The sequence below is a fragment of the Actinomycetota bacterium genome, assembly GCA_013152275.1.
In the GTDB taxonomy this organism is placed as follows: domain Bacteria; phylum Actinomycetota; class Acidimicrobiia; order Spongiisociales; family UBA4744; genus BMS3Bbin01.
In genome coordinates, this window is the sequence record JAADGS010000027.1 from 1 (window position 1) to 55,771 (window position 55,771).

Below are 55,771 nucleotides of genomic sequence, written 5' to 3' on the forward strand. Positions count from 1 at the left end.
CAGGACAGCGACTTCTACTACCTGACCGGTTTCGAGGAACCCGACGCGATTGCCGTGTTCAATCCGTCGCATTCCTCCGAGAGGTATGTGCTGTTCGTTCGACCCCGGGACAAGGAGCAAGAGACATGGGTCGGTCGCAGGGCCGGTGTCGAGGGGGCCGTCGAGCGGTTCGGGGCAGATACTGCCTATCCGTTGACCGAGTTTCAGGAGCGTCTCCGCGGATACCTGATCGGAAGGCCGATGCTGCACTGCAGGGCAGATACCGTGGAGAGACTGCTCGAGCCGTTGAGCGCCGCACGAACGTTCCATCTCAGGGATGGCAGGCCGGTGCCCTTCGAAATCGGCGACTTGGCATCGCTGCTCGCAGAGATGCGGCTCCGAAAGGACCCGACCGAGATCGATCTCCTTCGGAAGGCGGCTGCCGTCACCGGAGCGGGCCATCTCGAAGCGATGAAGTTCACGAAACCGGGAGTCGGCGAAGATCGGGTCCAGGCGGTGATGGAGTACGTGTTCCGGGCAGGGGGCTCTCCTCGCAACGCCTACCCTTCCATCGTCGCCTCCGGTCCCAATGCCTGCATTCTCCACTACACGGAGAACGGCAGGCAGATGCAGGGTGGAGACCTTCTCCTGATCGATGCGGGCGCCGAATACGGGTATCTGGGGGCCGATGTCACACGTACCTTCCCGGTCAACGGGAAGTTCACCGCGCCACAGGCTGCCGTCTACGAAGTCGTGCTCGGCGCGCAGAAAGCAGCGTTCGACGAGGTCATCGTCGGAGCGACGTACGAGCGAATGCATATGGCGGCACGGAAGGTCATCACCGAGGGGCTCTTCGAGATGGGCTTGTTGCCGAAGGGAACCGAACAATCGATCGCCATGCACCACTATCGCGAGTTCTTCATGCACGGGACCGGCCATTGGCTCGGTATGGACGTCCATGATGTTGGCGCGTACAAGGATGCCGCGGGTTCTCGGGTGCTGGAGCCCGGTATGGTCTTCACGGTCGAACCGGGTATCTACGTCGATCCGGAACGAGCGACCGTCAAGTTCGCGCTGCTGGAATACGACCTGGACGATTGGATGGAGCGGCGCTATCGCCTCGGCGCGGAAGCCGCACGCAAGATCGAGACCGAGGAGCGTGACAAAGCGGGGTACGCGGAGCACGCGATTCCCGAGGAGTTTCGTGGGATCGGTGTGAGGATCGAAGACGATCTGCTCGTAACATCGTCCGGATACGAGATTCTCACGGCGGATGTTCCCTCGACGCTCGAGGACGTAGAAGAGGCGTGTGCCCTGCGGTCGACTCTCAGGTAGTGGAGAACATCCGAAGCCGCCCTCAGGGCACCTCGTGTCGGATGTCATGGGCGACGCAGGCCAGATACCGCTTCACATGACGTTCCCGTTGCCGATAGAGATTGAATGAGCGTTGCAACTCTCAAAGGGACGTTCGATAGTTTTCCCTTGCCGGATGTACTCCGTCTCGTTGCCGCGTCCAGGGAAACAGGGTTGCTCGAGGTACATTCGCCGGAGCTTGGCGGCAGGATCTTCGTCGTCGATGGGCAGATTGCCTACGCCACAACCCGGTCCGACGATCAACTCATCGACGATCTAGCGCGGATGGACCACATCAGCGAAGAAGAGCGAGACGCAATCGAACGCCGCGCCGTTCAGCTCGAGGATGTCTTGAGCACCCGTGCCGCCGTGCTCGGTATCTTCTTCGGGTACCAGGTGACCGATGTGCTCGTGCGCCTGCTCGCTGTGACCGAAGGGAGTTTTTCGTTTGACGTCGGAGTCATGACGAAACACCAAACTGCCTACCGGATCGACGTCGAAGCTGCACTGGAGGCCGCAACGGCGCGATCCATCGAGTGGGAGGAGATCCACAAGGTCCTTCCGAGAGTCGACGTCTCCTTTCGTATGGCGCCCGCGATCGACGATGAAGTCACGATCGACCCGAACCGCTGGGCGATTCTTGCTGCTTTGCCCGCGGCGGGTACCCCGCGAGAGCTTGCTCTGGCGCTGAAGATCTTCGAATTCGATGCGGCCAGGAGGTTGGCGGAGCTGGTGACGGCCGGCCTGATCGTTGCCGAGGAGCGGCGATCGGAACCCGCCGCCGTCAGTCATGGTGTTCCCGAGCAACCGCCGGAGCCGGTATCGGAAGAACGGGAGTTGACGTCCGAGGAACGCGAGTTGACGTCCGAGGAACGCGAGTTGACGTCCGAGGAAGCGGCGGAGGTGCTCGGGTCTTTCATCGGCCTCGGCGACAGGTCGGAAGAAGAGCCGGCCGGTCAGGAAGAAGGACCTGAAGAGCGAGCGGCAGGAGCAGGCGCCGAGGAAGAGGAAAGTGACCTCGCCCGGCGGTGGAGACGACTACGCAAGGACCACAGATCCGCAGGGAGCTGAGGGATCTTCGACGTCCGTCCGGCCTCCGGTCCCCCTCGGTATTCAAACGAGTGGGGGACGACGATCCGCCCAAGGTTGGGCGGCCTCGAGTTGTCCCGCGAGCCTCAGTAGTGTCGCCTCATCGCCGTATCTGCCTGCGAACTGGACGCCGATCGGGAGATCCGAGGCGTTCCAATGGAGGGGAATCGACATGGCGGGCTGTCCGGTCAGGTTGAACAGCATCGTGTTGGGAACGGGGTCCATCTGTTCGGCTGCCATCTGGTCCAGGACGAGGTCCAGTATCTTGCGGGCCGGGAAGCGACCGACGGCCTTGATCGCCAACTCGTCACGCCGGGATGGCTGGAGTTCTCCGATCTTCACGGGAGGCCGGCCGAGCGTCGGTGTGAGTAGGACGTCGTAGGTCTCGTGGAAAATGGCGATTCTCCGGGCATCTTCCTGGGTTGCGACCAGGAGAGAAGCGAGTTCATCGCCTCGGGTTTTTCGCCCTATCAGCATCATGAGCCAAGTCACCGGCTCGAAGTAGTCGCGTTTGGGTTCCTTCCCAACGAGATGGGCCGCGTAGTCGATGTCGGCGGCGAGGCCGGTGGCAACGATACGTAGATACGCCTCCACCATCCTCGCCTTGTTGAACGGTGGACATGCCTCTTCAACATGGTGTCCGAGGCTCTCCAGAAGAGCAGCCGCCTTTTCTGCCGCCTCTACGCAGTCGGGATGTGTGGTCGTGCCGAACAGGGACTTCGTGCAGAGGGCTACGCGCAGGTGCCCCGGGTCCGTGTGGGCCTCTTCGAGGAATGGGCGTTCCGGAGCGGGCGCGATCAGAGGTTCGCCGATTGCAGGTTGTGACGAGATGTCGAGCATTGCGGCACTGTCACGAACGCTGCGGCTCAAGACGTGCTCCTGGACGAGACCGAGCCAGTTTCCGTCGAAGTGCGGTCCCAGAGGGTTGCGACCTCTGGACGGTTTCAGCCCGAACAGCCCGCAGGCAGACGACGGGATACGAATCGACCCGCCTCCGTCGCCGCCATGGGCCGCCGGAACGAACCCGGCGGCAACGGCGGCTGCGGAGCCGCCGCTGGAACCTCCGGGAGTGTGATCGAGGTTCCACGGATTGCGTGTCGGGCCTCGAAGGGCGGGTTCTGTGACGGCGAGCAGACCGAATTCGGGCGTGTTGGTCTTGCCAAGAACGAGAAGACCCGCCTTGCGGTAGCGTGACACGAGTACCGAATCCTCGTCGGCGACGAAGAACTGGAGAAGGCGAGACGACGCGGTCGTCGGTTCGCCTTCGTAGAGGGCCGTCAGGTCTTTGAGGAGGAAGGGGACCCCGGCGAAAGGCCCGTCGAGTGACTGCGCGGCCTGGGCGAGGGCTCGGTCGTACATCTTGTGGACGACTGCGTTCAGGCGGGGATTGAGCTGTTCGATGCGAGAGATTGCAGCCTCGACGAGTTCGCTTGGGTGTACATCACCGTTTCTGACGAGATCGGCGAGGCCGATGGCGTCGTACTCGGCGTATTCGGCAAACACTGTCACTGGGACCACCTCCACGAGTCAGCTTACGCGCATCGTCGTCCAGCAAGGCCAGGAGTCCGCCGATGAAGGGTGGTGCGCCGACCGGCCGGCGGGCACGTCGATTGCCCTGCGGTTCGTATCTGCTCGTGGGCATCGAGACTGCAGGTCGAGGCGAGACGGCGGAGGACGGCGTTCCGGATCAGGAGGAACGGTCTTGCACCGGCCGGCGGCCGCGCCGGATGCGAGGTACCGGTCTGGAGCCGAGGGCTCGAATCAGTTCACGAGGCGGATCGTTACCGGATAGCGGTAGTACTCACCGTTGGACGCGCGAACGGCAGCAAGGATCACCAGCACGAGCCAGGCGATCAAGACGATGGGCAGCAGCAGGAGGCCGATACCGACGAGTATCAACAGTGCCGAAACGATGCCATAGATCATGAAGGAGATGTTGAAGTTCAGGGCCTCTTTCCCGTGATAGTCGATGAACGGGTCTTCATCCTTCTTGATGAGCCAGACGACGAGTGGTCCGATGACCGATGGGATGCCGACGAGATTGACCAGTGCGGACAGATGCGCGATGACCGCCCAATTCTTCGCATCCTGTGTGGCCGGTTCGGGGACGAGTGGCTGAGCTTCCACGATGACTCCTCTCCTCTCCTCACGCATAGTCTGCCAGCTCGTATCGAAGTTTGCTCGTGGTCCATGTCGCTTCCTCCACCTGAACGTCGGTGCAGGCAACCCCGAGGGTCGGGAGGAAGCGTGCAAGAGCCGTCCGCTCGACCATGTCCGGCTTCTGGTCCGCTCGGGTGAATCGAGGATTTCGGTCGGACACGTCGTCGAGGTCGCCTCAGGCTTGGGAAGAGCCTTCGGTCGTGCCGGGATGGACACGGAGCTCCCCCTTGCCGGCTGCGCGTAATGTCAGATAGAGAGAGGAGTTCTCCAGCGGTGTCGACGGCAGCGGAAGGGGAATGTCGACAACGACGGCTCCTTCCTCGAGCCGGCGTTCGATATCCCATCGTTCGAGCGCTTTCATGACGACGTCGTTCTGTGGGGAGACCCACGCCCGGAACCGCCGAATACCGTGTTCGAAGGCGGTTTCGGCGGTGAGCCGCAGAAGTATGCCGCCAAGTCCTCGTTGCTGGTACCCGTCGAGGACGACAACGGCGGCCTCGGCTGCGCCGGGCTCGAACTGGGCATACCGAGCGACGCCGATGCCACGGGGCTGCGGAGTCGAGACGTCGAACGCAACCCAGGCGAAGTGCGTGTCGTAGTCGACATTGGTCAGATACGCGAGTTCCCCGCTGCTGAGCTTGTCGACCGACCGGAGGAATCGCAGGTAGCGGGACCGGGGAGAGAGGTCCTCGAGTCCCTCGGCGAGTTTGGGACCGTCGTCGGGGACGATGGGTCGTATACGGACCGGCGTTTGGTCACGAAGGCGGATGTCGACGGTCCGAGCGGTGATGAACGGATCCGATTCTTTCATGTCCGGGCGATCGGCGCGATGTACAAGAGGATCATCAGGAAGTGCGCGACGCTTCCGGAGATGACCAGGAGGTGGAATACCTCGTGGTAGGAGAACACCCGCGGTGAGAGGCGGGGGCGCTTGGTGACCAGCAGAATCATGCCGGTGCTATAGAAGATGCCACCGAGGATCAGGAGTCCGACCGCTCCCATGCCGAGTCGATCCATGAGCCGGGGGAGGGGGATCACGGCGAACCACCCCATCACCATGTAGAGCGTGATCGAGAGCCAGTTCCTGATCTTCGGAAAGAATACTTTCTGGAAGATGCCGGCCGCTGCAATGCCCCAGACGAACGCAAGCGTGACCCATTTGAGGGATCCGGAGAGAACGTTGAAGGCAATCGGGGTATAGGTGCCTGCGACGAGCAGGAAGATCATCGAGTGATCCAGGCGCTGCATACGCTGTTTCCAGCGTCTTCTCCAGGGGATCGAGTGGTACAGGGAACTGGTCGTGTACAACGCGGCTGCGCTGAGTCCGAACGCGATCATGGAAAGCATGCGCGGGGTGTCCCACGCAGTGCGAATGGCAAGCAGGATCAAGGCTGCGACGGACGCTGCGGCCGCAGTACCGTGGAGGAACCCGCGAACCGGGTTGTTCATCCTTCCCAACGTCGTTCGGTCCACGCTCACAGACTACCGGGGTGGTGGGAATGGGGATACAGGTAGCATTGGTTTGTGAAACCCGAACGGCTCCTCCGACCCATCTATCGGTTGTACGAAGACAGTGTGCTTCGTGGTCTTCCTGCAGATCGGCTGCCCCGTCATATCGGAATCATCCTCGACGGGCATCGTCGGTACGCACGAGCCGAAGGGTTGTCCGATTATGCGGCAAGCTATCGGGCCGGAATGCGCAAGTTCGAGGAGTTCATCGGCTGGGCCGAACAGATCGAGATTCCTGCAATCACGGGATGGCTCCTGTCCAAGGAGAACCTCGCGAGACCGGACGAGGAACTGGAACCGTACTTCGACGTCCTGATCGGACTCTTTGAACGTCTGCCGGATCTCGCGGCACGAAACGACCTGAGGGTTCGGTTCATCGGGAGTCTGGGGCTGCTTCCCGACACACTGACCATGGCAGCGAAAAAGGTCGAAGAGGAGGCAGGTGACGGCAGCAGGCGCCTGACGATCGCCATGGGGTACGGTGGCAGACAGGAGATCGTCGACGCGTGCCGTGACCTCGTTTCCGCGCTTGCCGCCGAGGGTGTTCCTGCCGCCGAGATTGCCGACAGGATCGACGCAGAGGGGATTGGAACTCATCTGTACACGGCAGACTTGCCCGATCCCGACCTCGTCATCCGAACCAGCGGCGAGTCGCGCTTGTCCGGTTTCCTCCTGTGGCAGTCGGCATATGCCGAATACGCGTTTGTCGATGTCTACTGGCCCGCGTTTCGGCGCGTCGACTTTCTTCGGGCGTTGCGTGATTTCTCCCGGAGGGACCGCCGGTTCGGCAGGTAGGCCGAGGACCCATCGGTGCGGTGAGTGCCGTGGCTGCGTGTGGGACCCGGCGGGGTTCCTCTCGTCTTCTTCGAAACCCTGGTTTGCCGGGATGTCCGCATCGAGGTGCAGCGCATATCTCGGTCGGGCTGTCTGAGGTCTGGACTCGGAGGTTCTCGAAGAACAGGGGTCTCACGTGTTCCGAGCGGTGATCGAGTTTTTTGCGACAGGGACGCTTTGCCTCAGGGCCAACCTGGCGGCAGGCAAAGGAATGTCGCATAACCGGTGCGACCGCCCTCGGGGAGGGCGGTCGCTATGGTCGGGCTAACTTGGGAGGTTGGCTAACACTCATGGTATCGGCGTCCGGGAGTGGAACTTGAGCGATTTGTTTCGGCATCTGATCGAACATTCTTTGCGGACCGACGGACCGTTTCTTCTTCGGTCGGGCATCGAGAGCGATTGGTATCTCGATGCCCGCCGGACCACCTTCGATGGAGCCGGCGCACGTCTGGTGGCGGAGGCGGTCCTGGACGTTCTGGCGTCCGGCGTCCAGGCGGTCGGGGGGATGACGATGGGGGCGGATCCCATCGCCGTGTCCACGGCGATCGTCGGCACTGAGCGGGGTCTCGACCTGCGGGCATTCTCGATCCGCAAGCAGGGCAAGGATCACGGAGTGCGGGGACGGTTGGTGGGTGCGGTCTCGCCCGGCGACAGCGTCGCCGTCCTGGAGGACACGACCAGTACGGGAGGCGCTCTGGCCGAAGCCGTCGACGTCGCCGTCGGACAGGGACTCGTCGTGATTCAGGCCATAGCGCTCGTCGACAGGAGTGGCACCGTTGCTGCACGGCTGATGGCCGAGCGCGGGGTACCGTATGTGGCACTGGTCCGTCCCGCGGATCTGGGAGTCGTCGAATGAATCGATTGGAAGTCGAGCGGTCCGCGCTGAGGGTGTGGTTGCTGTCGCTCCTCGGGGTCCCGTTTATCCTGCTCGGCCTCGACCTGCTGACCGAACAGCGCTTCATCAACGCGTTCGGCGCGCTCGTCTACGGTGCAGAGCAGATCCCTGCTTTCGAGCCGAGAGACAAGATCTTCGCGATCGTCTCGGTGCTTGCGGGATTGGTGCTGGTGATCTGGGGATTACGAGACCTCGTCCTTCCTCGGAAGTTGGTCGTCGCGGACGGAGCGGGACTCCGGATCGCTCTCGCAGGTCCCCTCCGGCGCGCGGTGTCGATCCCCTGGGACGAGGTCGGCGACATTAGGGCGGAAATGGCCGACGAGGGCGGAGAGATGCTTCCTGTTCTGGTCGTCGAGTTCTCTGATCCGGACCGGCTTCCCACCGACCCGTGGGCGGCGCGTTGGGTGGGCCCGACAACGCTCATGATCGAGAGTGCGGGATGGTCGCTGAGCGCCGAGAGTGTCGCCGCCACGCTGAACAAGATTCGGGAGTCGATTCCCGCCGAATCCGAAGCGATGCCTTGGGAGTAGGGTCGCGCCCATGCTGATCGGAGCCCACGTTCCCAGTGCCGACCCGATCGGGGAGGCAGCGGCACGAAACGCCGATGTGGTGCAGATCTTCCTTTCGAACCCGCAGTCGTGGAAGAAGCCCCTCGAGCGGGATGACGCCGGCGAGCTGGCGGCGTCGGGGCTGCCGATCTACGTGCATGCGCCATACCTGATCAACGTGGTCTCACCGAACAACAAGGTGCGCATTCCGAGTCGCAAGATACTCGTCGACACGGTTGCAGCGGCAGAGACGATTCGTTCGGCGGGAGTGATCGTCCACGGGGGCCATGTGACAGGCGACAGCACATTCGAAGAAGGATTGGAGCGGTGGGGGAAGGCACTCCAGCCGATCGAATCCACGGTCCCGATCCTGATCGAGAATACGGCCGGTGGGGGAAACGCCATGGCGCGCAGAGTCGAGGATATCGCCCGGCTCTGGGAGGTCGTAGGCGCTTTCGGGGCCGGACTCTGCCTCGATACGTGCCATGCGTGGGCCGCCGGTGAGGATCTCGACGGGATCGTCGATCGGGTCATGGGGGCGACAGGACGGATCGATCTCATACATCTGAACGATTCGCGGGATCCCTTCGACAGCCGTCGCGATCGTCACGCAAACCTTGGGGAAGGCGAGATCCCCACCGACCTGCTGGTGCAAGTCGTCCGCGATGCCGGCGCACCGGTGGTGGTGGAGACACCGGGAGGAGCGGAGGCACAGGCAGCCGATATCGCCTGGATTCGGGAACGCCTTCGGAGTTGACGGCGGCCGGCATCGCTCGGCCGATTCGCGGCCTGTTCTCAGTCGTCAGAAGTCGTCGCGCCGCCCTCTGTCGGGAACGCTCGATGACTGATGACTGATGACTGATGACTGATGACTGATGACTGAGTACCCCTACTCGAGGAAGGTCCGCATCTTCTCGCGTTCCGGATCACCCGTCGAGATGAATTCCTCCACGAATCGGCGGGCGTCCTCGTCGTGGTACTGCACCGGGGGGCTCTTCATGAAATAGGCCGACGGGCCGAGCAGCGGTCCACCGATACCCCGATCCTTTGCGAGCTTGACAGTCCGGATCGCGTCGATGACGACCCCTGCCGAGTTGGGTGAGTCCCACACTTCCATCTTGAGTTCGATATTCAGAGGCACATCTCCGAAGGCGCTGCCTTCGAGTCGGATATACGCCCACTTTCGATCGGTCAGCCATGGGACGTAGTCGGAGGGACCGATGTGAACGTTGTGGTCGCCCAATTCGTGGCTGAGCTGTGAGGTGACTGCCTGCGTCTTGGAGATCTTCTTCGATTCGAGTCGTTCCCGTTCCAGCATGTTCATGAAGTCCATGTTGCCGCCGACGTTGAGCTGGGAGGTCCGGTCCAGATTGATGCCGCGGTCCTCGAAGAGGCGCGCCAACTGGCGGTGAACGATGGTGGCGCCGACCTGCGACTTGATGTCGTCACCAACGATCGGGACGCCTGCGTCGTGAAAGCGTCGAGACCATTCTTGATTGGAGGCGATGAAGACGGGGATGCAGTTCACGAACGCCACCCGGGCCTCGAGTGCCGCCTCCGCATATGACCGAGCGGCGTTCTCGGAACCGACGGGCAGGTAGTTGACCAGCACGTCTGCTCCAGAGTCACGCAGCGCCTGGGCGACGTCGACCGGTTCGGCCGGGGACTCATCGATCGTCTTGCGGTAGTAGGTCCCGAGTCCGTCGAGGGTTGGCCCGCGCAGCACCTCGACACCTTTGTGGCCGACGTCCGTGAACCGGTACGTGTTGTTCTGCCCGTTCCACATTGCTTTCGATATGTCGACTCCCACCTTGGTGGCGTCGACGTCGAACGCGGCCACGAACTCGAGGTCACCAACGTGGTAGCCGTGCATCTCGACATGCATCAAGCCTGGCACCGTGTTGCTCGGATCTGCCTCCCGGTAGTACTCAACGCCCTGGATCAGGGAGTTTGCGCAGTTCCCCATTCCGGCGACCGCCACGCGTATCGTGCCCATTGATTGCTTCCCTTCGTTCATTCGTGCGTCCGAGCCTTGGTGGGATTCCGACGGTGCATGACCGCCTGCTCCGTTTCGATGAGCTCGTCGATCCAGGCGATATCCGCTTCGGCTCGATGCGCTCCTCGTTCGATCAAGGAGATCGTGTATCGGTCGATCCGTGCTCGTGTGCGGTTCATCGTCTCGTGCAACGATGCGCGAGCATCGCTGGCCCGATCGGCGAGGATCATGCGTCTCCGTTCGAGGAGTCTGAGCCGGGTCTCGGGGTCGACGTATCGAAAGAAGGCAACTCTGAGATTGAAGCTGCGATCGTCTTCGTTCTCGGTTGTACGTCCCTCGATGAGTTCGCGGAACCGAGCTTCTCCCGCCGCGGTGATCTGATAGACCCTCTTGCGCTCCTGTGAGTCGACCGCCTCGATGAGGCGGTGACGATCGAGGCGCCGGAGCGCCGGATAGAGCGAGCCGAACGACACCGAACGCAACCCGAGGTCCGCGAGACGGCGCCTGAGGTCGTACCCGTGGCGGGGTTCTTCTTTGAGAAAGCCGAGGATTGCGAGGTCGAGCAATGTGATTTCGTTATAGCGATTCGATATAGCTTGCCACCAAGACGGCGTCGTGTCCAGCGGGACGGGCAACCCGGGTGCCGAGGCGCCAGGTTTGACCTTGTTCACGATCCGTCACAGAATCGAACATTGCAGGGAGGTTCCGGATCCCCGACGTGCTACTCACCGCCCATTCGATCGTACGCTGGTTCGTGCTGGCGGGACTCGGCGCGACGGCGCTCGCCGGGGTGACACTGACCCTCCGCAAGGAGGCATGGAGGCTCGGGTATGGCCGAATCGTTTCTGTCACACTCGGACTGATCGATCTTCAGGTGGCTCTGGGCTTGCTCGTGTGGATCACCAAGCAGGACCTCTCGATCTTCAGGGCCTACATCGATCCGATCGGAATGCTGGTGGCGGTCGCCGTGGCGCACACGGCTGCGGCGCGGGCAAAGAGGCAATCGGGCTATGCGGGTGCGGGTACCGTAGTCGCCGGTCTGATGGCGGCTTTTGCGATCGTCGTTCTCACGATTCCTCGTGCAGTGTGGTTTTGATCCGTCGCGTCGGACTCGTTCTCATCGTGTTCTTGATCGCGGGTTGTGCGACCAACCGATACGGCCCCTGGTACACGCCTTCCGGCAACCTCGTGTCGAACAGCATCGTGGTCGAGTTCCAGGGCTTCAAGGATTGCGGAACCGACAAGGTGGTGTTCCTCAGGTTCCTTGGTCGCCAGTACGCCCACGATCCTCAAGGCCAACTCGGCACTTTGACCGCCGCCGACGGTACGGAGCTCACGTACGCCGAACTCGACGGTCCGCCGGCAGGAGCCGAGGCAACCGGTGTCCGGCACAAAGATCAGGAGATCTGGAGGTCGTCGGCGGACATCGAGAACTACTTGTATATCGTCTACGACAACGGGTATACGCAACGCTGGCCGAGGGCTGAGGTCCGATGCGAGCGATGATACGGGGGCCTGCAGGGCAGGCGGTGGCCGGCAAGAGCCCCCGGCTCGTCCCACGGTCTCGCCGTGACACCTGTCGCGACACGAGGTGAGGCTCCATGGCGAACGGTCGCGAACCGGTAACGTGTGACCGGCAAGACGAGGAGGGGATGTGACCTTTGATCTGACCCGCCATGAGACGGTGTTCGTGTTGACGATGGACGCGGGAGACAATCGCTTCAACCGCAGGTCCTTGGAGCGCATCAACGACCTTCTCGATCAGGTCGAGAAGGTGGATGGTCCTGCGGCGCTGGTGACGACCGGAACCGGGAAGTTCTACTCGAACGGCCTCGACCTCGATTGGGTGTTGAGCGGTGAGGCCGACATGTGTTTCGTGGATCTGGCCATGGCGACACAGCAACTCCTGGCGCGTACGCTGATCTTTCCGCGCCCCACCGTGGCTGCGATCAACGGGCACTGCTTCGCGGCCGGTGCCATGTGGTCACTTGCACATGACTTTCGTGTGATGCGTGCCGACAGGGGGTTCTGGTCGATGCCGGAAGTGGACATCAAGATACCGTTCACCGAGGGCATGGCCGCGTTGATTCAGGCACGGCTCTCGCCGCAGCAGGCCCACACGGCGATGACGACGGCGCGCCGCTACGGGGGAACGGAAGCGGCCGAAGCGAGGATCGTCGAACAGGCCGTGTCGGAGGATGACGTGCTTCCGACGGCGATCGAGATGGCCGCAACACTCGCGAAGAAGGACACGGCAACACTGGGAGCGATCAAGCAGATCATGTATGCGCCCGTTGTCGAGGCGCTGACGGGATGAGGGAAGGCGCACGGCGGGGTCTCGACCCCGGGCGCGCGAGTACCGAATCGTCGGAGCCGAGCCGTCGGCGGTCGCCTCGACGTGCGGCCTCGAGTCGTGAGCCATGACTCCTACGTTCCGAGCGAGAACGCCGTGTGCGCGGTCCACGACACGTTGTCGGTGACCATGAGTGTCACGGTCCGGGCAACCGAGTCGAGCGGGAGGTATGGGGACACGTCGGCGACGATTCGCCGTGCGACGGCGTCATTCGAAGTGTGCGCGACGGTCACGTGGGGAATGATACGATCGAACTTGCCCTCGTAGGGCTTGGCGTCGGGCCAGTGTTGCACGAGCATCTCGGTGAGGTCGGCGAACGGCTCGCGGGGTTCCGGGACCAGATACACGACGTCCGGCCACCGACGTACCTCGGTCAGAGCGAATGGGAACGGCCGGATGTTCCGAAACAGGTCACCGAGAGATCTCAGCGTCACCTCGTCGAGACGGTTCGGTGCAAGGAACGGATACAGCACGGTGACATGGGCGGGGACGCCGACCAGCGCAGCCGGATCCAGGAGGGTTCTCCAACGGCCGATCACGGGCTCGGCTTCGGGAACTTCGATCAGCAGCGCCGACTCGGTCAACATCACTCACGCAGCAAGGTCAGCAGCATCACGGTCGGCTCGAGCGCGTAGACCGCATGGGTGAGGCCCGCCGGCAGGTACGTCCAGGAACCCGGCACGGCTTCAACGATGCTCGCCCCGAGGGTCAGGCGCGCCTTGCCGGAGATCACCTGGACGATCGCGGGCATCGAAGCGGTGTGATCGGTGAGTTCCTGATCGGCGTCGAATCCGAATACGACGACCCGGACACGATCGTTCTTGTACACAACCTTGCTGAGCGTCCCCTCATCCGGGATGTCGACGTTCAACGCGGGAAGAAAGGTGTAGTCGTCCATGAGGGAACCGTAGCGTCCAAGGGTTCGATAAGGCGGTAGGCTTGGTGCTCCCACCGGTCCGGGCGACCTGTCGAGGCGGCCGAGTCCAACACGTGGGTACGACATTCCGAACAGGTCCCCCAACCCGTCGTGGTGGGGAGAGAGGAGCCAGTCATGGCAGGCAAGATCACCGTTCCGCACGTTCGGTCGCGCAAGGGCGGTGAGAAACTGGCCGTGGTGACCGCCTACGACACACCGACGGCGCGCATCGCCGACGCAGCGGGTGTCGACATGATTCTCGTGGGTGACTCTCTTGCCAACGTCGTGTTGGGATACGAGGACACGCTGAGAGTCGACATGGACGTGATGGTCCACCACACTGCCGCGGTCGCGAGAGCCGGTACGAACGCGCTCGTGATCGGGGACATGCCGTGGATGAGCTATCACGTGTCGATCGAGGATGCGGTCCGCAACGCAGGCCGCTTCATTCGCGAAGGCGGTGCCGGAGCGGTGAAGCTCGAGGGGGGACGCAAGAGAGTTCCTGTCGTCGAGGCGATCATCGACGCGGAGATCCCGGTAATGGGCCACCTGGGGCTGACTCCGCAGTCGGTGCACGCCATGGGCGGATACAAGGTACAGGGCAAGACGAGTGCTGCAGCCAGGGAACTGCTCGCAGACGCCCTCGCACTGGCCGAAGCGGGAGTGTTCTCGATGGTGCTCGAAGGGATCCCCGACCTGCTTGCCGAGATGGTCACCAAGGAGGTGCCGGTGCCGACGATCGGGATCGGTGCCGGCAACGACACCGATGGACAAGTGCTCGTGTTTCACGATGTGCTCGGACTGAACACCGGACACCTCCCCAAGTTCGTTCGGCAGTACGCGAATCTGTATGGCGTCGCGGTCGATGCGCTGCGGCACTATGTCGCCGACGTACGATCCGGAGGGTTCCCGAGTGACGATGAGAGCTACCACATGGGTGAGCAGGCGGCGGCGGAGCTTCTGGGAAGATGAAGCGGCTGGTCGTGGGGGTCGTGTTGTTGTTGCTGACAGCCGGTTGCGGCGTGGGAGGAGCGACGATCGTGGATCCGATGCCCGTCTCCACGTCCTCCGTTCCCCGAACGGAACCGTGGAACGGCTTCGAGACTCGACAGATCACTCTGAACGGGACGCCTCTCTTTGTCGCCGTGGCCTCGACGCGCGATGAGCGAGCCAAGGGGTTGAGTGGTGTCTCGAATCTGGACGGGATCGATGGCATGTTGTTCTTCTTCGAAGGGTCATCGACGGCGAGATTCTGGATGAAGGACACGCTGATCGATCTCGACATCGCGTTCTTCGACACTCTGGGTCGGCTCATCACGGTCAGAACGATGCCCGTATGCACGGAGGATCCGTGTCCCACGTACGGTTCCACCGGTCCGTACCGATGGGCCTTGGAGGTACCGGCGGGCCATGCTCTGACCGACCTGGCTCCGGGGTCGGTTCTGGTCCCTTGAGAGGGCACCGACATCTCGGATGCAGGGAACGCCACATCGTCGGCCACGATGCCGGACGCCTGCACGATCTGCGCCGCAGGAGCTGTTCCACAGGTGGAGTGCGCATCGCTTTGATACGACGCTGCCACGAAGTCGGGAAAACCTCTTTGCGGTTCGGCTTTCAGGTACCGATCGAGGCGGTTACACTCCAACCGCTTCCCTCGGCGAATCGCCGAACCCTGCTCCGTCGACCGGCGGGGCCTTCCGCGAAAGTGGATGTCCAAAGGAGGTGCAATGCGAAGCTATGAATTGATGACCATTCATCGGCCCGAGTTGGCCGAGAGCGACTACCTGAAGCTCGTCGAGCAGACGGAGGAGTTTCTCCGCAGTCGCGGAGGAACCGTAGGCGAGCGGGATCTCTGGGGAAAACGTCGATTTGCGTACGAGATCAATCACCTGCACGAGGGGTACTACTCGGTGCTTCACTTCGAGGCCGAACCGGATGTTGTGGATGATCTCGACCGGGTGCTGCTCCTCGCAGACCTGGTCGTGCGCCACAAGATCATTCGTCCCGAGAACTGATCGACTGTTTTCTGTCACACCCCCACGACAGGATGGGCGGTGGAGACCGGGCTGCAAAGGAGAGAGAATCATGGCGACGAACACCGTGACGGTGATTGGCAACCTCGTCGAAGATCCGGAATTGCGCTTCACTCCCTCTGGTGTTGCGATGGCGAAGATTCGCGTAGCCGTGAATCGGCGTTGGAGGGACCAGGCCGGAGAGTGGCAAGAGCAGACGAGCTTCTTCGGTGGGACGCTGTGGCGAGAAGCGGCCGAGAATGCCGCCGAATCGTTGCAGAAGGGAGCGAGGGTGATCATCACCGGCAGTCTCGAGCAACGGCAGTGGGAAACCCAGGATGGGGAGAAGCGCTCGGTCGTGGAACTTCGCATCGAGGAAATCGGGCCTTCCCTGCGTTGGGCGACCGCTTCGGTCACAAAGACCGCACGCGACAGTGGCGACTGGGGCTCGTCACGTCCGGCGCCTGCCGCGCCCGTCGCCCGCAAGGACTACGAGCCCGACGAGGCCCCGTTTTAGAGAGGACATATGGCACAGAGAGCCAAACCGAAGCGCCGCAGGCAGTCGCAGAGCAGCCTCCGGCAACGCAAGCCGAAACCCTGCTATTTCTGCAAAGAGAAGATCGACTACATCGACTACAAAGATGTGGCGGTTCTCCGCAACTACATGTCCGACCGCGCCAAGATCAGGGCTCGGCGGGTGACCGGCAACTGCACGCAACACCAGCGCAAAGTGGCACGCGCCATCCGCAACGCCCGTGAGATGGCGCTCCTTCCCTACATCAAGCGATGAAGCTCATACTCACTTCCGAAGTTCCCGATCTGGGGGGAAAGGGTGATGTCGTCGAGGTTTCCGAAGGGTACGGGCGAAACTATCTACTTCCGAAGAACCTTGCGGTGAAAGCGACTCCCGGTGCCCTGAGCAATGCGGAGGCACTGCTCAGATCCCGGAGGGAGACGGAACGGCGCTCATTCGAGGCTGCCGAGGCAGTCGCCAAGGCTCTGGTCGGCACTCGCGTCGTAGTGGCCGCTCGCGCCGGTGACGAGGGCAAGCTGTTCGGATCCGTGTCCACAGCCGACATCGTCGAGGGTGTAAAGAAATTCACAGGGATCGAACTGGACAAGAGCCACGTGTATCTCCCCGAGCCGATCAAGAGCATCGGACTGTACGAAATACGGGTGAAGCTGCATCCGGACGTGGAGTTCCCCCTTTCTCTGGATGTGATCCCCGCGTAGAGGTGACATGACCGATCTGGACCGAATGGCCCCTTCCCCGGCAGGCGGTGTGAGCCGCAGGCTCCGGGTCGCCCCACACAATCGAGAGGCAGAGGAATCCGTTCTGGGAGCGATCATGCTCTCGTCGGAGGCCGCGAACCTCGTAATGGACAAGCTGGACCCCGACGACTTCTACATCCCGGCACACCAGGCCATCTTCGAAGTGATCGTGGACCTCTACAACGCCAACCAGCCGATCGATCCGTTGACGGTTTCGGATGCATTACACCGCAAAGGTGAGTTGGATCGGGTTGGCGGAGCGGGCTATCTGTCAGAGGTGATGGACGCCGTGCCGACGGCATCCAACATCGAGTACTACGCGAGTATCGTCGAAGAGCACGGTCTTCGACGCCGCCTCATCAGCGCAGGAGGCATGCTTGGCGATCTCGCCATCGCCACCGATGTCGCGATCACAGAAGTCCTGGATCGAGCCGAGCAGACCGTGTTCGCGGTGGCCGAGCGCCGAGTCGGAGACGGCCTCATGCCGATGAGCCCGCTGCTCCACAGCACACTCGAGACGATCGAGGAGATGGAGGCTCGGGGAACGGAACTCACGGGTCTGGCCACGGGGTTTCGCGATCTCGACAGGAAGCTTGGAGGGCTCCAGCCGGCGAACCTCGTCATCGTGGCCGCGAGACCGGCGATGGGCAAGTCCGCTTTGGCGGCCAACATCGCGACCAACGTCGCACTCGAAGGGGGCACCGTCGCCTTGTTCTCCCTCGAGATGAGTCGCGAGGAAATCGTGCAGCGGCTGTTGTGCTCGATCGGGCGGGTCGACTCGATGAAACTTCGGACCGGCCAGCTCGGCCCTCAGTTATGGCAGAAGGTCGTCCATGCGGCATCGAAGATGTACCAGGTGCCCGTCTACATCGACGACTCCGGGCAGCTCACCGTCACCGACATCCGTGCGAAGTCCCGCAGACTGAAGCGGGCACACGGTCTCGACCTGGTGATCGTCGACTATCTGCAGCTCATGCAAGGCTCCAACCGCGAGAATCGGCAGCAAGAGATCGCAGAGATCAGCCGTTCGCTCAAGAACCTGGCCCGTGAGTTGGAGGTGCCGGTGATAGCGGTGTCGCAGCTGAACCGGGGCCTGGAATCTCGGGAAGACAAACGTCCCCGCCTCGGGGACCTTCGCGAATCGGGCGCCATCGAGCAGGACTCGGACCTCGTCATGTTCATCTACCGCCATGAGTACTACCACCCGGAGGCACAGGAAACGAAGGGCCTCGCCGAGGTGATCGTCGCCAAACATCGGAGCGGGTCTACGGGCAAGGTGGACATGACCTTCCTTCCCGAGTTCACACTCTTTGCCGACCTCGGCCGCGACGTCGTCTGAGAGGCTTGCATCGCTGGCCGTGCCGGGTGCTTCGTAGTTGGTATCGGGCCTCAGATCGATGCAAGATCGCGGGGTGAGCGTCGCGGCTCCCGGCATCGGCTTCGAACGCCGCGAGAGGCGGTACACCGTCGTTGAGATGCGTGCCGTGTGTTGATCGACGGGCCCCTGGGACATTTGCGGGCGAGGCCTCGGATCGGACCGACGTGATCGCTTGGGACCTTCGGCGGATCCTGTAACCGCGTCGTCGGATAGTGTGGGGGAAACAACGAGATCATGAGGAGGATCCATGGCTATAAGGATCAACCGGGCGGCAGTGCTGGGAGCAGGCGTCATGGGCCAGGGCATCGCAGCCCACCTGGCCAACGTCGGAATACCCTCTTATCTCTTCGATATCGCACCGACCGAGCTGACCGATCAGGAGGTGAAGAAGGGTCTGACACTCGAAGATCGTGAAGTTCGCAACAGGATCTCGGCCGCCGGGTATACATCGATGATCAAGGCCAAACCGGCCTTGCTCTATCACAAGGACTTTGCACGATTCGTCACGCCCTGCAACTACGAAGACGACGCCGACAAGCTGGGGGACGTGGACTGGATCATCGAAGCGGTTGTGGAGCGGCTCGACATCAAGCAGAAGGTCTTTGCGATGGTTGACGAACGACGCAAGCCGGGAAGCATCGTCTGCTCCAATACCTCTGGTCTCTCGGTTGCGGGGATGGTCGAAGGTCGCAGCGACGACTTTCGCAAGCACTTCCTCGTGACCCACTTCTTCAATCCGGTCAGATATATGCGCCTCCTCGAGCTGGTCCCCTGCGAGGACACCGACCCGGAATTGCTGGCCGACATGGCCGCGTTCGGTGCGAACGTTCTCGGCAAGGGCATCGTCTACGGCAAGGACACTCCGAACTTCGTTGGAAACCGGATCGGCACCTTCGGCATGACGTCGGTATTCCACTGGATGAACGAGATGGGTGTTGGCGTTACCGAGGTCGACAAGATCTTTGGACCTGCAACAGGGCGTCCGAAATCAGCCGTGTTCCGAACCCTGGACGTCGTCGGTCTCGACACCATGGCCCATGTTGTGACCACGCTGGCGGAGTCTTCACCCGACGATCCGTGGCGTGAGCGATTCACCGTTCCGGACGCTCTCCGGAAACTGGTCGAAAGGGGCGATCTGGGGGAGAAGACAGGGGCCGGCTTCTACAAGAAGACTCGGGATGCGGAGGGAAAGCGCAAGATCCTCGTGCTGAACCTGGAAACCCTCGAGTATGAAGAACAGCCGAAAGTCCGGTTCGACTCCATTGCTGCAGCCAGGAAGTTCGAGACTGCGGCGGAGAGAATCCGTGAGATGGTCTGGTTCGATGACAAGGCAGGACGGCTCGCCTGGAAGGTCACGGCGGAGATGTGTATCTATTCCGCACAACTCCTGGGAGAGATCACAGACGACATCGTCAATATGGATCGGGCCCTTCGGTGGGGCTTCAACTATGAACTTGGTCCATTCGAAACGTGGGATGCGATCGGTGTCGAACGGTCGGTTCGGCGTATGCGCGAGGAAGGCATGACGGTTCCCGGTGTTGTCGAAACGCTGCTCGCCAAGGGTGATGGAACCTGGTACGTGCGTCGTGACGGCACTCTGTACTTCTGGAATGTGTTCACCGAGGAGTACGTGCCGGTTCCAGGGTTGGAAGACATCATCACGATTGCCGATCTGGAGGTGCTCGACAGCAACGAAGGGGCCACGCTGTTCGACATGGGAGACGGTGTCGGCCTGCTCGAATTCCACACGAAGATGAACTCGATCGACGCGCAGGTCATCGAGATGATGGACAAGGCGTGTGATTGGGTGAACGAAGGCAGGCTCGTCGGCCTCGTGGTCGGCAACGAGGCTGTCAACTTCTCCGTCGGAGCGAACATCGGTCTGGTGGGGATGCTCGCCATGTCGAACATGTGGGACGAACTCGAGGGTGCGGTTGAGGGCATCCAGAATGCCTATATGAAGATGAAGTACTGTGAAGGGCCCGTCGTGGCCGCTCCAAGAGGTCTGGCGCTGGGCGGTGGATGCGAAGCCGTCATGCACAGCGATGTCGTTCGGGCGTTCGCCGAGACGTACATGGGTCTTGTGGAGCTGGGGGTGGGACTCATCCCAGCGGGGGGTGGATGCAAGGAGATGGCGTTTCGGTACTACGGAAGCGTGCCGGTCGGCGTGGACACGAACATGTTCCCGTTCATGGAGAAGATCTTCAAGACGATCGGGATGGCCACCGTGTCCACGAGTGCCGAGGAAGCGCGCGACCTCGGGTACTTGCGTCCGATCGACAAGGTACACCTGAACTCCGATACTCTCCTCGCCGCCGCCAAGAAGGACGTTCTAGCGATGGTGGACACCGGGTACACGCCGCCGGCGCGGCGCACGGTCACCGTCCCCGGGAGGGATGGCGTTGCCGCCATCGAGATCGCGGCACACACGATGCGAGGCGGCGGCTACATCAGCGAGTATGACGAGCATCTGGCCAAGAGGCTTGCGTACGTGATCTGTGGTGGCGATGTCGCCCAGGGAACCGAACGGAGCGAGCAGGACTTCCTCGATCTTGAACGTGAGGTATTCCTGGAGCTGTGTCACGAAGACAAGACACTCGAACGGATTCAGCACATGTTGGCTACCGGAAAACCGCTGCGGAACTAAAGGAGCAAAGATATATGAGTACTGGAGTCGTCGTTACCCATGCCTACCGCACGGCGGTGGGTAAAGCCTACAAGGGCAGCCTTCGGGAGACTCGCCCCGATGAACTGCTCGGACTCCTGATGCAGGGGTTTGTCGAGCGGACTCCCGAGCTGGATCCGGCTGCCATCGATGATGTGATCATCGGCTGCGCGATGCCCGAAGGAGAGCAGGGAATGAACGTCGGGCGCATCGCCACACTTCGCGCCGGTCTGCCGATCGAAGTTCCTGCCATGACGATGAATCGCTTCTGCAGTTCCGGTCTGCAGACGCTGGCGTCCGGCGCTGCGCATATCGTGGCGGGCTATTCGGAGATCGTGCTGACGGGTGGCGTCGAGTCGATGACGATGGTGCCGATGGGAGGGAACAAGCCTGCACCCAATCCGTGGCTTGCCGAGCACATGCCGACCGCCTACGAATCGATGGGGATGACGAGCGAGAACGTCGCCGAGCGGTTCGGGGTCGGCCGTGATGAGCAGGATCGGTTCGCCCTCGAATCTCAGCGGCGTGCCCTTGCCGCGCAGAAGGCAGGCAGATACGCCGAGGAGATTCTCCCTGTGGAAGTTCGTCTCGGTGATCAGACGTTCCTCTTTGACACCGACGATGGGCCCCGCGAGAGCACGCTGGAGGGGTTGGCGAAGCTCCGGCCCGCCTTCAAAGTGAACGGCACGGCGACGGCGGGAAACTCGTCACAGATGTCCGACGGCGCGGCACTCGAGTTGTTGATGACTCGCGAGAAGGCAGAGGAGCTCGGATTCGAGCCTCTCGGCGAACTCGTCACGTTCCAGGTGGCCGCGGTCGATCCGGCGATCATGGGAATCGGTCCGTCCGTGGCCATTCCCAAGGCGCTCGACGCCGCCGGGCTGACATTGGACGAGATCGACCTGATCGAGCTCAACGAGGCCTTCGCCAGCCAGGCCGTGTACTGCATCCGGAAGCTCGGCATCGACCCGGAGAAGGTGAACGTCAACGGCGGCGCGATCGCCCTCGGACATCCGCTCGGTTGTACCGGAGCCAAACTGACCGCAACGTTGTTGCACGAGATGAAGCGACGCGATGCGAAGTACGGCATCGTGAGCATGTGCATTGGCGGGGGCATGGGTGCCGCGGGGATCTTCCGAAGGAGCTGAACCCTCTCTTTCTCGTCGATCCGGCCGTCGTTTCTTGCAGAGTCTTCGAGGTTTGCTCACAGGCCGCTTACATCGCAGCCACATCGTGAGAGCAGACGCAGAACCAAGGAGGTTGCAGATGCGTTTGCGAAAACTCACGATCCTGCTGTTGGCCGTCGCCCTCATCGGTGCCGTGTTGGCAGTACCCGCCCTCGCCGAAGAGACCGGTGGGAATGGCGACGCCCTTGTCTCGGGCCGAGGATGGCTCTGGGCGAAAGGTGTCGGGGAAGTACGGTTCGACATGGGCGGCCGGGTGCAGCTCCTCATCGACGGTGATGTGACGATCAGCGATTTCGCCGGTGACATGAAGGTCAAGATCATCAGCGAGGACACGTTCCGAGAGAATGGGATTGCGGTCGCCGACGAGGAGTATGTCGGCAGCGACCTGACCCTCGAAGACTTCCGCGGCTACGTCGCCGTGGAAGGCACCCACTTCCTGCTGGAGGCTCAGGGGAAGGCCAGGCTTCGAGCCCACGGCGGTGGTGTCGCGTATCTTGCGGGACGAGGCTGGTACAAGACCGACAGCGGACCGATGGTCCGGTGGATCGGCACCGGGACGGAGGTCGAACTGGCCGGATGAGTCGGTGACACGAAGGGCCCGGCCGTCAGGTCGGGCCCTCGGACTGTGTTCCTGCAGCAATGCCGGCGCCGACGACGAGTGCGACGCCGATCCACGACCACGTATTTCCGGGTTCGCGCAGGAACAAGGCAGCCCACACGACCGCCGAGGCGGGCTCCAGGTACGAGAGGATCGCGATGCTCATGACGGGCAGGGTCGCTATGAGCGACCAGTAGATCATCAACCCGACGCCGGTGAGTACGACTCCAAGGAGGACGATCTTCCACCAGTACACCGGAATCTCGGGAATCGACATGGCAGCCCAGGGTGTCATGACGAGAGCCGCGACACTCATCTGCAGGCCCGCCAGCTTGAGTCCCCCCACCTGTTGAGCGGCCGGCTTTCCGATGAGGACCATGGCGGCGAAGGTGGCCGCGGCAATGAGACCGGTGATCACGCCCTCTGCGGTGACGCCGGCACCCGGACGTGCCACCAGGATCACACCGACCAGGGCGGCCGCGAGAGCGATGATGGATCTGCGCTTGAGTGGTTCACCGAGAACTGCACGAGCCAGGGTCCCCATCGCGACAGGTCCGAGGTAGACCAACACCAGGGCCACCGCCACCGTCGTCGTCTTGATCGACCAGAAGAACGCGGCCCAGTGGATGGCCAGAAGGATCCCGATCGTGACGATCCGGCCGAGCGGGTCGGTACGTCGAAGGTGGAGCTCACCTCGGATTCCGAGGACGATGAGTACCGTGATTGCACCGAGCCAGAGCCGCAAGGCCGCGAGCTGTTCTGCGGGCAGGGAGACGGTCCGGACGATCAGGGGAATCGTGCCCCACGCCGCCGCCACGACCGCCATGGTGGCGGACGCAACGACACGAGGGCGGGCCATCAGGAGGAGGTCAGCAGAACGTGTCTGGTGGGAGACTTGGTTGACGTCGGATGTGTTCGTTCTCGGGCGAGAACGCAAACTCCCAATACGCCGCCTGGGCTCTGGTAGCAGGCCGGTCGGTATCGCGGGCCATGAAGAGCGTCGTTGTGAGGTCCATGTCTTCGATCTGGATGGGAACGACCGTCCCGGCCTTCGTGGCCTCGCAGGCAACGGACATCGAGACGAACGCAACTCCGATCTTTTCCTGTACCGCCCCGCAGATGGCTTCCGAGTTCCCGAGCACCATCACCTTCTCGAGATCGTCGATGGTCATATCGTGCCAGGAGAGCCCTTCGATCACCGCTCCGCGGGTTCCCGACTGGGACTCTCGAAGGATGAACTGACCTGCGAGTAGCTCCTTGGGTTTGAGAGGACGTTCGAGTGTCGCCCAGGGATGATCCGGCGGGACGATCAACACGATCCGATCGGTCAGGAACGGCCGGTATTCGATGCCTTTGTACGGTTCTCGGAGGCTCGTCAGTGCGAGCTGAACGTCACCTTCGCGCAGTTTCTCCAGTGCCATGTGGCGGCCGGTCACGTCACAGATGAGGCCCACTCTCGGGAAGCGCTTGTGAAAGCCGGCCATGAGTTTCGGAATGACGTACTTTCCGGCAGCCGTGCTGCACCCGAGCTTGAGCACTCCGACGATTTCTCCCTGCAACGAGGCCATCGCCTCCTCCAGGTGGATGGTGCGGTCGATGACGTCGCGGGCCATCGGGATGAGTACCCGGCCCGGGTCCGTCAGGGTGACCTGTCTGCCTGTGCGGGTGAACAGGGGGACTTTGAGTTTCTCTTCCAAAGACCGGATCTGCATCGAGATTGCAGGCTGTGAGATGCTGAGCCTTCTGGCAGCCTCGGAGAAGTTTTCGGTCTCGGCCGCGGCGAGGAAGATCTGGAGTTCTCTCGGGTTGAGCATAACCAAACTCTATCAGAAGCGAAGGGGAGAGCGCCACTTGACTTCTTGCCAACGGGCTGTGGTTGATAAGGCGTTGTATGTGGTGCCGGCTTTGCTCGATAAGTGGTTCGTGATAAACTGTGGGTGTTCGTTCGGGAATCTCGAGCGGACCGTACAGTGAACGTGGCACCCTCGGCTACCTCCCTCCCGGCTGGGGGTGCTTCGCGTTGCCCTCAAGATCCAGACCGGATCGACCGATACCTGGTGGTGAGAGTGTCCTCGATGCGCCAACAGCAAACGGAGTACCCCCTTCCTCCAACTCACCGAGGACAACGGAGGCCCCCCGAGTTCGGGGGGCCTCCGCATGCCGAGTACTCTGGCCCTCTCGTGGGGTATCTTCTGTTGACCAATGATGATGGCGCCGACTCGCCGGCCTTGCTGCCGTTTGCTCATGCGCTGCAAGAGATCGCAGAGGTCAAGGTGGTCGTTCCCGATCGCGAGCGCAGCTGGATCGGCAAGGCGATCACCAGGTTCGGGGAAATCCGGGTGCAGCGAACGGTTCTCGAAGGTGTCGAAGTGGTGGTGGCAGACGGGTTTCCTGCCGACTGCACCCAGCTTGGTGTGCATTCGTTGTTCGGGGCCCGGCCGGACATGGTCGTATCCGGTATCAACATCGGCTTGAACGACAGCCTGGCGTTCTTCCTGTCCAGCGGCACGGCCGGCGCGGCGGCCGAAGGATGGATTGCCGGTATCCCGGCATTCGCCTTCTCCACCGGGGTGACGAGTGACCATCGGTCATGGGCAAAACGCGTATGGGCGGGTGAGGACGCCGAGTTGTGGCCTCGCGCCGCCCAGATCAGTGTCGGCGTCGTAGGCGATGCCATGCGTAACGGCTACCCGAAAGGCGTCGATCTGCTCAATGTGAACTTCGGGATCGACGCGACCGTGCACTCATCCCGATTGATCACGGATCTTGCCAAACTCGGTTATGACAGCATCTTCCGAGAACGAGAACCGGGCGTGTTCGTTCACGACTTCTCCACCGGCCTCCGGTTGCGTGGCGACCTTTCGGGTACCGATGTGGAAGCGGTGGCGCGAGGCTTCGTGTCGATCACTCCGGTCCGCCTGGCGCACGCAGCCGAGATCAGCGATGAGGATCGACGTGTGTTGGAGCGGCACGACGGCTGAGCCCTACGCGAAGTCCTGGTGGATTCTGCTTGGTGTCGGTCCCCGCTGTCCCTGATACTTGCTGCCCGCCGTGCCGTAGGGGTGGTCGGCGGGTGTCGTCAACTCGTAGAAGGAGATCTGTCCGATCCTCATACCCGGGTAGATGGCGATCGGCAGCTTCGCAACGTTGGAGAGTTCGAGCGTGAGATAGCCGTCGAATCCGGGATCCACGAACCCGGCGGTCGAATGGATCAGCAGACCGAGCCGTCCGAGACTCGACTTGCCCTCGAGCCGTGCGACGACATCGTCGGCGAGACGAACTCGCTCCAGAGTGGAGCCGAGGACGAACTCGCCCGGGTGCAACATGAAGGGATCGTCGGCGCCGGTCTCCACGAGAGCGGTCAGATCCTCCTGGGCCAGTTTTGGGTCGATGTGGGAGTATCGGTGGTTCTCGAAGACCCGGAAGAACCGGTCGACCCTCAGGTCTACGCTGGAAGGCTGCACGAACGACTCGTCGAAGGGGTCGATGACGATGCGCCCCGAGTCCACGGCCTCTTTGATGGTCCTGTCTGAGAAGATCACGGCTGCCTCCTGGGGGGATGGTAGATGAGAGACGTCCCCGGGGCACCAGGACCGACGACAACGGTGCGCCATGTCCTGCGAACCCAGGGCTCAGGGGGGTCGCCACGACGCCTACGAACCCAGGGCTCAGGGGGGTCGCCACGACGCCTACGAGCCCAGGGCTCAGGGGGGTCCACGGCGCCCCTCTGTTCATACGACCGCCGAGCCACCGGTTTTCCTACCCCGGCGGGAAGAGCACGTGGACTCCGGTATCCACGGTCCACTGATCGCCGGTTTGCGTGTCGACGATGAACCGTCGACCCAGATCTTCGCTTTCGACGTAGGGAGCGTAGAGAGGCGGAACGGCGAGAGTGGCGGCCGCGTAGCGTCCATCGAATACGAGAGATGTCGTGAATGCCTGAGAGGCGATGATCGCGTCGGCGAGCACGGACCATCGATCGATTTCGGTTCCGTCGAGAGTAGACGTCAACACGATGGTCTGGGGGTTGTGCAGCGAGACGTCTGCGGTGTAGACGAACGTGGAGCCATCAGGCGAGAGAACTGCGCATCCGGATGCCTTCGGCGGCTCCAGGTGTGCCGACTGGACGAGGTCGCCGAGACCGTAGAGGTCATAGGACGTCGAGTCGCCGACCACCGAGGTGACGAGGAGCTGGTTGCCACCAACCGTGGCACAAACGATCGAAGATTCGCTTCCGTCGAGATCCACCAGGGTCCGCACCTCGCTGCTTGCAAGGTCGTAGGCGGCGAGTCGCCGTCCGTCGGTCACCAGGGCGGTGGGGGCATCGTCGATCATGGCGACACCCGCAAGGCGCCACGGATCTGCGGCAATGACTTTCTGGACCTCGACGGTGCCCGATTCGTAGGTGGCGAGACGAACACCACCGAAACCGGTGAAGAGAACCCGTCCGGCAACCGTCTGCACATCGGGAGCGTGTGAGGCGCTCGGCCATCCATACCATGTGGAGTCCGGGCCGCCGAACTGCAGGGCTCTGGACCGGACGAGCACGAAGTGAGTCGGGAGTCCATTCGGGAAGAGCCGGTCTTGTATGGATACGAGAGTGCGTCCGGGCCTACCTTCGGGTGGCAGTTCTCCAGCTGTCAAGCTGCCTTTGAACAGCACGACCGGGATCTCGGTGTCGACGGGTCCTTCGGTCGAGTCGAACCGGATGCCAAAGGTGCGGCTTTGGGGATCGAGGGTTTCGCCATCAAGGATTTCGTACGAAGCGCCGCACAGAGCGGTCTCACAGAACGGTTCCAGGAGTTCATTCCACGGTGTGGTCCAGAGATCCGGGAATCGGGCCTCGATGGCGGGGGTGGTTCCTCGGTTCACGAGGAGACTTCCTGCCACATCCCACGCGCCGTCGGCAAGGGCTGCAAGGAGATCGTCGATGATCCGTCGGGCGTCGATCTCTGCGACCATCGACTCGGGCTCGACCCTGACGCCGACGATCAAGACCTGCCGGCTGTCTCCCGGGCCTCGAACCGTCTGGATGTCGTAGATCTCCCGCATCCGTCGATGGATTCTGTCTTCGATCTGGTAATCGATGAGCAGCGAACGGAGCGGCCCGAGATTGGTCTCACCTGCAGGGATGATGTTCGGGGTCTCGGGGAGTTGGAGCTGTGCAATATCGGAGCATGCGTAGAGGCAGAGCGGAAACGTCGAGTCTGCAAAGGCCTTCGCTGCCGTATCGGTGAGGCAACCTTCCGCGCCGACACCGTTGAGGCGATCGGTGTTGAACCGTGCGATCAGTTCGTCTGCGACCCGGACATCGGGGATCCGTTCACCGGTGAGCAGCGGGGTACCGCAGAGTCCGGGCCCGGTGCGCAGCGTTGTGCTTGTCGTCGTAATCGACGAAACCGTCGTGGTCGTGGGTATCCACACGGGGCGGGGTGGTGAACAGGCGGCTGCAAGCAGCAGGAGGGCGAGAAGGGCTCGTTGCATGAGACGAACGGCAGGGTAGTAGGGGGAGGGGTCGGCTCGGTGCTTCCGGAACGAAGGAAGGTGTGTTCCTCGAGTCCCGACAGAGGCGTTCCGCCTGCGGACAACACTCCTGGCATGGAGGGGTTCGGGCCCCGGCGGGCCGAGTGTCGGCGGGTCGTCGCCCGGAAGCATGCCGGAAGTCTCAGTTTCTGGCGGTGACCTGCACGGTGGCGAAGCCGGTGATCCACGTGTCCTCGATGTGGTTCTCGATCCGGTGGACGCCGGGGGATACATCAGGAACGAGGGTTTCCGAGGAGTCGGGCAACCGAATACCGATCGCGGGAAGGGCCGTGGTTTGGCCCGGCATCACCGGAACGGTACCTGGCGATAACCCGGGCTTGTCGCGCGTGAGGAGGAAGAGCGGCTTCCGGTCCGCCCCGTTTCGGCGCCGGAATCCTGCACCGATCCCGACCATTTCTCCGGCGAGATCACCGTCGGGATCCATGGAGAGTCTTGCTCTTGTTCCTGCCACGAGCGGATTCGGTTCGAGACTCGTCTCGATCGTGGAGGTCGCGTCGCATTCGCATGCGGGAGGTGTGACACAGGCGGCGGTGGCCACATCAGCCGAACACGAGGCCGCGAGCAGTGTGAGGACGGGTGCGACTCCGGCCTGATACACGAAGCCGGGTCACGCCAGGTCGTCGCCGTGTCGAGGGTTTCCCATGCCGGTCCGCCGGCGCGGGTGGAGAGCGGGTGAGGGGAATCGAACCCCCGTTGCAAGCTTGGGAAGCTCGTGTTCTACCACTGAACTACACCCGCGAAGGTCGCAAGCTTACCCGATGAGACTGGCCACGGCCCAGACGGTGATGACCGCTCCGGCGACGAGCAGAAACCAGGCTCGGCCTACGTGCAGGCTCCCCTCTTGGCCGACCGGACCTTCGCCCCTGCTGCCTTTCACGAGGGCAAACGCATTTCCCAAGACCATTGCCAGCCCGATTGCGAGCACCAGCAGCGCAATCGTCTCATCGAGGCTGAATAGTCCTGACATGATGGACGTTACGTTAGGAGCCTGACGGCGACGAGACGAAGTCGGCGGGGTTCTACGCACTCCATCCGGCACCCGTACAATGCGGCCCATGCCGAGCAAAGGTTCCCGATCTGCGGTCATCGCCGCGCTGGTGGGCAACAGCAGCATCGCCGCTGCAAAGTTCGTTGCCGCACTCCTTACCGGGAGTGCGGGCATGCTCGCAGAGGCGTTTCATTCGGTTGCGGACACCGGAAACCAGTTGTTGCTGCTGCGGGGTCTGGCAGTGTCGCATCGTGGCCGATCCGTGGAACATCCGTTCGGGCGCGGCAAGGAGGTGTACTTCTGGAGTTTCATGGTGGCGGTCATGCTGTTCGTCGGCGGCGGCGTTCTGGCGGTTCAGCGCGGCATCCAGGCGCTGCAACATCCGCACGAGGTGACCGATTTCACGGTGAACTTCATCGTGCTCGGTGTTGCCGCCATAATCGAATCGCTGTCGTTTCGTGTGGCGCTGAGACACTTCAACAACGAACGGGGAAGCCGTGGCGTATGGCGTTCGTTGCGTGGGACCAAGGACACTGCGGTATTGGTTGTCTTGCTGGAGGACAGTGCTGCCATCGTCGGGCTTCTGGTCGCCGCGGTCGGTCTGGCACTCACGCAGATCACGGGCTCGACGATATGGGATGGACTTGCATCGATCGTCATCGGTATTCTCCTTGGCCTCGTGGCCGTGCTGCTCGCTTCAGAGACAAAGGAGTTGCTGGTCGGCGAGGCGGCGGACCGTTCGGATCGTTCCGCCGTCAGGGGGGCGGTGCTGTCGGTCGATGAGGTCGAGGGCATCGGCAGGCTGCTCACGATGCATATGGGGCCGGAAGAGGTGCTGGTGAACATCGAGGTCGACCTTCGCGACGATCTCACCGGAGAGCAGGTGGAGGCTGCAACGAGACGGATCGAAACGGCCATCCGGGGCGTCCTTCCCGAAGCAGGTGACATCTTCGTGGAGTCGATCCATGTCTGAAGCCTCGGCTCCGGGATCATCGGGGAATCTGGGCCCCGGATTCGACACCCTCGCACTGGCCGTGGAGCTTCGCTGCCGAGTCGATGCGGTTCCGGCCGATGCGTGGAAGATCAGTCATGTCGGTGTACATCGACCGGAGCATGGCGATGCCGTTCTTGCAGCGGCGCGTCTCGCCGTCGGGGATCGATCGCCGCTCCTGCTGACGGTCCGCAACGAGATTCCGATCGGTCGGGGATTGGGTTCCTCCGCGGCCGTGGCAGCAGCAGGCGCCGCGGCAGCGTGGCGCGCGGTCGGGCACACACCGGCGCTGTCGGAGCTATTCGGCATCGCGACGGAGATCGACGGTCACCCCGACAATGCGGCGGCCTCGGTCTACGGAGGTCTCGTCTCGGTGACGACAGAGGGAAACGTTCTTCGGCTCGCTCTGCATGAGAGCATCGAGTTGGTGATCGGAGTTCCCCGGGAGACGTTGGCGACGAAGGAGGCAAGGAAGGTGTTGCCGGACACGATCGATCGCAATGTGGGGGTGCGGAGCCTGCAGAGGATCGTTGCGTTGGTCGAGGGCCTGCGGACGGGTGATGCCGCGACACTGTCCGCCGCCGCAGGCGACGAGCTTCACGAATCGCCGCGTGCGCGTCTGAACCCCCGGGCGGAGCGACTGATCGATGCGGCACGACGCGCCGGAGCACTCCATGCGTGCTGGAGTGGTGCCGGTCCTTCCGTGCTCGCGCTCACGGCTGCCGGCAGCCGCACGGCGGTGGTCGATGCGATGCGTGTCGAGCTCGGAATCGACGGCGTCGTGCTGACACCGGAGGTGGCGTTTGACGGGGTGAAGGAGATGGGCTGACAGGCTCCGGCTTGCGCTCGGACGTCGGAGCGTGCATGCTATTGGTCTCAACGCTCAGAGGTTCACATGGGTTCGCTGATCAAGAAGCGGCGCAAGAAGATGTCGAAACACAAGTACCGCAAGCGCCGCAAGGCCAATCGGCACAAGAAGAAGTAGCGACGCGGCGGCGTTCACGCCGCCGGTTCGTCCCGCGAGGTCCGGCAAGGCCGGACCTCATCGCGTAGTCGCTCTCAGACGTGTCGTCGCGTGCGACGCTTCGCTCCCATGCCCCGGATGTCGCCGGTCCTGTTGGGTGATCAGACCGAGAATCCTTGGCGGACTCCAGCGATGATTGCCCCACCCATCACGATGATCGCTATGACGGCCAGGATCAGCCCGACGAGGGTGATGATTCCGTAGAGGGTGAAGAGAGTCTTGAGCTTTGTCTGTGATACGAGGAAGCGGTCGACGTTCCCCGTCGAGTGTGCATCTTCTGCGGCGCCGGCGGACTGCCAAAGAAGGACGCCAATCCATATGGGAAGCCACGCCACGATGATGCCCACGATGGTGAGGGCGTAGAGCGCTCCGCCGCCGATCGACAGCACGGCGAGGAGTTTCATCCAGCCTTTTGCCTCGAAGAGCGGTCTGGCCGCATCCTGAACACGTAGTGTCGACGGGGGTGGCGCTGCCGGCGGTTGGGCCGGTGGTCCGAATCCTTCCGGGTAGGTCATGAGTTCTCCCTCTCGTTCTCCGTCACCGTAGCGGATAGATCCCCTCTCGTCTCTGCCGGCCACGGATAGTGCTGCCGGCAGAGACGAGAACATTCAGGGCCGGAACCGGCGAAGCCTCAGTGAGTTGGTCACCACCGAGACACTCGATGAGGCCATCGCCGCTGCAGCGAGAACCGGGCTGATGATGCCGGCCGCCGCCAGGGGAATCATGGCAGTGTTGTAGATGAACGCCCAGAAGAGGTTCTGCTTGATCGTGCGGAACGTTGTCCGAGCCAGGCTCATCGCGGTGCCGGCGAGTGCGGGGTCGCCGGACATCAAGATTACGTCACCGGCCTCGATAGCTATGTCGGTCCCTGTTCCGATGGCCATTCCCAGATCTGCCTGGGTGAGTGCCGGGGCATCGTTGATGCCGTCACCGATGAACGCGACCGTCATGCCTTGGGATTGGTAATGCTCGACGCGGGCGGCCTTGTCGCCGGGCATGACCTCGGCTACGACGTCGTCGATGCCGAGCGAACGGCCGATCGCATCGGCGGTCGTCCGGTTGTCGCCGGTGATCATTGCCACGCGGGTGCCCATCTGCTTGAGGTTCCGGATCGTGTCTCTTGCGGTCGGCCTGACGGTGTCGGCGACTGCGATCGCTCCACGGGTCAGACCGTCCCAGGCCACGAAGAAGACGGTTCTTGCATCCTTCTCGAGGTCGGCGGCCTTCGTGAGTAGAGACGTATCGATGTCGAGACCGAGGTCTGCGAACAGGGCTCGTCTGCCCACGACGACATCGTGGCCGTCAACGGTCCCCTGGACCCCCCGGCCGGGGTGATTCACAAACTGCGCCGGTCGTTCCAGCGTCACCTCGCGTTCTTCGGCACCAAGCGCGACCGCTCGGGCGATGGGATGCTCGGACGCGGCCTCGATGGAACCGGCGAGCCGCAGGAACGTGTTCTCATCCTCGGTGGTGATGACGTCTGTCAACTCCATGAGCCCGTGCGTGAGGGTTCCGGTCTTGTCGAACATCACCAGGTCTACGTTCTTGGATCGCTCGAAGACCTCCGCTCCCTTGAAGACCACGCCGAGCTCGGCGCCCTTTCCGGAGCCCACCATGATGGCGGTGGGGGTGGCGAGGCCCAGTGCGCACGGGCAGGCGACGACGAGAACGGCGACACCGGTGATCACCGCTTTCGAGATGCCGCCGCCGGCGATGATCCACCCGACGGCGGTGAGCAGGGCGATACCCATGACGATGGGAACGAACAAGCCGGCGATCTTGTCTGCGAGCTTCTGGACGGGGGCCTTGGACGCTTGGGCGTCCTCCACGAGCGCCACGATCTGCGACAGGGCCGTATCGGCACCAACGCGAGTTGCCCGCACGATCAGGTTTCCCTGCTGGTTGATCGTTGCACCGAACACGTTCGCTCCGGGAGCCTTGTCCACGGGAACCGATTCGCCGGTGAGCATGCTCTCATCGATGGAAGACCGGCCATCGGTGATCACACCGTCGGTCGGAATCTTCTCCCCAGGCTTGACGATCATCAGGTCTCCGGCGGTGATGTCTTCGATCGGAATCAGTGTCTCTGTGCCGTTTCGCACGACCCTGGCCTGTTTCGCTCCGAGTTCCAGCAGTTTGCCGATGGCAGAGGAAGCGCGTCCCTTGGATCGAGCCTCGAAGAAACGACCGAGCAGAATCAGGGAGATGATGATGCCGGCGGTGTCGAAGAAGAGCGGTTGACCGGCGAAGAATGCCCAGACCGAGTATCCCCATGCAGCGAGCGTCCCAACCGAGACGAGCGTGTCCATGTTCGCGTCGAAACCGCGCAGCCGCTTGGCTGCGACACGGTGGAACTGCCAGCCGAAGACGAACTCCACGATCGTGGCGAGTCCCCACTGCAGGAGGCCGTTCGTTCTCGACTGCGGGACGAGCCATGCGAGGAGGATGAGAGGAATCGTGAAGAGCACCGCCCCGATGAAGTTGCGCCGCTGGTAGCGTTCCTCGTCGCTGTAGCGCTCCACGATGTCCACGCGTTCCATGTCGGGGGTCTTCTCCGAGATCTCATATCCGATCTTCTCGACTGCCCGGATGAGCCCGGAAACGTCGACGTCGGGCGTAGTGGTGACCCTTGCTTCTTGACCTGCGTAGTTCACGACTGCCGTCGCGACACCTTCTTGTCTGGACAAGATGCGTTCGATACGGAGGGCGCACGAAGCACAGGTCATACCCTCGACATCGAAAGTGATCTGATCTGGAGGGAAGGTTCGAGTATCGGTGTCAGTGGCCATCGACGCTGTAGCCCTGATCCTCGATGGCCCCCACGATGGTGCCGAGAGTCAGCGTTGCATCGTCCCATGTGATATCGACGGTGCGCGGTTCGATGTGCACTTCTACCTTTTCGACGCCTGGGAGCCCGCCGATGGCGCCTTCGATCGACGTTTTGCAGTGGCCGCAGGAGATGTCGGGAACGTTCAAGGTCATGGTGGTCATTGGATCTCCTGGTCGAGTTGGGGTGCCGGTCCGGTGACCGCTTCGGTGTATTTCATCGTCTCCATCAGCTCGTCGACGATTTCGTCGGCACGGTTCTCCCGTACGGCATCCGCGAAACAGGTCTCGAGATGATTCTGGAGCACGATCCTGTTCACTCGTTCGAGCGATGCCTGGAGTGCTGAAACCTGTTTCATCACGTCTGGGCAGTATCGATCTCCTTCGACCATCGCGATGACTCCATCGAGGTGCCCTCTGATCGTCTTGAGCCGGTTGAGCGCTTTGTGCTTGTGATCCGCCTTCATGGCACAACACCCTACCAGGGCCCACCCGGGGTGGGGTGGGGACAATCTGGCAAGGGTGAGGCCCCGGAGGAGGGGACGTCCGGGGCCTCGGATCGGCGCCTGCGTGGAGGGGGTGGCGCCGCGATGGGAGGGGATTCAGGTGCTTTCGGGGACGACACGTCCTCGGACTCTCGGGAACCTGACGGGGGCGTGGGCAAAGCAGTACTCGCGCCGGTTGTACATGGAGAGGCGAGTGTGGCAGCCCTTGTGGGCGCATACCCGATTCTCTCCGTACTTGCGGGAAGGACGGATTCCGCCCTTCAGTCTTGCGCCTTTCAATGTATCTGTCATGCCGGCCTCCATCCTCGAACTTCTGTCAACGTTCGTGATCCGGGTTTTGTTCCCGGTACATTACCCGGATCCCCGAGGGTTTCACCTATTAAGACGTTGGCAATGGTGGTTTTGTTCCCTGATCTTTCGCGTTCTCGAGAATCATGCCTCGACCTCTGTTAATCAGTGTGCCCTATGAAGATGAACACGGCGTGAAGGCTTCCTAAGCATTTGGTGAGAACGCTCAGAGTGATGTGTGGGTGCCGGGTTTCGGTCATCGTCGGCTGATGCTGCGCCGTCTTGTCGGGAACGTTCCGACGACCGACGACCGACGACCGACGAGGCACTACCGTCTTGTTCATGGATACCGATCTGCGCAATAAGGGAGTTCTCGTCACTGGTGGTGCGGGAGGAATCGGACAGGCCGTGGTCCGGGCATTCGCCTCCGAGGGAGCGAAGGTGGCGATCCATTATCTGACTTCGGAAGCTCCGGCACTGGCGCTTGCCGCAGAGGTGGGCGGAGTTGCGCTCGGAGCAGATCTGCGGCTCGAGGAGGAAGCGGACGAACTCGTGCCGCGTGCTGCGCAGGCATTGGGCCGTGTCGATGTCTGTGTTGCCAATGCCGGTGTGTGGCCATCCGAGGATCTCCGCCTCTGGGATCTGCCGTTGGCCAGATGGGAAGAGACCATGAGCGCAAACCTCACGGCAACCTTCCTCACGTTGCGGGCGTTCCTCCGTCACGCCGAGAAGACGCACACGGGGAGCATCGTGATGGTCGGCTCGACGGCCGGCATATTCGGAGAGGCCGGCCACGTGGACTATGCGGCTGCAAAGGGCGCCATCATGACGGGGCTTCTGCTCAGCGCCAAGAATGAGGCGGCTCGGATCGGTGTCAGGGTGAACGCCGTCGCTCCCGGATGGACGGTCACGCCGATGACCACGGAAGCTCGAAAGGACCCGGCGCTCGAACGGCGGGTGACGTCGACGATGGCACTCAAGAAACTCGGGACGCCGGAGGATGTCGCTGCACAGATCGTCATCCTCGCCTCCGATAAGGTTTCCGGCCATGTCACCGGTCAGGTCGTCATGGTTGCGGGAGGCATGGAAGGCAGGCTTCTTCGGGACTGAATGACGTCGTCAGACCTTACGTCCTTCTACCCAGGTGGAGAGCACCCTTGCCTGGCGAAGTTCTGTGGGCGAGGCTGTCACGGGGTCACGATCGACGATGATGAAATCCGCCGGACTGCCCGGGGAGAGGGGCTCCGGTTCACCGAGAAGGCGGGCCGCGTCGTCGGTGAAGAGAGCGAGCGCCTGGTTGGCGGTGAGCGACTCTTCCGGCCAGAAACCGGCCCGATCTCGAGCTGCCGCCATACCGGCGAAGGGGCTCGGTGATTCCACTGGCGCGTCCGAACCACCTGCCAGATGGATTCCATCCCGTGCCATCGTCGCAAATCGGTACGTGCACGCCGCCCGGCGTGTGCCGAGGCGTTGTTCCAGCCAGGGTCCATCGGATGGTACGAACGCCGGCTGGATACACGCGCCAACGCCGGTTTCTGCCATGCGCCGCAGGTCGTTCCCTTGCAACATCGAAGCATGCTCCATGCGAAGTCGAGATGGATCGGCACCTTGGTCGATGAGCGATTCGAACACGTCGAGGACGTGGGATGTGGCACGATCGCCGATCGCGTGGATGGCAACGGATCCGTCGAGAGCAAGCGCTGCGTGAGCTCGCTCCAGTGTCTCGGAACGGTTCAGCATGAGGAGAGTGCCGGAGTCTTTCGGCCGGTCTGCATACGGGGCCTGTAGCGCCGCCGTGTGCCCTCCGAGGCTTCCGTCTGCAAACTCTTTGGCGCCTCCGAAACGCAGGCGGGATGAGGTCCTGTCGATCTGACGTGCTGCCGTCTCGAGATCCTTCGATGTGGGGGCAATCACAAAGGCGCAAACACGCAGGGGGAGGTCTGAAGCGATGTCGGCGAGTATCTCGAGTTCGTTTCCCGACGTCCAGACGCCGCCGGAGACGTCGACGATCCCGCCGAGCGATGTGAGCCCGAGACGAGCAAGATGGCGCATCGTTTCGAGAAGGGCACTCGTGTCGACGGGAGGCATCTTCAGAACCGACGCCACGAGCCCGATCGCCGCCTCCCGCAAGACCCCGTTTGGATTCCCGTCTGTGTCACGATCGAAAGAGCCTCCGACAGGATTTGAGGCGTCCGGTCCTATCCCTGCCGCCTCGAGCGCTGCGGTATTCACCACCGCGATGTGGCCGCAGACTCGAGCGAGAAACACCGGACGCTCTGCGATCACGGTGTCCAGGTCGTGCCTGGTCGGTAGGCGCCGATCGGAGAAGCGTTCCTCGTCGAGGCGGTTTCCGATCAGTGCCCAACCGCCGTCAAGGTGGGCGTCGGCGTCTGCGAGTACCGACAACAACGTCGAGATATCCGGGACTCCGTCGAGGAGGAGGCCTCCTTTGGCGGATGCGTAGCCGACAGGATGGATGTGGGCGTCATGGAGGCCTGGGAGGAGCGCTCCGCCGGAGAAGTGCTCCTCCGGGATGTCTCTCGATCGCAATCGGTCGGCTTGGCCGAGTTCGACGACCTTTCCTTCGTGGACGAGAACGGCATCCCCGGAGACCCCGCGCGCCGTTCGAACCAGATCGGCCACGAAGAGACGCATCAGTGTGGGAATTCCCACACGAGTTCGCTCATCGGCTTCCTGCCGGCATATGCGCGCCGAGATCGTGAGACTCGTTCACGCTCCGCGTCTTCGTAGCCGAAGGCGATCGCGTACCGGCAGACATGGCCGTCGGGTAGGTGGAGGGTACGGCGGCTGCATTCGCCGTCGTGCAGCGTTACCGGGCACGACGCAATTCCCAGGGCTGCGGCGGCCAGCATCATGTTCTGTGCCACCCGCCCGATATCGAACTCGTAGCCGTCCGGGAGTCGAATCAGCGCTATGCCAAAGGTTGCGTTGCGGAGGGGTGTCGTGTAGTTGCCGCACGCCGAGATCGCCTCGCGCGCGGCTTCATCCCGCAGTGGGACGAACGCCCAGCGCTGTGTGTTCTTGGCGCTGCCCGTCCAGCGACCCGCCTCGAGGATGCGATCTATGTCCTGATCGGGGATGGGGTCTGTGGTGAATTGTCGGACGGCTCTGAGTCCCGTGATCAGTGCATATGGGTTCGTGAGATGAGCCATGTGCGCAAACTCCTCATTGCTGGCTTACGAAACGGAATCTACCCTCGGTCCGGAGAGCGACGCGTCGATGAGCGTGCGCCATTCGGCATGCATGGCTGCATTGGATGCGATGAAGTGGGCGTCCAACGGGGTGGAGGGGTCCCCGGTTCTGTTCGTCACGACGCCACCCGCCTCTCGCACGAGGAGAAGTCCTGCGGCGACATCCCACGGGGCGAGGTCCAGTTCCCAGAACGCGTCGTATCGACCTGCAGCGAGCCATGTGAGGTCCAGTGATGCGGTCCCCATGCGCCGAAGCCCTTGGATACGGGCCAGCACGGCGCCGAGTGTTCGTGCATATTCGTCTGCGCGTTCACGACGATCGTATGGAAAACCCGTTGCGACGATGGCTTTGTCGAGTGTCTTCGTGGGCGACACCGTGAGACGCCGATCGTTCAGCCACGCTCCGCCTCCCGCCATGGCGTGGAATACCTCTTGCCGAAACACGTCGAGAACGACACCGACCAGGGGCCGCCCACCTTCATAGAGAGCGACGGAGACGGCGACATGCGGCACGCCGTGCACGAAGTTTACGGTGCCGTCGAGCGGATCGACGATCCACATCCGCTCGGTATTCTCGAGGTCGCCACCTTCTTCCTCGCCGAGGAACGCGTCGCCGGGCCGTTCCCGGGACACGAGCGTCCGAATACGTTCCTCGGATTCTCGATCTGCGGCCGTGACCGGATTGACCTTGCCTTTGTAGTCGACCGACGTCAGGTGTCCGAAGAGACGTCGGATCGCCGACGCCCCTTCGCTCGCCGCCGCTCGCGCAAGTTGGAGATCGTTCATGGTCGTGGACTCTAGGAGCCCGTCGGCCGATGCATGGCATGGGTTTCGAAGACCCTGGGTCACCAGGCACGTGTCGTCGTTTCGTCAGAGGAGCGACGTCCGCTCCGGGGTCTTGCGGCGACGCAGGTCACGGTACCCGATACGAAGTACCGGGTACCGTGGGCGAAGCGGGCCTGTGTGTCGCCTCCTGCAGCCGATCCAGGGGTCGTGACCCCTGCCGGGGGCAGGTCGGCCCTGTGGATCGTTACCGGCTCTCGTACGCGAAGAGCCCTGCCTCGATCGTGTCGATTGCTTGATCCAGCTCCTCGATCGTGGTGATGAGCGGGGGGATGAATCTGATCACGTTTCCATCGGGGCCGCACGAGATGATGATCAGTTCATGCTCCAACCCGAACCGTGCGAGGAACTGCATCGCTTCCGCGTCGGGCTCTCTGGTGTCACGATCCTTGACCAACTCGACACCGATCATCAAACCGAGTCCGCGCACATCACCGATCGTGGGATGTTCTATCTGCGCCTTACGGAAACGTTCGAATGCGTGAGCAGAGAGATCTCGAGCATGCGGGAGGAGACCCTCCATGACCTCGAGGCCGGCCACCGATGCGGCACATGCCACCGGATTCCCACCGAAGGTCGTACCGTGAGCGCCGACGGGCCATGCGTTCATGACTTCCCGAGAAGCTCCGTACGCCGAGAGCGGCATTCCGTTTGCGATGCCCTTGCCGAGCACGATGATGTCGGGATCGATCCCGAAATGCTCAGAGGCGAACCAGTTCGCCGTGCGGCCGAAACCTGTCTGGACTTCGTCGAACACCAGCATGATGCCGTGCTCGTCTGCCATCTCTCGGAGTGCTCGGAGGAAGGGCTCGGGAGCGGGGTAGTAGCCACCTTCTCCTTGCACGGGCTCGACGAGGAACGCGGCGATGGTCTTCGGGAGGACCTCGTGCTTGAACATTCTCTGCAGTTCGTCCAAGGAGAGTTTCGTCGCCTCCTCCTCGGTCATTCCCCAGCGATAAGGGTGTGGAAACGGGGCGACCCACACCGAACCGAGGATCGGGTGATAGCCGTCCCGATACTTCGCGTTCGAGGTCGTATAGGAGACCGATCCCATCGTTCGACCGTGGAACGCGCCCCGAAACACGACTACACCCTGACGTTTCGTCGTGTACTTGGCGAGTTTGACCGCGGCTTCGACGGCTTCGGCGCCTGAGTTCGCGAAACCGAACATCTCGATGCCATCGGGGGTGATCTCACGAAGTCGTTCCGCTGCGCGGACGATGGAGTCATATCGAAAAACGCAGCCGGCGTGGGTCAGCTTGTCAAGTTGCTCTTTGGCGGCTGCCACGATGACCGGATGGCTATGCCCGAGATTGGCGACGGCGGTTCCGCACGCGAAGTCGGCATAGCGGTTGCCGTCGGTGTCGTATACCCAGAGGCCCTCGGCGTGGTCTGCGTGGATGTCGGTGTCAAAGGCGAGGACGGGGGCGACGGAAGAGGCGAAACGGTCGAGAAAGTCGTTCATTGAGGTTCCTTTCAGCAGTGGCAGCGGATCTGGAGAGGATCGCTACAAAGGAACGGCAAACAGCGCGGCCCTTGCGAGACGCGGAGTGTACGCACGCAGATCCACGGTTGCCATGGGCTCATTGTGCCACAGGACGCAAACGACCGCAGGGCTATTACGTGTTGGTCGGGTAGGGGGCCGACGTCATGGTGACGGTATCCAGGCGACCTGATCCGGGGCGGCGATGTCGATGACTACCCGTCCGCGTCCTCGGGTCGAGATCGCTTCGAGCCGTCCGGCGATGTTCGCGAGCAACCACGATCCGTCAGGGGAGAAGCCAAGGACCGTCCCGTCGAATGCATCCGTGACGCAGGCGACGATTCCAGAACACGTGGACAGTCCCATTCCCGGATCGGCCATGATGAGCGTGAGTGCGCCGTCGGGAGAGTGCATCTCGACGGCGAAGGTTTGAGCGTCGTCGGCCGGGACGATACGACCCGAGGTTATCTGTAGGTCTTGCGGGTTGGTGTAGATCAACGAGAAGGGAGTTGCGTTGGACATCGGAGCATTGGGAAGCACGATGTCGCGCAGGAGTTCGGAGTCGCCGGGGATCCAGAGCACGGCAGGCACTCCGATCTGTTGCTGAACGAGGACCAGCAGGTCCGAACGGACTCCGACCGCGGCGAGCAATCCACGGACACCCGGGAGATCCGAAGCGTGGATGAGGACCTCGGGGTCTTCACCCTCTGGAGGCACCGTGAGGATCGACGAGGAGGTTTGCGAAACGGCGAATGGCACCGTGCCGACGACACCGAGTGAGGATCCCGAGAGCACCGTTGTGAGTCCTGCGGGACCGGCGCGAAGGATCTCTCGGTTATCGGTCTCGAGGAGAACGCCGAGATCAGCATTATTGACGATCGCGGTGACGGTTGCGGCGCCTGCAGGCAGGGAGCCGAGCGTTCGCTCCGTCGTGCCCGTTGTGTCGAGGAGCAGGACGTCGACGGTGTCGAGCCCGAACGCTGCCGTACGCAACAACGGCGTCGCGGGATCGACGGAGAACGCGGCCTGAATGGATGTGGTGGTCCCTGTGTCCGCCGGGTCGATGAGGTGCAGGCCATCCGGGTCGCGGCGGAACAACACCGAGTCTCGCAGTTCGAAGAGTGGCCCGGTATCGACGAGCGGCGTCGAGGTCGGGACCAGCGCAGGATCGTAGACTCGTAGGCGATCGCCGGGCTCGGCGGCCGTGTCACTGATGAGCGTTTCTGTGAATCGGGGTCCGACGGGGTGCGCATAGGTTCCGGTTTCGTCGGCCCAGTAGAGGGCGGTTCCGTCACCGGACCATGTGAACGGGGAGTTCGCGGGTGCGAGCAGGTGGGGGATGGGCTCCATGAGGTTGAGCAGCCAGATGCCGGAGCCTTCGCCGGTGATCGTTGCGTCGACGGCGAGATACTTCGCGTCGGGGCTAAGTACCCCAATACGGATGTCCGAGATGGCAGTCCGAGGAAGGATGTGGAAACCTCCGTTTATCCTGAGGCCCTCCTCATCTTCGCCTACCGCAGCAAGTCGGCTCACCGCGATCAGGCGACCGGCCGTTGGGCCTTGGAGGAGTGGTCCTTCCACCGACCAGACGTAGTAGGACTGCTCGGACAGACCGAGACCCAAAGCCATCGAATCGGCCGACCAGTGCAGGGATGCTGCGCGCGGTGGACTGGGGTAGGAAACCCGGTCGAGCTCGAGCGAAGCTCCGGTCTCGAGATCCCAAACCGTGGGGTGACCGTCGAGGTCGACCGTCGCGAGCAGCCTTCCGTTGGGGGAGAGTGCCGCGTCGAGGAGATCGGCAGGAACGGGGATCGGCAAGGGCGTGTGGCCTCCATCGGGGGTGACTCGCACATAGGCTTCGTCGGTGACGGTCAGCAGCGACCCGTCCGGCAATACGTCGAAGGCCGGTTCCAGGAAGGGGAACGTTCCTGTGAGAGTCTCCGGCGGCGTATCGGGCTTCAGTAAACCCAACCAGGTTCCGGCGGCGGGCTCGTACGCGGGTCGGTCGGCGCCGGGCCTGGGGATCGTGGTTGTCGTTGTCGTGATGACCGGTGGGGCGGTCGGTGCCGTCACGCGTTGGAAGCCGGATGGAATGGTGAGGATGGACAGGACTACTCCCAGTCCCACCACGGTGGCGGCGACCACCCAAGGCTTGATCGAGGGCCGCTGTTCCGTGGACTCCGGAAGAGGCGCCATGGAGGGTGGCATGTCCGATGGTGTATCGAACGTCTCGAGTGAGGAATCATCGGTTCCCTGCGGTTCCTCGGCGGGCGTCCAGGCGGGCCGTCCGCACCTCGGGCAGTCGTTGCCATCAACAGGCGCATCACAGTAGAAGCAGTACCCCATCGGGCACAGAGTACGGTGCACGTGGAGCAAGTGCAGGGGTGGGTCGGCTGCTGCGGGTGGTTCCCCGGGGGAGGGGGTGTTGGCGCCTCACGGCACGATGGGTGTGATTCCGGCGCATGCGAGGACGCATTCCGGGCGCGAAGACGAGGCACTAGGGCTTGCGCTCGAAATGGATATGGCGTGCATCGACGGGTCGGTGGTGGGGATCGTCGTGGAGGACATGGCCCTCATCGGTGGTCGACATGGGATGTCCATAGGCGATACTCAGAGATTCTGCCGTCAGTACCTCATCAGGTGTGCCGGAGGCCACGACGCGACCTGCGAGCAGGATCACGTGGTCCGCCATGTCTGCCTCATCGAGAGAATGAGTCGTGCCGATCACGGTGTTGCCGGCCGCCCTTTCGGCTTCGATGGCCTCCAGGATGTACTCGCGCGAAACGAGGTCGAGGCCGGTAATGGGTTCGTCGAGCAGGAGCAGCGAAGCCTCCTGGGCAAGTCCCTGGGCGACAAAGACCCGCTGACGCTGGCCGCCGGAGAGTTCAGACAGGTGCCGATCCGCCAGATCGCGGATACCGAGACGTTCCATGGCGCGTTGACAGGCCAAACGATCTCGTGGCTGGAAGCGGTGGAAGAACCCGAGTTGTGCATACCTGCCCATCCCCACGGCTTCGTGAACGGTGATTGGGGTGAGCTCGTTCAGTTTTGTCGACTGGAGCACGTAGGCGATGCCGGCCGGCCCGAGCGACGGCATGATCAACGAACCGGAGGTCGGTTCGATGAGGCCGGCGATAGCGCCGAGAAGGGTTGACTTGCCCGCACCGTTGGGTCCGATGATGGCGGTAACCGAGCCCGCAGGTATCTCGAAGCTCGACGAAACCAGCGCCGTCCGGTCCCCGTAGGAGAGTTCGAGGTTCTCCGCGCGAATCAGTGTTTTGCCTGGCATGCCTTACAGATCCCTTCCAGTTCGAGGCGGTGACCTGTGATGTGGTAGTTCCCGGCATCTGCCAACGAACGGATGAGACGCGAAATGGCACGTTCGAGTTCGGATGGGATGGCGACATCATCGGTGAGGCCACACTCGATGCACACGAAGTGGTGGTGATGCTCACCGGTGACCGCTTCGGCGATCTCGTAGCGGGCGACGCCCTCCGCGTCTCGATACTTGGTGACGAGTTCCGCCGTTTCCAGCGAGAGAAGCGTTCGGTAGAGCGACGATACGGGAACTGCCCGTCCCATTGCAGTGTCCAGCTCCGCGGCGGTGCGGGGCCCTGGTGTCTCCGTGAGCGCCTCGAGAACGAGTCGCCTTGCCTTGGTCAGCCGGACGTTCCGGGCGACGAGTTGTCGCTTCGCCCGTTCGAGAAGGTCTGCTTGCGTCATCACGCCAAGATGATACCATTCCCTCATGAAAATGAGAACCGTTACCATAATGATGGTGGCACTTTCCCTCTTCGGAAGTGCCTGCAGCAGTTCGCCGGTGGATGATCGACCGATCGTGGTGGCCACGACCACAATCCTCGGTGATATCGTCCGCGAGATCGCGGGCGACGAGTTGAATGTACAGGTCCTCATGCCGGTCGGAGTGGACCCTCACGAGTTCAGCGCGTCGGCCAAGCAGGTCGCGCAGATGGAGTCCGCGGTCCTCGTGGTGGCCAATGGCCTCGGCCTCGAGGAGGGTCTCACATCGGTCCTCGACGCCGTGATGGCCGACGGAGTGCCGGTGCTGAAGGTGGGGGATGTGGTGACGCCGCGGTATTTCGAGAACGGACGACCCGATCCCCACATCTGGTTCGATCCGGAGCGGATGGCCGTTGTCGCCCGCAAGATCGCCGATCGCCTCGCGCAGGTTGACGATGGTTTGTCACCTGCCGACTGGTCGAGTCGTGGAGGCGCCTACGCGGCTCGGATTCTGGACACCGAAGCGGAAATGGAGCGACGCTTTGGGCAGATCAGCCCCGAGCGCCGCAAGCTGGTGACTTCGCACATGGCGTTCGGCTACCTCGCCGATCGTTTCGGTTTCGAGGTTGTTGGCGTTGTCATCCCGGGCGGTGGCACACTTGGCGAAACGAGCGCATCCGCGCTCGGATCTCTTGCAGAGACCATCGTTGCCGAGGACGTGCCCGCGATTTTCGTCGAGACCACGGTGTCTCCTCGGCTCTCTGAAACGCTGGCTGCGGAGACAGGTCGCGACGTGAAGATCGTTACCCTCTATACGGGCTCGCTTGGTGCCCCTGGATCGGGAGCGGATACGTACCTGGGGCTTCTGCTCACCGATACGGAGCGAATCGTCGACGCCTTGAAGGAGGGCTAGTGGCAACGTCGAGGGATGGAGAGGATCCCAGGACGAGTTGTGCGAGGGGCCACTGAGCGTGGACTGGCTCATCGATCCGTTCCGTCTGGAGTTCATGCAGCGGGCGTTGCTGGCAGGATTCCTCGTGGCGGCAGTGACGTCGGTTGTCGGTACCTGGGTCGTCCTGCGGGGCCTTGCCTTCATGGGCGACGCACTTGCCCACGGAGTGTTGCCCGGGATCGCTCTCGCGGTGTTGATCGGATTCAGTCAGCTGCTTGGCGCAATCGTATCTGCGCTCGTGATGGTGTGGGGTATCGGTGTGATCCATCGCAGGGCGAGACTTTCGGAGGACACGGGGATCGGTCTGCTGTTCGTGGGGATGTTGGCCCTTGGCGTGGTGATCATCTCCCGCACATCCTCCTACGCGGGAAGTTTGACAGGGATCCTCTTCGGTGATGCGCTGGGCGTGACGAGGGGCGACCTCTGGGTTCTGGGCGCCGGGTTGGTCGTGACGGTGATCATCGCTCTGGCCTTCTACCGACCGTTTCTCGCCCTGTCGTTCAACGAAGACAAGGCCGCCGTGCTTGGAATGCGGCCCCGTCTCGCTCACGCCGTCATGCTCGCGCTCGTGACCCTGGCTGTCGTCATCGCATTCAGAACGGTGGGAACCCTGCTGGTCTTCGGCCTCTTGATCGCTCCACCGGCAACTGCGGCGCTGATCACGCGGCGCGTGCCGACGATGATGGTGATGGCCGTCGGGCTAGGCCTGCTCTCGGTGGCGGGCGGGCTCCTCACGAGCTTCTACGCGAACACGGCCGCCGGGGCGACGATGGCGGGACTCTCTGTGGCGTTGTTCTTCCTCGTGCTCATGTCGAGAGATCTCGTGACGCGCCATCACGCGTAATCGAGATGTTCCGGCAGGCATCTACCATGAATGTTCATGGCCAGGCATCGAGTATCGACGAAACGCCCTGAAGTCGTGCGGGCTCTGCTGGCGGCTGCAATCGTGTTCGGCGTCGTCCTGTTCGCCTTTGTCACAGTATCGGGTGTCCGCGCCTTTCAGGCCTATCGGAGCGTTGAGCGCGAGCCGTTTGCCGAAGCGACCAAGGTGCGGCAAGGAATCGCAGGCATGACGGACGAGCAGCGATCCGAGATTCGGCAGGAGGCCTCGGTCGCTCAGAAGACCGCTCAGAAGACCGGTCAGGAGGCCAGTCGCGCCATTCCGCTCCTCGATCGGGATCTGCTCGCGATCGTGGCGGCACAGCGGAACGGCCGTCAACCCTATTTCGTTCCCTTCACCGTCCCGGAGGCTACGAGCCCCGCGCTTCCGGACGGCATGTTCGCGTCGTACCTGTTGGTGGGTCAGGAGGGGCCTCGCGCCGACTCGATGATCTTCATCCTCCTTCCTTCCGACGGGTCTGCTCCGATCATGACGTCCCTTCCTCGGGACCTCTACGTGAAGAATCCCTGTACGGATGAGTACGCCCGACTCAACACGGGTCTCGGCGGGTGCAAAGGTTTTGCGGGTGGCGCCGAGTTGCTGTCATTGATGGTGCAGGACTACACGGGCATCGAAGTGGACCATTTCGCCCGGATCGACTTCGGCGGGTTCGCCGCCGTCATCGATGCGCTGGGAGGGGTGGACGTGTGTCTCGACAATCCCGTTCGAGACTGGAGGTCGAAGCTCGACCTTCCGGCAGGATGCTCACATATCGGTGGCGATCAGGCGCTTGCGTGGGTGCGAACGCGACATACCGAGGAGTATGTCGATGGCGCGTGGCGGCCCGTGCGGGGCGCAAGTGATTTCACCCGCGAGCGGCATCAGCAGGAGATGCTGTTCAAGGTCGCCGACCGGCTCGCCTCGTTCGGCTCGCTGTCGGCGTTCTCCAATGTGGCGGACCAGGTGGCGGGAATGATCCATCTCGATTCGCGATTCGCATTCGGCGATGCGGTGAGTCTCGCTTGGAGCTTCCGTGGGATCAGTTCGTCACAGGTCAAGCGTGTCCGCGTGTCGGTGAAGGATTACGTCACCGATCGGGGTGCGTGGGTGCTGCTTCCGACGGCGACGTTCAACGAGGCCTTGGCGAAGGTCTATCCGCCGGCAAAGCGCTGATCGAGCACGAAACCGCTCGGCCATTGGTTCTCGGTCATCGGTGATCAGTTTTCAGTCATCAGTGGTCGACGCGGTGGCCTTCTTGTTGGGAACGCTTCGACGGCCGACGACTGACGACTGACGACTGACGACTGACGGAGGCGGTCTCGCCTACACGATCTCCACGGTTGTTTCCACCGGCACGTTTCCGCGAATGGCGTGAGATACCGAGCACATCTCCTCGTGGCTCTTGTGCACCGCATCGGTGGCCTCCTGTTCGGTTATGCCGTGGCCACCGACTCGGTAGTGCATGCGGAAACGCTGGAACTTCCACGGAGGATCCGGTTGCTTCGTGTAGCGAACGGTGATTGTGAACTCGTCGACCCGATCGGTGCCGAGCAGGTTCAAGACGTCGATGCCCGAACAACCGGCCAGGGCCATCGGCAGGAGGTCGGAGGGGCGAACGCCCAACGTCGCCTCTCCATCGATGTCGACGGGCATGTCATCCCGGTCGACGGCATCGAAGCGATGGTCGCCCCCCCACGTGAGAGATACGGAAGCCACTTCAGTTCCTTTCGTAACTGTTTCGAATGATGGCAGATGTCGATGGACACCCGGTTGGAGGTAGTGCATGACTGGTAGAACGTGGGACACGAGGGCGGCCGCCCGTTGTCCTCGATCCCGGACAGGACTAAGTTGGACGTTGCTTGACATGTTCCGTCGAGCGACATCTAATGGAGGAGAGAGCATGAGACGCCGATTCTGGGTCGTTGCGTTGTTTGCCGTGTTGGCCATGGTGGCTGCTGCTTGCGGTGGCGGCGCGACGACAACGACGACGGCTGCCCCGGCAACGACGGCTGCCACGACGACAACCGCCCCGACGACAACGACGACGGCTGCCACGACGACGACCGAGGCACCTCCGAGCCCCAAGACGATCATCATCGGCACGACCGACACGATTGCCGAGTTCGACTCGGCAGATGCGTACTCGGTGCGTGACTGGGAGATCATTCGTAATACCGGTGTGGGTCTGTTGACCTTTGCCCCCGGTACGACGGATCTGGTGCCCGGCATCGCCAAGAGCTACGACGTCAGTGATGACGGAAAGACCTATACGTTCCATCTTCGTGACGATGTGAAGTTCGGCGATGGTTTGGCCCTGACGGCGCCGATGTATGTTGACCACATCCACCGGATGCTGACCCTCGACGGGTCGGGCGGTGTCGGCGGCGCGCTCGGTACGCCGTACATCGATACGGTGAGTGCACCGGATGATTTGACCGTGGTCTTCCAGCTGAAGGACGCGTTCGGCTACTTCCCGCAGATCGTTGCGGGTGCGCCGTACATCCCGATGGATCCGAACCAGTTCCCCCAGGACGCTCTCGTCGAGTTCCCGGACCCGCCGTTCTATGGCGTAGGTCCGTGGACGGTCACCGACTACACGATCGGTGAGCAGATGGTCCTCGAGCCCAATGAGTTCTACTTCGGCGACAAGCCGAAGGTGGACCGGATCATCATCAAGGACTACTCGGATGCCCAGACCATGGCGCTGGCGCTGCAGAACCACGAGATCGACATCGCGTGGCGCACGATTGCGCAGCCCGACCTTCTCGAGCAGCTCAAGGGCGTGGACGGCCTGACGGTCGCCACCGTGCCTGGTGGTTCCATCCGCTATCTGATCATCAACCACGCTCTGTCGCCGACCGACGACTCCAACGTGCGCAAGGCGCTGGCATACGCGCTCGACCGTGACGACATCGTCGACCGGGTATCCGGTGGGACGTGGGAGCCGCTGTACTCGATGGACCCGCCAGGGTTCCTCGGTGCAACGGAGGCGTTCGACACGATGTACGGGTCGCCGAATCTCGACAAGGCGAAGGAAGCGTTGAAGGCCGCCGGCTACAGCGAATCGAACAAGCTGGAGCTGCAGTTGAGCTTCCCGCCACAGCACTACGGTGGCACGGTGAGCGACACGATGCAGGTTCTGAAGGAGCAGTTCGAAGCGACCGGCATGATCAACGTCACGTTGAACTCGCAGGAGTGGAGCACGTATATCGGTGCCGTGATCGGCGGAGCCGACTACACCGTCTCGCTGCTCGGTTGGTTCTTCGACTATCCGGATCCGAGCAACTACCTGGAGCCGTTCGTACTCAATGGTGGACTTGGCACGATGGTGACCGATCCCGATACGGGTGAGGCATTGAGTGATGAGGCCGCGAACCTCGTCGACCTGCTGAAGCAGGCTGCGACGAGCACGGATCAGGCGAAGCGCGCCGACCTCTACGGGCAGGCACAGGATGTGTATGCAGACCTGGTCGTGACGATCCCGATGTGGTTCGAGGCGGAGCACGTGATCTATTGGGACAACATCTCTGGCTCGGCGACCGACGCGAACCCGCAGTCGCTGAACATCGGACCTTCGTTCGATCTGAACTACGCGCTGCTGGATATCACCGGCTAGTCGCTTTCAAGCTGAGGAAGGGGCGGGCCTTCGGGCCCGCCCCTTCTCTTGTCGTTGTGGGACCTGCACAGGCGGCCAATCCGAGGATCGGAAGGGCGCCAGAGGGCGACCGTGGCGCGACGGGGGTAAACGCGGAGTAATCTGACGCTCCTTGTGCATCCACTAGCGATTCTCTTTCTCATGATCGGCATCCCTGCCGGGATCGCTCTTCTGTATGTTTTCGTGCGCGGGAGCGCAGGGCTGCGGCGCTATGTGATCACTCGTGTGCTGCTGACGATCCCGATGATCTTCATCCTCGCATCGCTCGTGTTCCTCGTCCTGCGGGCGATTCCGGGTGATCCGGTGACGTCCAGCCTTGGGCCGAAAGGCAGCCCCGAACTCAAGCAACGGCTGAGGACGGAACTCGGCCTGGAAGATCCGATGATCGTGCAGTACGGAAGGTTCCTGGGAGAGGTCGTCACCTTGGACTTCGGACGGTCACTCGTCGGGGGACGGCGGCGCATCGTGGACGAGATGGGTGAGCGGTTTCCCGCGACGTTGGAGCTGATCGTCCCTGCCGCGTTGATGGCGCTGCTCCTGGGTATCGTTCCGGGGACCTTCGCGGCGTCGCGTCGAAGACGGACAGCCGACTACTCACTGCGCCTGTACAGCGTCATCGTGTATTCCATGCCGATCTTCTGGCTGGGTCTGCTGCTTCAGTTGCTGTTCGCCGTCCATCTGGGCTGGGTTCCGGTCGCAGGGCGCATTGACGCCGTTGTGGGGACGACTGTCCATCGAACTACCAATATTCTCCTGATCGACACCCTGTTGACGGGGAATTGGCCTGCTTTCTGGAGTGTCGTGCATCACCTCATCCTTCCGGTGATCACGCTCGGATTGATCCTGTCGGGAGTCTTTCTCCGACTCACCCGCATCAACGTCATCGAGACGTTGCAGCAGGACTACATCACCGCAGCCCGCGCTCGAGGTGTCAAAGAATGGGTCGTCGTCTATCGACACGCGTTGAAGAACGCGATGATCCCGGTGATCACGCTGATCGGACTGCAGGTGGCCATCCTGCTGGCAGGTGCGGTGCTGACCGAGACGGTGTTCTCATGGCCGGGAATGGGGCGGTATCTCGTGGAAAGGATCTCGGTTCGTGACTACACCGCCGTCCAGAGTGTGATCACGATGTTCGCGATCTTTGTGGCGCTCATCAGCCTTGCCGTGGACATCGTCTACTCGCTGCTCGACCCGAGGGTGCGGTACTGATGGCGAATCCGCAGACCCGCGAAGAGGTACCCCAGTGGGAGCAGGACCTTGCCAAGGTCGGCTGGGTCCGCAGGGCAATCCAGGCACGCCGTTGGTACAAGGCCGACTGGTGGTTCGTCACGATCAGCATGGTCCTCGTGTTGTTCTTCCTCATGTTGGCGATCGCCCCGGGAGCGTTCGCCGCCCATGATCCTCGGGAGCAGGTCGGACCCCGACTCCTCGCACCCGGTGAGGCACCCGACGTCGAGGCGCTTGTCGTGCCCGTGGATTCGGGCATCGCCACACTCAGTGACCTCGCAGGTGTCGGCAGAGTCTCCGTTGGAGTCGTCAAGGGCACGCCTTCGAGCCAGACGGTTCGTGATGAGGCAGCCCGCATCACCGACGAGATGAAGGCGAAGGGAAGCGACGATACGATCCGGCTGAGGGTGAAGCGCTATGAGACCGTGGAAGAGACGCTCGCGGCATTGGCCGCCGGTGACATCGGCTTCGCCGTGCTTTCCTCGAAAGCCGCATCGGCGATCATCGATCAGTATCCCGGACTGGTCGTGGACGGACCGGTGGCCGGAGAAGGAATCTCGACGAGTGGCAGTTTCCCGCTCGGAACGAACCAGCTCGGTCAGGACGTTCTCAGCCGGCTGATCTGGGGGACGCGAGTTGCCTTTCTCATCGGATTCGCGGCGGCACTCATGTCGCTGATCATCGGGCTCCCACTCGGGTTGATTGCCGGGTTCGCGGGCGGATGGCTGGATCGCACGATGAGTGTGATCATGGACAGCCTCTACGCGTTCCCGGGGCTGATCCTCGCCATCGCGATCACGGCGGTACTCGGTCCTTCGATCATCAACGTGATCGTTGCCATCGGCGTCGTGTATGTTCCGACCTACTACCGGATCGTGCGCGGGCAGACGCTGTCGGTGAAAGAAGAGATGTATGTGGAGGCAGCTCGCAGCATCGGCGCCACGCGCGGCTCGATCTTGCGCAGCTATGTCTTCCCGAACGTCATTCCATCGGTGGCCATCATCTTCTCGGTCAACGTCGCCGATGCCATCCTCACCGGTGCAGGCCTGAGCTTCCTTGGTCTCGGCCTTCCACCGGACACGCCGGACTGGGGCATCGATCTGGCTCGCGGTCAGGAGAACATCCAGAACGCGTGGTGGATGATCACCTTCCCCGGTCTCGCCGTGATGTCCGTCGTGCTCGCCTTCACCATGATGGGTGAGGGCCTCATGGAGATCTTCAACCCGAAACTGAGGGATCGATGATGGGAGACATCCTCTACTCGATACGCGACCTCACCGTGGAGTACGCGACCCGCTCCGGTTATGTGCACGCTGTCGACCAGGTCTCGTTCGACATCCGCAGAACCGAGATCCTGGGTCTCGTCGGCGAGTCCGGTTGCGGCAAGTCCACGTTGGGCAAGGCGCTCATGCGAATGATCCGACCTCCGGGTCGGATCGACGGCGGGGAGCTGTGGTTCGACGGCGTCGACCTCATGACGCTGTCGGAAAGGCAGATGCAGTCTGTCCGCGGTGCCGATATCGGCATGGTGTTCCAGGATCCCATGACGTCGCTGAACCCGGTCCAGAGGGTGATCGAGCATCTCACCGAGACCATCCGAACCCATGAGCGGGGTGTCTCGGAGCTTGCGGCGAGAGCGAGATCCGAGGAACTGGTCGAGAAGCTCGGGATCAGGCGGGAGCGTCTTACCGACTACCCCCACCAGCTCTCCGGAGGAATGCGGCAGCGGGTCATGATCTCACTGGCGCTTGCCCTGCGAGCAAAACTGGTGATCGCCGACGAGCCGACGACCTCTCTCGACGTCATCGTCGAGGCGAAATTCCTGGATCTGCTTCGGGAGCTTCGTGAGGAGTTCGACCTGACGATCCTGCTGATCACGCACAACATCGGCGTCGTCGCCGAAGTCGCCGACCGTGTCGCCGTCATGTATGCGGGCCGGATGGCGGAGATCGGTGACGTGTATGGAGTGTTCGAGAAACCGAAGCATCCGTACACCGATGGTCTGCTCCAGTCGGTGCCGAACATCAATCTGGCCGAACACGACCTCTACAAGATGGAGGGTTCCCCACCGAACCTGCTCCATCCTCCGTCCGGATGCCCGTTCCATCCTCGCTGTCCGAAGGCGATGGATATCTGCGCAGTCGAGGTGCCGGTGTTCCACGAAGTGGTTCCGGGACAGGCAACCGCATGCTGGCTCTATGAAGACGCCACCGAGGGGGCTGCGCGTGGCTGAGAATCTCGTCGAGGTTGTCGACCTCAAGAAGTGGTTCCCCGTCGCGCAGGGGTTTGTGGCGGGGCTGACCGGTGCTCCCCGTCGGTATGTGCGAGCCGTCGATGGGGTCACGTTCGAAATCCGCAAGGGAGAGGTATTCGGCCTCGCCGGCGAATCCGGCTCGGGAAAGTCCACCGTCGGCAGATTGGTGCTTCGGCTGCTCGAGCCGACCGACGGGAAGGTCGTGTTCGATGGCGTCGAGTTGGGTTCACTGTCTCGTGAAGAAATGCGGAAGCTTCGGCACCGCATGCAGGTCGTCTTCCAGGATCCGCTGGCGTCACTGAACCCCCGGATGACGATCGGCGAGGCCATCGAACATCCTGCAAAGATCCATATGCCCCATCTGAGTGCGGAGGAGCGCCACGCGCTCGTCCTTCGGATGCTCGACCAGGTGGGGATGGTGCCTCCGGAGTTCTTCCACTCGAAGTATCCGCATCAGATCAGCGGTGGGCAACGGCAGCGGATCGTGTTCGCGAGGGGAATGATCACCGCACCCGATCTCATCGTGGCCGATGAGCCGATCGCCATGGCGGACGTGAGCGTGCGAGCGCTGCTGCTCGATCTGATGATGGAGCTCAAGGATGAGTTCGACCTCACGTATCTGTTCATCAGTCACGACCTCGCCACCGCGAAGTATGTGTGCAACCGGATTGCCATCATGTATCTCGGCAAGATCGTCGAGATCGGTCCGCTCGAAGAGGTCTACACGAACGCGCAGCATCCCTACACGCGGGCACTGCTCGACGCGGTTCCCGTTCCAGACCCGAAGCACCGGCGCACCGAGCCGCTGCCGGCCGGCGAGATTCCCAACCCGATCGATCCGCCTCCCGGCTGCAATTTCCATCCGCGGTGCAAGATCGCGCAAGCCGGGATCTGTGACGAGATCGACCCGGTCCTCTTGCCGGTCGGCGATGATCCCGAGCATCTCGCCGCCTGCCATCTTCGTACCGGCGAGTATCGGGACCTCGACCCGACGAAGTAGTTCCCGTTCTCGTCAATGCCGGCGTCGGTATGCGACGCTTGTATTGACAGGAATCAGGTCCCGGTTTTCTTGTCAATGCCGGCGTCGGTATGCGACGCTTGTATTGACGAGAAAGGGTGGATGTGCGGATAGGGATCGACCTGGGTGGAACCAAGATCGAGGGGATCGCTCTCGACGACAGAGACCACGAGCTGGTTCGGCGGAGGATCGCGACCCCTGCCGGCGACTATGAGGCGATCGTTCGAGCCGTCGCAGAGCTGGCCCGATCGCTCGAAGAGGCGACCGGATCTCAGGGAACGGTGGGGATCGGGCACCCGGGCGCGATCTCACCTGCCACAGGTCTGGTCAAGAACGCCAACTCCGTCGTGCTCAACGGGCGTCCGCTCGATGAAGACCTCTCGGCAGCTCTCGGTCGGCCGGTCCGTCTCGCCAACGACGCCGACTGCTTCGCGCTGTCCGAGGCGATCGACGGGGCGGCGGTTGGAGCAGACGTCGTGTTTGCAGTGATCCTGGGCACGGGGGTCGGTGGGGGCATTGTGGTACATGGCGCACTGCTGTCCGGTCCGAACGGTATCGCCGGCGAGTGGGGGCACAACCCGTTGCCGTGGCCACGGGCGGATGAACTGCCCGGTCCCGCCTGCTATTGCGGGCTGCACGGCTGTGTGGAGACGTACCTCTCAGGGCCGGCGATGGAGCGCGATTACTCCGAAGGGCGGGAGCTGTCGAGTCGGGAAATCGTTCGGCGGGCCGAGGCCGGAGGCGACAGGGCGATCGCGGTGATGGATCGGTATGTCGACAGGCTCGCGAGGTCGCTCGCCGTTGTGATCAACATCGTCGATCCGAACGTCGTCGTCTTGGGTGGTGGCATGTCCAACATCGATGTTCTCTATGAACGGATTCCACAGATGTGGGACAGGTACGTGTTCAGCGACCGGGTCGATACCCGGTTGGTGAAGGCGCTCCACGGTGACTCGAGCGGAGTGCGTGGTGCTGCACGGCTCTGGCCCGGGTAGTCGGGTCACGGCTGTAGCCTCCTCCGAGCGATGAGGATCGGTACGACACGTTTCCAGAAGACAGCATTTGCATTTGGCGGCCTCGCGGCCCTCGGCGCGCTTCTGCTCGTCACGGGCGGGTTGTCGGGAGCCCATCTGGAGAATCGTGACACGTTCTGCGCGTCTTGCCATTCGCAACCGGAGAGTGTCTACGTCACTCGCAGCCTCGCGGCGAACCCGATCGATCTGGCGAGCTTCCACACCACGAAGCAGGTGCGCTGCATCGACTGTCACTCCGGGCCTGGCGTGATGGGGAGGGCCTCCGCCCTCGCGCTGGGGGTTCGGGACGCAACGCGCTACTTCACGGGTCGTTTCACCCAGCCGGCACCACTGACCAGGGCGATCGCCGACGCGCAGTGCACGAAGTGTCACGGCGATGTGGCGAACGGGCAGGACTTCCAGAACCACTTCCACGTGTTCCTCGCCCAGTGGCAGGCACGGAGCCCGAACGCGGCCTCCTGTGTCCGCTGCCACGAGAGTCACATCACCGATGGAGAGGCGCGTATCGGATTCCTCAACGAGGCGCGCACCACCCAGGTCTGTCAGGCTTGTCACTCG

Annotated in this window: 62 protein-coding genes and 1 tRNA gene (2 of these 63 running past the window's edge); 34 read left to right on the forward strand and 29 right to left on the reverse strand. The window is 62.5% G+C overall.

Annotation, left to right across the window (positions count from 1 at the left end; all coding sequences use genetic code 11):
- The coding region (locus tag GXP34_03770) for an aminopeptidase P family protein (GenBank protein NOY55084.1) at positions 1-1,314 on the forward strand (1,314 nt) is incomplete at its 5' end.
- A gap of 105 nt (positions 1,315-1,419) precedes the next feature.
- Positions 1,420-2,403: a DUF4388 domain-containing protein gene (locus tag GXP34_03775; GenBank protein NOY55085.1), complete on the forward strand. Its 984-nt coding sequence runs from the start codon at positions 1,420-1,422 to the stop codon at positions 2,401-2,403.
- A gap of 42 nt (positions 2,404-2,445) precedes the next feature.
- Here the strand turns inward: GXP34_03775 and GXP34_03780 are convergent, their stop codons facing one another.
- The 4 genes from GXP34_03780 to GXP34_03795 all read right to left on the reverse strand — a co-directional run bounded on the left by GXP34_03780 (position 2,446) and on the right by GXP34_03795 (position 6,054).
- Positions 2,446-3,930 (reverse strand): amidase, encoded by a 1,485-nt coding sequence (locus tag GXP34_03780; GenBank protein NOY55086.1) that lies wholly within the window; start codon positions 3,928-3,930, stop codon positions 2,446-2,448.
- A gap of 252 nt (positions 3,931-4,182) precedes the next feature.
- Positions 4,183-4,575 carry a DUF4870 domain-containing protein gene (locus tag GXP34_03785; GenBank protein ID NOY55087.1) on the reverse strand — a complete coding sequence of 131 codons (393 nt, stop codon included), beginning with the start codon at positions 4,573-4,575 and terminating at the stop codon, positions 4,183-4,185.
- Between the two features lie 181 nt (positions 4,576-4,756).
- Entirely contained in the window at positions 4,757-5,392 is a 636-nt protein-coding gene (locus GXP34_03790) for a GNAT family N-acetyltransferase (protein NOY55088.1), read from the reverse strand.
- On the reverse strand, positions 5,389-6,054 hold the full coding sequence (locus GXP34_03795) for a hemolysin III family protein (protein NOY55089.1): 666 nt from the start codon (positions 6,052-6,054) through the stop codon (positions 5,389-5,391). Before GXP34_03795 ends, GXP34_03790 begins: the two co-directional genes overlap by 4 nt.
- Positions 6,055-6,105: 51 nt before the next feature.
- On the opposite strand from GXP34_03795, the gene uppS reads away from it, so the two are divergent.
- From uppS to GXP34_03815, 4 genes are all read left to right on the forward strand, one after another.
- The gene (gene uppS, locus GXP34_03800; protein ID NOY55090.1) at positions 6,106-6,885 is read left to right on the forward strand and encodes a di-trans,poly-cis-decaprenylcistransferase; all 780 of its coding nucleotides are present in this window, start codon (positions 6,106-6,108) and stop codon (positions 6,883-6,885) included.
- Positions 6,886-7,240: 355 nt separating this feature from the next.
- Entirely contained in the window at positions 7,241-7,780 is a 540-nt protein-coding gene (locus tag GXP34_03805; GenBank protein ID NOY55091.1) for an orotate phosphoribosyltransferase, read from the forward strand.
- Entirely contained in the window at positions 7,777-8,349 is a 573-nt protein-coding gene (locus tag GXP34_03810; GenBank protein NOY55092.1) for a hypothetical protein, read from the forward strand. The genes GXP34_03805 and GXP34_03810 overlap by 4 nt, the downstream gene beginning before the upstream one ends.
- Positions 8,350-8,359: 10 nt before the next feature.
- Complete coding sequence (locus GXP34_03815) at positions 8,360-9,124, forward strand: deoxyribonuclease IV (protein ID NOY55093.1); 765 nt, start codon at positions 8,360-8,362, stop codon at positions 9,122-9,124.
- A 132-nt stretch (positions 9,125-9,256) separates the two neighbouring features.
- Here the strand turns inward: GXP34_03815 and GXP34_03820 are convergent, their stop codons facing one another.
- Together GXP34_03820 and GXP34_03825 are read right to left on the reverse strand one after the other, a co-directional pair.
- Positions 9,257-10,363: an inositol-3-phosphate synthase gene (locus GXP34_03820; protein ID NOY55094.1), complete on the reverse strand. Its 1,107-nt coding sequence runs from the start codon at positions 10,361-10,363 to the stop codon at positions 9,257-9,259.
- A gap of 17 nt (positions 10,364-10,380) precedes the next feature.
- Positions 10,381-10,929 carry a helix-turn-helix transcriptional regulator gene (locus GXP34_03825; protein ID NOY55095.1) on the reverse strand — a complete coding sequence of 183 codons (549 nt, stop codon included), beginning with the start codon at positions 10,927-10,929 and terminating at the stop codon, positions 10,381-10,383.
- A 152-nt stretch (positions 10,930-11,081) separates the two neighbouring features.
- On the opposite strand from GXP34_03825, the gene GXP34_03830 reads away from it, so the two are divergent.
- The 3 genes from GXP34_03830 (at position 11,082) to GXP34_03840 (ending at position 12,680) form a co-directional block, all read left to right on the forward strand.
- Positions 11,082-11,459: a hypothetical protein gene (locus tag GXP34_03830; GenBank protein ID NOY55096.1), complete on the forward strand. Its 378-nt coding sequence runs from the start codon at positions 11,082-11,084 to the stop codon at positions 11,457-11,459.
- Positions 11,456-11,869, forward strand: coding sequence for a hypothetical protein (locus tag GXP34_03835; GenBank protein NOY55097.1), 414 nt, complete (start codon positions 11,456-11,458; stop codon positions 11,867-11,869). The genes GXP34_03830 and GXP34_03835 overlap by 4 nt, the downstream gene beginning before the upstream one ends.
- A gap of 193 nt (positions 11,870-12,062) precedes the next feature.
- Positions 12,063-12,680 (forward strand): enoyl-CoA hydratase/isomerase family protein, encoded by a 618-nt coding sequence (locus GXP34_03840; GenBank protein NOY55098.1) that lies wholly within the window; start codon positions 12,063-12,065, stop codon positions 12,678-12,680.
- Between the two features lie 110 nt (positions 12,681-12,790).
- On the opposite strand, the gene GXP34_03845 is transcribed toward GXP34_03840, so the two are convergent.
- Together GXP34_03845 and GXP34_03850 are read right to left on the reverse strand one after the other, a co-directional pair.
- Positions 12,791-13,306 carry a 2'-5' RNA ligase family protein gene (locus GXP34_03845; GenBank protein NOY55099.1) on the reverse strand — a complete coding sequence of 172 codons (516 nt, stop codon included), beginning with the start codon at positions 13,304-13,306 and terminating at the stop codon, positions 12,791-12,793.
- Positions 13,303-13,614 (reverse strand): cupin, encoded by a 312-nt coding sequence (locus GXP34_03850; GenBank protein ID NOY55100.1) that lies wholly within the window; start codon positions 13,612-13,614, stop codon positions 13,303-13,305. Before GXP34_03850 ends, GXP34_03845 begins: the two co-directional genes overlap by 4 nt.
- Positions 13,615-13,767: 153 nt before the next feature.
- Here GXP34_03850 and panB point away from each other — a divergent pair, with 153 nt between their 5' ends.
- The 10 genes from panB (at position 13,768) to GXP34_03900 (ending at position 22,726) form a co-directional block, all read left to right on the forward strand.
- Entirely contained in the window at positions 13,768-14,604 is an 837-nt protein-coding gene (gene panB / locus GXP34_03855; GenBank protein ID NOY55101.1) for a 3-methyl-2-oxobutanoate hydroxymethyltransferase, read from the forward strand.
- On the forward strand, positions 14,601-15,086 hold the full coding sequence (locus tag GXP34_03860; protein NOY55102.1) for a DUF192 domain-containing protein: 486 nt from the start codon (positions 14,601-14,603) through the stop codon (positions 15,084-15,086). The genes panB and GXP34_03860 overlap by 4 nt, the downstream gene beginning before the upstream one ends.
- A gap of 273 nt (positions 15,087-15,359) precedes the next feature.
- Positions 15,360-15,647, forward strand: a complete 288-nt coding sequence (rpsF, locus tag GXP34_03865; protein ID NOY55103.1) for a 30S ribosomal protein S6 — start codon at positions 15,360-15,362, stop codon at positions 15,645-15,647.
- A 70-nt stretch (positions 15,648-15,717) separates the two neighbouring features.
- A complete protein-coding gene (ssb, locus tag GXP34_03870; GenBank protein NOY55104.1) occupies positions 15,718-16,161 on the forward strand; it encodes a single-stranded DNA-binding protein in 444 nt (147 codons plus the stop codon).
- Positions 16,162-16,170: 9 nt separating this feature from the next.
- Complete coding sequence (rpsR, locus tag GXP34_03875; protein ID NOY55105.1) at positions 16,171-16,434, forward strand: 30S ribosomal protein S18; 264 nt, start codon at positions 16,171-16,173, stop codon at positions 16,432-16,434.
- Positions 16,431-16,877, forward strand: coding sequence for a 50S ribosomal protein L9 (rplI, locus tag GXP34_03880; GenBank protein ID NOY55106.1), 447 nt, complete (start codon positions 16,431-16,433; stop codon positions 16,875-16,877). The genes rpsR and rplI overlap by 4 nt, the downstream gene beginning before the upstream one ends.
- A 25-nt stretch (positions 16,878-16,902) precedes the next feature.
- Positions 16,903-18,255, forward strand: coding sequence for a replicative DNA helicase (dnaB, locus tag GXP34_03885; GenBank protein NOY55107.1), 1,353 nt, complete (start codon positions 16,903-16,905; stop codon positions 18,253-18,255).
- A 286-nt stretch (positions 18,256-18,541) separates the two neighbouring features.
- Positions 18,542-20,941 carry a 3-hydroxyacyl-CoA dehydrogenase/enoyl-CoA hydratase family protein gene (locus tag GXP34_03890; GenBank protein NOY55108.1) on the forward strand — a complete coding sequence of 800 codons (2,400 nt, stop codon included), beginning with the start codon at positions 18,542-18,544 and terminating at the stop codon, positions 20,939-20,941.
- 14 nt (positions 20,942-20,955) lie between these two features.
- Complete coding sequence (locus GXP34_03895) at positions 20,956-22,107, forward strand: thiolase family protein (protein NOY55109.1); 1,152 nt, start codon at positions 20,956-20,958, stop codon at positions 22,105-22,107.
- A 118-nt stretch (positions 22,108-22,225) separates the two neighbouring features.
- Positions 22,226-22,726 carry a hypothetical protein gene (locus GXP34_03900; GenBank protein ID NOY55110.1) on the forward strand — a complete coding sequence of 167 codons (501 nt, stop codon included), beginning with the start codon at positions 22,226-22,228 and terminating at the stop codon, positions 22,724-22,726.
- A gap of 25 nt (positions 22,727-22,751) precedes the next feature.
- Here GXP34_03900 and GXP34_03905 read toward each other — a convergent pair whose 3' ends face one another.
- Together GXP34_03905 and GXP34_03910 are read right to left on the reverse strand one after the other, a co-directional pair.
- Positions 22,752-23,603, reverse strand: a complete 852-nt coding sequence (locus tag GXP34_03905; protein NOY55111.1) for an EamA family transporter — start codon at positions 23,601-23,603, stop codon at positions 22,752-22,754.
- Positions 23,604-23,613: 10 nt separating this feature from the next.
- A complete protein-coding gene (locus GXP34_03910; GenBank protein NOY55112.1) occupies positions 23,614-24,558 on the reverse strand; it encodes a LysR family transcriptional regulator in 945 nt (314 codons plus the stop codon).
- Positions 24,559-24,924: 366 nt separating this feature from the next.
- Between GXP34_03910 and surE the strand changes: the two genes are divergently transcribed.
- On the forward strand, positions 24,925-25,725 hold the full coding sequence (gene surE, locus GXP34_03915; protein NOY55113.1) for a 5'/3'-nucleotidase SurE: 801 nt from the start codon (positions 24,925-24,927) through the stop codon (positions 25,723-25,725).
- Positions 25,726-25,728: 3 nt separating this feature from the next.
- Here the strand turns inward: surE and GXP34_03920 are convergent, their stop codons facing one another.
- The 5 genes from GXP34_03920 to GXP34_03940 form a co-directional block, all read right to left on the reverse strand.
- Positions 25,729-26,286, reverse strand: coding sequence for a dCTP deaminase (locus GXP34_03920; protein ID NOY55114.1), 558 nt, complete (start codon positions 26,284-26,286; stop codon positions 25,729-25,731).
- 217 nt (positions 26,287-26,503) lie between these two features.
- Positions 26,504-28,228 (reverse strand): hypothetical protein, encoded by a 1,725-nt coding sequence (locus GXP34_03925; GenBank protein ID NOY55115.1) that lies wholly within the window; start codon positions 28,226-28,228, stop codon positions 26,504-26,506.
- Positions 28,229-28,409: 181 nt separating this feature from the next.
- Positions 28,410-28,574 carry a hypothetical protein gene (locus GXP34_03930; GenBank protein ID NOY55116.1) on the reverse strand — a complete coding sequence of 55 codons (165 nt, stop codon included), beginning with the start codon at positions 28,572-28,574 and terminating at the stop codon, positions 28,410-28,412.
- Between the two features lie 381 nt (positions 28,575-28,955).
- Positions 28,956-29,026: transfer RNA gene (locus tag GXP34_03935), tRNA-Gly, on the reverse strand.
- A 13-nt stretch (positions 29,027-29,039) separates the two neighbouring features.
- Positions 29,040-29,255 carry a hypothetical protein gene (locus GXP34_03940; GenBank protein NOY55117.1) on the reverse strand — a complete coding sequence of 72 codons (216 nt, stop codon included), beginning with the start codon at positions 29,253-29,255 and terminating at the stop codon, positions 29,040-29,042.
- Between the two features lie 88 nt (positions 29,256-29,343).
- Here GXP34_03940 and GXP34_03945 point away from each other — a divergent pair, with 88 nt between their 5' ends.
- From GXP34_03945 to GXP34_03955, 3 genes are all read left to right on the forward strand, one after another.
- Positions 29,344-30,249 (forward strand): cation diffusion facilitator family transporter, encoded by a 906-nt coding sequence (locus GXP34_03945; GenBank protein NOY55118.1) that lies wholly within the window; start codon positions 29,344-29,346, stop codon positions 30,247-30,249.
- Positions 30,242-31,096, forward strand: coding sequence for a homoserine kinase (locus GXP34_03950; GenBank protein NOY55119.1), 855 nt, complete (start codon positions 30,242-30,244; stop codon positions 31,094-31,096). The genes GXP34_03945 and GXP34_03950 overlap by 8 nt, the downstream gene beginning before the upstream one ends.
- A 66-nt stretch (positions 31,097-31,162) precedes the next feature.
- Complete coding sequence (locus GXP34_03955) at positions 31,163-31,252, forward strand: AURKAIP1/COX24 domain-containing protein (GenBank protein ID NOY55120.1); 90 nt, start codon at positions 31,163-31,165, stop codon at positions 31,250-31,252.
- A gap of 140 nt (positions 31,253-31,392) precedes the next feature.
- On the opposite strand, the gene GXP34_03960 is transcribed toward GXP34_03955, so the two are convergent.
- The 5 genes from GXP34_03960 to GXP34_03980 all read right to left on the reverse strand — a co-directional run bounded on the left by GXP34_03960 (position 31,393) and on the right by GXP34_03980 (position 34,914).
- Positions 31,393-31,806, reverse strand: coding sequence for a DUF5362 domain-containing protein (locus GXP34_03960; protein NOY55121.1), 414 nt, complete (start codon positions 31,804-31,806; stop codon positions 31,393-31,395).
- 93 nt (positions 31,807-31,899) lie between these two features.
- Complete coding sequence (locus GXP34_03965; protein NOY55122.1) at positions 31,900-34,080, reverse strand: copper-translocating P-type ATPase; 2,181 nt, start codon at positions 34,078-34,080, stop codon at positions 31,900-31,902.
- Positions 34,070-34,282 carry a heavy-metal-associated domain-containing protein gene (locus tag GXP34_03970; protein ID NOY55123.1) on the reverse strand — a complete coding sequence of 71 codons (213 nt, stop codon included), beginning with the start codon at positions 34,280-34,282 and terminating at the stop codon, positions 34,070-34,072. Before GXP34_03970 ends, GXP34_03965 begins: the two co-directional genes overlap by 11 nt.
- Positions 34,279-34,584, reverse strand: coding sequence for a metal-sensitive transcriptional regulator (locus GXP34_03975; GenBank protein NOY55124.1), 306 nt, complete (start codon positions 34,582-34,584; stop codon positions 34,279-34,281). Before GXP34_03975 ends, GXP34_03970 begins: the two co-directional genes overlap by 4 nt.
- Before the next feature lie 135 nt (positions 34,585-34,719).
- On the reverse strand, positions 34,720-34,914 hold the full coding sequence (locus GXP34_03980; GenBank protein NOY55125.1) for a hypothetical protein: 195 nt from the start codon (positions 34,912-34,914) through the stop codon (positions 34,720-34,722).
- Positions 34,915-35,253: 339 nt separating this feature from the next.
- On the opposite strand from GXP34_03980, the gene GXP34_03985 reads away from it, so the two are divergent.
- Positions 35,254-36,021, forward strand: coding sequence for an SDR family oxidoreductase (locus GXP34_03985; GenBank protein ID NOY55126.1), 768 nt, complete (start codon positions 35,254-35,256; stop codon positions 36,019-36,021).
- Between the two features lie 9 nt (positions 36,022-36,030).
- On the opposite strand, the gene GXP34_03990 is transcribed toward GXP34_03985, so the two are convergent.
- From GXP34_03990 to GXP34_04020, 7 genes are all read right to left on the reverse strand, one after another.
- Positions 36,031-37,584: an amidohydrolase gene (locus GXP34_03990; GenBank protein ID NOY55127.1), complete on the reverse strand. Its 1,554-nt coding sequence runs from the start codon at positions 37,582-37,584 to the stop codon at positions 36,031-36,033.
- On the reverse strand, positions 37,566-38,084 hold the full coding sequence (locus tag GXP34_03995) for a nitroreductase (GenBank protein NOY55128.1): 519 nt from the start codon (positions 38,082-38,084) through the stop codon (positions 37,566-37,568). The genes GXP34_03990 and GXP34_03995 overlap by 19 nt, the downstream gene beginning before the upstream one ends.
- A gap of 24 nt (positions 38,085-38,108) precedes the next feature.
- The gene (locus tag GXP34_04000; protein NOY55129.1) at positions 38,109-38,909 is read right to left on the reverse strand and encodes an inositol monophosphatase; all 801 of its coding nucleotides are present in this window, start codon (positions 38,907-38,909) and stop codon (positions 38,109-38,111) included.
- A 244-nt stretch (positions 38,910-39,153) separates the two neighbouring features.
- On the reverse strand, positions 39,154-40,431 hold the full coding sequence (locus tag GXP34_04005; protein NOY55130.1) for an aminotransferase class III-fold pyridoxal phosphate-dependent enzyme: 1,278 nt from the start codon (positions 40,429-40,431) through the stop codon (positions 39,154-39,156).
- Between the two features lie 183 nt (positions 40,432-40,614).
- The gene (locus GXP34_04010) at positions 40,615-42,657 is read right to left on the reverse strand and encodes a WD40 repeat domain-containing protein (GenBank protein ID NOY55131.1); all 2,043 of its coding nucleotides are present in this window, start codon (positions 42,655-42,657) and stop codon (positions 40,615-40,617) included.
- Between the two features lie 289 nt (positions 42,658-42,946).
- Positions 42,947-43,738, reverse strand: a complete 792-nt coding sequence (locus GXP34_04015) for a metal ABC transporter ATP-binding protein (protein ID NOY55132.1) — start codon at positions 43,736-43,738, stop codon at positions 42,947-42,949.
- Entirely contained in the window at positions 43,720-44,175 is a 456-nt protein-coding gene (locus GXP34_04020) for a transcriptional repressor (GenBank protein ID NOY55133.1), read from the reverse strand. Before GXP34_04020 ends, GXP34_04015 begins: the two co-directional genes overlap by 19 nt.
- 22 nt (positions 44,176-44,197) lie before the next feature.
- Here GXP34_04020 and GXP34_04025 point away from each other — a divergent pair, with 22 nt between their 5' ends.
- From GXP34_04025 to GXP34_04035, 3 genes are read left to right on the forward strand one after another with little or no spacing between them, the layout of a single operon-like run.
- Positions 44,198-45,103 (forward strand): zinc ABC transporter substrate-binding protein, encoded by a 906-nt coding sequence (locus GXP34_04025; protein NOY55134.1) that lies wholly within the window; start codon positions 44,198-44,200, stop codon positions 45,101-45,103.
- Between the two features lie 58 nt (positions 45,104-45,161).
- A complete protein-coding gene (locus GXP34_04030) occupies positions 45,162-45,986 on the forward strand; it encodes a metal ABC transporter permease (protein ID NOY55135.1) in 825 nt (274 codons plus the stop codon).
- A gap of 36 nt (positions 45,987-46,022) precedes the next feature.
- Positions 46,023-47,195, forward strand: coding sequence for a hypothetical protein (locus tag GXP34_04035; GenBank protein ID NOY55136.1), 1,173 nt, complete (start codon positions 46,023-46,025; stop codon positions 47,193-47,195).
- Positions 47,196-47,345: 150 nt separating this feature from the next.
- On the opposite strand, the gene GXP34_04040 is transcribed toward GXP34_04035, so the two are convergent.
- Complete coding sequence (locus tag GXP34_04040) at positions 47,346-47,738, reverse strand: OsmC family protein (protein NOY55137.1); 393 nt, start codon at positions 47,736-47,738, stop codon at positions 47,346-47,348.
- A gap of 184 nt (positions 47,739-47,922) precedes the next feature.
- Between GXP34_04040 and GXP34_04045 the strand changes: the two genes are divergently transcribed.
- From GXP34_04045 to GXP34_04075, 7 genes are all read left to right on the forward strand, one after another.
- Positions 47,923-49,638 (forward strand): peptide ABC transporter substrate-binding protein, encoded by a 1,716-nt coding sequence (locus GXP34_04045; GenBank protein NOY55138.1) that lies wholly within the window; start codon positions 47,923-47,925, stop codon positions 49,636-49,638.
- 180 nt (positions 49,639-49,818) lie between these two features.
- On the forward strand, positions 49,819-50,889 hold the full coding sequence (locus GXP34_04050; GenBank protein ID NOY55139.1) for an ABC transporter permease: 1,071 nt from the start codon (positions 49,819-49,821) through the stop codon (positions 50,887-50,889).
- On the forward strand, positions 50,889-52,151 hold the full coding sequence (locus GXP34_04055) for an ABC transporter permease (GenBank protein ID NOY55140.1): 1,263 nt from the start codon (positions 50,889-50,891) through the stop codon (positions 52,149-52,151). Before GXP34_04050 ends, GXP34_04055 begins: the two co-directional genes overlap by 1 nt.
- Positions 52,152-52,159: 8 nt before the next feature.
- Positions 52,160-53,140 (forward strand): ABC transporter ATP-binding protein, encoded by a 981-nt coding sequence (locus GXP34_04060; GenBank protein ID NOY55141.1) that lies wholly within the window; start codon positions 52,160-52,162, stop codon positions 53,138-53,140.
- Entirely contained in the window at positions 53,106-54,161 is a 1,056-nt protein-coding gene (locus tag GXP34_04065; protein ID NOY55142.1) for an ABC transporter ATP-binding protein, read from the forward strand. The genes GXP34_04060 and GXP34_04065 overlap by 35 nt, the downstream gene beginning before the upstream one ends.
- 122 nt (positions 54,162-54,283) lie before the next feature.
- The gene (locus GXP34_04070) at positions 54,284-55,174 is read left to right on the forward strand and encodes an ROK family protein (GenBank protein ID NOY55143.1); all 891 of its coding nucleotides are present in this window, start codon (positions 54,284-54,286) and stop codon (positions 55,172-55,174) included.
- A 30-nt stretch (positions 55,175-55,204) separates the two neighbouring features.
- Positions 55,205-55,771 carry the 5' portion of a hypothetical protein gene (locus tag GXP34_04075; GenBank protein ID NOY55144.1) on the forward strand. It continues 21 nt past the right edge of the window, so only the first 567 of its 588 coding nucleotides appear in the window; the start codon lies at positions 55,205-55,207; its stop codon lies off the right edge, out of view.
- On the reverse strand, positions 55,765-55,771 hold the final stretch of the coding sequence (locus GXP34_04080) for an adenylosuccinate lyase (GenBank protein ID NOY55145.1). The gene runs 1,322 nt beyond the window's last position; 7 of the gene's 1,329 nt are visible here — the last part of the coding sequence; the start codon falls outside the window, past its right edge; its stop codon occupies positions 55,765-55,767. The two genes, GXP34_04075 and GXP34_04080, sit on opposite strands and share 28 nt — an antisense overlap.

What these genes read in the sequence shown, in the direction of transcription:
- GXP34_04010 (NOY55131.1), bottom strand. Translation starts at nt 42,657, where the DNA reads ATGCCACCCTCCATGGCGCCTCTTCCGGAGTCCACGGAACAGCGGCCC.
- GXP34_03895 (NOY55109.1), top strand. Translation starts at nt 20,956, where the DNA reads ATGAGTACTGGAGTCGTCGTTACCCATGCCTACCGCACGGCGGTGGGT.
- GXP34_03905 (NOY55111.1), bottom strand. Translation starts at nt 23,603, where the DNA reads ATGGCCCGCCCTCGTGTCGTTGCGTCCGCCACCATGGCGGTCGTGGCG.
- GXP34_04015 (NOY55132.1), bottom strand. Translation starts at nt 43,738, where the DNA reads ATGCCAGGCAAAACACTGATTCGCGCGGAGAACCTCGAACTCTCCTAC.
- GXP34_03820 (NOY55094.1), bottom strand. Translation starts at nt 10,363, where the DNA reads ATGGGCACGATACGCGTGGCGGTCGCCGGAATGGGGAACTGCGCAAAC.
- GXP34_03910 (NOY55112.1), bottom strand. Translation starts at nt 24,558, where the DNA reads ATGCTCAACCCGAGAGAACTCCAGATCTTCCTCGCCGCGGCCGAGACC.
- ssb (NOY55104.1), top strand. Translation starts at nt 15,718, where the DNA reads ATGGCGACGAACACCGTGACGGTGATTGGCAACCTCGTCGAAGATCCG.
- GXP34_03790 (NOY55088.1), bottom strand. Translation starts at nt 5,392, where the DNA reads ATGAAAGAATCGGATCCGTTCATCACCGCTCGGACCGTCGACATCCGC.
- GXP34_03890 (NOY55108.1), top strand. Translation starts at nt 18,542, where the DNA reads ATGGCTATAAGGATCAACCGGGCGGCAGTGCTGGGAGCAGGCGTCATG.
- GXP34_04005 (NOY55130.1), bottom strand. Translation starts at nt 40,431, where the DNA reads ATGAACGACTTTCTCGACCGTTTCGCCTCTTCCGTCGCCCCCGTCCTC.
- GXP34_03950 (NOY55119.1), top strand. Translation starts at nt 30,242, where the DNA reads ATGTCTGAAGCCTCGGCTCCGGGATCATCGGGGAATCTGGGCCCCGGA.
- GXP34_03925 (NOY55115.1), bottom strand. Translation starts at nt 28,228, where the DNA reads ATGCAACGAGCCCTTCTCGCCCTCCTGCTGCTTGCAGCCGCCTGTTCA.
- GXP34_03850 (NOY55100.1), bottom strand. Translation starts at nt 13,614, where the DNA reads ATGGACGACTACACCTTTCTTCCCGCGTTGAACGTCGACATCCCGGAT.
- GXP34_04025 (NOY55134.1), top strand. Translation starts at nt 44,198, where the DNA reads ATGAAAATGAGAACCGTTACCATAATGATGGTGGCACTTTCCCTCTTC.
- GXP34_03815 (NOY55093.1), top strand. Translation starts at nt 8,360, where the DNA reads ATGCTGATCGGAGCCCACGTTCCCAGTGCCGACCCGATCGGGGAGGCA.
- GXP34_03980 (NOY55125.1), bottom strand. Translation starts at nt 34,914, where the DNA reads ATGACAGATACATTGAAAGGCGCAAGACTGAAGGGCGGAATCCGTCCT.
- dnaB (NOY55107.1), top strand. Translation starts at nt 16,903, where the DNA reads ATGGCCCCTTCCCCGGCAGGCGGTGTGAGCCGCAGGCTCCGGGTCGCC.
- GXP34_03975 (NOY55124.1), bottom strand. Translation starts at nt 34,584, where the DNA reads ATGAAGGCGGATCACAAGCACAAAGCGCTCAACCGGCTCAAGACGATC.
- GXP34_03840 (NOY55098.1), top strand. Translation starts at nt 12,063, where the DNA reads ATGGACGCGGGAGACAATCGCTTCAACCGCAGGTCCTTGGAGCGCATC.
- GXP34_03900 (NOY55110.1), top strand. Translation starts at nt 22,226, where the DNA reads ATGCGTTTGCGAAAACTCACGATCCTGCTGTTGGCCGTCGCCCTCATC.
- GXP34_04065 (NOY55142.1), top strand. Translation starts at nt 53,106, where the DNA reads ATGAAGACGCCACCGAGGGGGCTGCGCGTGGCTGAGAATCTCGTCGAG.
- GXP34_03985 (NOY55126.1), top strand. Translation starts at nt 35,254, where the DNA reads ATGGATACCGATCTGCGCAATAAGGGAGTTCTCGTCACTGGTGGTGCG.
- GXP34_04000 (NOY55129.1), bottom strand. Translation starts at nt 38,909, where the DNA reads ATGAACGATCTCCAACTTGCGCGAGCGGCGGCGAGCGAAGGGGCGTCG.
- GXP34_03955 (NOY55120.1), top strand. Translation starts at nt 31,163, where the DNA reads ATGGGTTCGCTGATCAAGAAGCGGCGCAAGAAGATGTCGAAACACAAG.
- GXP34_03965 (NOY55122.1), bottom strand. Translation starts at nt 34,080, where the DNA reads ATGGCCACTGACACCGATACTCGAACCTTCCCTCCAGATCAGATCACT.
- GXP34_03995 (NOY55128.1), bottom strand. Translation starts at nt 38,084, where the DNA reads ATGGCTCATCTCACGAACCCATATGCACTGATCACGGGACTCAGAGCC.
- GXP34_03960 (NOY55121.1), bottom strand. Translation starts at nt 31,806, where the DNA reads ATGACCTACCCGGAAGGATTCGGACCACCGGCCCAACCGCCGGCAGCG.
- rpsR (NOY55105.1), top strand. Translation starts at nt 16,171, where the DNA reads ATGGCACAGAGAGCCAAACCGAAGCGCCGCAGGCAGTCGCAGAGCAGC.
- panB (NOY55101.1), top strand. Translation starts at nt 13,768, where the DNA reads ATGGCAGGCAAGATCACCGTTCCGCACGTTCGGTCGCGCAAGGGCGGT.
- GXP34_04045 (NOY55138.1), top strand. Translation starts at nt 47,923, where the DNA reads ATGAGACGCCGATTCTGGGTCGTTGCGTTGTTTGCCGTGTTGGCCATG.
- GXP34_03945 (NOY55118.1), top strand. Translation starts at nt 29,344, where the DNA reads ATGCCGAGCAAAGGTTCCCGATCTGCGGTCATCGCCGCGCTGGTGGGC.
- GXP34_04050 (NOY55139.1), top strand. Translation starts at nt 49,819, where the DNA reads ATGATCGGCATCCCTGCCGGGATCGCTCTTCTGTATGTTTTCGTGCGC.
- GXP34_03810 (NOY55092.1), top strand. Translation starts at nt 7,777, where the DNA reads ATGAATCGATTGGAAGTCGAGCGGTCCGCGCTGAGGGTGTGGTTGCTG.
- GXP34_04055 (NOY55140.1), top strand. Translation starts at nt 50,889, where the DNA reads ATGGCGAATCCGCAGACCCGCGAAGAGGTACCCCAGTGGGAGCAGGAC.
- GXP34_03775 (NOY55085.1), top strand. Translation starts at nt 1,420, where the DNA reads ATGAGCGTTGCAACTCTCAAAGGGACGTTCGATAGTTTTCCCTTGCCG.
- GXP34_03970 (NOY55123.1), bottom strand. Translation starts at nt 34,282, where the DNA reads ATGACCACCATGACCTTGAACGTTCCCGACATCTCCTGCGGCCACTGC.
- rplI (NOY55106.1), top strand. Translation starts at nt 16,431, where the DNA reads ATGAAGCTCATACTCACTTCCGAAGTTCCCGATCTGGGGGGAAAGGGT.
- GXP34_03785 (NOY55087.1), bottom strand. Translation starts at nt 4,575, where the DNA reads ATGCGTGAGGAGAGGAGAGGAGTCATCGTGGAAGCTCAGCCACTCGTC.
- GXP34_03860 (NOY55102.1), top strand. Translation starts at nt 14,601, where the DNA reads ATGAAGCGGCTGGTCGTGGGGGTCGTGTTGTTGTTGCTGACAGCCGGT.
- GXP34_03930 (NOY55116.1), bottom strand. Translation starts at nt 28,574, where the DNA reads ATGCCGGGCCAAACCACGGCCCTTCCCGCGATCGGTATTCGGTTGCCC.
- GXP34_03940 (NOY55117.1), bottom strand. Translation starts at nt 29,255, where the DNA reads ATGTCAGGACTATTCAGCCTCGATGAGACGATTGCGCTGCTGGTGCTC.
- GXP34_04035 (NOY55136.1), top strand. Translation starts at nt 46,023, where the DNA reads ATGGCCAGGCATCGAGTATCGACGAAACGCCCTGAAGTCGTGCGGGCT.
- rpsF (NOY55103.1), top strand. Translation starts at nt 15,360, where the DNA reads ATGCGAAGCTATGAATTGATGACCATTCATCGGCCCGAGTTGGCCGAG.